At 68.9% G+C, this 56,800-nt stretch carries 53 protein-coding genes and 2 pseudogenes (1 of these 55 cut by a window edge); 15 read left to right on the top strand and 40 right to left on the bottom strand.

Annotated features, from left to right (window positions below; genetic code table 11):
• The 24 genes and pseudogenes from ACFF45_RS20165 to ACFF45_RS20050 all read right to left on the bottom strand — a co-directional run.
• Window positions 1-211 carry the 5' portion of a glycosyl hydrolase gene (locus ACFF45_RS20165; protein ID WP_381347796.1) on the bottom strand. It extends 569 nt beyond the left edge of the window, so the window shows 211 of its 780 coding nt (coding positions 1-211); its start codon is at window positions 209-211; its stop codon lies beyond the left edge, outside the window.
• Window positions 212-213: 2 nt separating this feature from the next.
• Window positions 214-855 (bottom strand): DUF4913 domain-containing protein, encoded by a 642-nt coding sequence (locus ACFF45_RS20160; protein WP_381347795.1) that lies wholly within the window; start codon window positions 853-855, stop codon window positions 214-216.
• Window positions 856-1,057: 202 nt separating this feature from the next.
• The gene (locus tag ACFF45_RS20155) at window positions 1,058-2,242 is read right to left on the bottom strand and encodes a DNA cytosine methyltransferase (protein ID WP_381347819.1); all 1,185 of its coding nucleotides are present in this window, start codon (window positions 2,240-2,242) and stop codon (window positions 1,058-1,060) included.
• Entirely contained in the window at window positions 2,242-2,844 is a 603-nt protein-coding gene (locus tag ACFF45_RS20150; protein WP_381347794.1) for a hypothetical protein, read from the bottom strand. Before ACFF45_RS20150 ends, ACFF45_RS20155 begins: the two co-directional genes overlap by 1 nt.
• Complete coding sequence (locus ACFF45_RS20145) at window positions 2,841-4,082, bottom strand: DnaB-like helicase N-terminal domain-containing protein (protein WP_381347793.1); 1,242 nt, start codon at window positions 4,080-4,082, stop codon at window positions 2,841-2,843. Before ACFF45_RS20145 ends, ACFF45_RS20150 begins: the two co-directional genes overlap by 4 nt.
• The gene (locus tag ACFF45_RS20140) at window positions 4,079-4,315 is read right to left on the bottom strand and encodes a hypothetical protein (RefSeq protein ID WP_381347792.1); all 237 of its coding nucleotides are present in this window, start codon (window positions 4,313-4,315) and stop codon (window positions 4,079-4,081) included. Before ACFF45_RS20140 ends, ACFF45_RS20145 begins: the two co-directional genes overlap by 4 nt.
• A 49-nt stretch (window positions 4,316-4,364) precedes the next feature.
• Complete coding sequence (locus ACFF45_RS20135; RefSeq protein WP_381347791.1) at window positions 4,365-4,820, bottom strand: hypothetical protein; 456 nt, start codon at window positions 4,818-4,820, stop codon at window positions 4,365-4,367.
• A gap of 54 nt (window positions 4,821-4,874) precedes the next feature.
• Window positions 4,875-5,402, bottom strand: a complete 528-nt coding sequence (locus ACFF45_RS20130; protein ID WP_381347790.1) for an adenine nucleotide alpha hydrolase family protein — start codon at window positions 5,400-5,402, stop codon at window positions 4,875-4,877.
• A gap of 74 nt (window positions 5,403-5,476) precedes the next feature.
• Complete coding sequence (locus ACFF45_RS20125) at window positions 5,477-6,541, bottom strand: hypothetical protein (protein WP_381347789.1); 1,065 nt, start codon at window positions 6,539-6,541, stop codon at window positions 5,477-5,479.
• The gene (locus tag ACFF45_RS20120) at window positions 6,538-8,322 is read right to left on the bottom strand and encodes a type IV secretory system conjugative DNA transfer family protein (protein WP_381347788.1); all 1,785 of its coding nucleotides are present in this window, start codon (window positions 8,320-8,322) and stop codon (window positions 6,538-6,540) included. The genes ACFF45_RS20125 and ACFF45_RS20120 overlap by 4 nt, the downstream gene beginning before the upstream one ends.
• A 250-nt stretch (window positions 8,323-8,572) precedes the next feature.
• On the bottom strand, window positions 8,573-9,337 hold the full coding sequence (locus ACFF45_RS20115; protein WP_381347787.1) for a hypothetical protein: 765 nt from the start codon (window positions 9,335-9,337) through the stop codon (window positions 8,573-8,575).
• 109 nt (window positions 9,338-9,446) lie between these two features.
• On the bottom strand, window positions 9,447-9,947 hold the full coding sequence (locus ACFF45_RS20110) for a hypothetical protein (RefSeq protein ID WP_381347786.1): 501 nt from the start codon (window positions 9,945-9,947) through the stop codon (window positions 9,447-9,449).
• A 52-nt stretch (window positions 9,948-9,999) separates the two neighbouring features.
• On the bottom strand, window positions 10,000-10,767 hold the full coding sequence (locus ACFF45_RS20105) for a hypothetical protein (protein ID WP_381347785.1): 768 nt from the start codon (window positions 10,765-10,767) through the stop codon (window positions 10,000-10,002).
• A gap of 27 nt (window positions 10,768-10,794) precedes the next feature.
• Window positions 10,795-11,433, bottom strand: coding sequence for a hypothetical protein (locus tag ACFF45_RS20100; protein WP_381347784.1), 639 nt, complete (start codon window positions 11,431-11,433; stop codon window positions 10,795-10,797).
• A 90-nt stretch (window positions 11,434-11,523) separates the two neighbouring features.
• Window positions 11,524-12,222, bottom strand: coding sequence for a hypothetical protein (locus ACFF45_RS20095; protein WP_381347783.1), 699 nt, complete (start codon window positions 12,220-12,222; stop codon window positions 11,524-11,526).
• A 222-nt stretch (window positions 12,223-12,444) separates the two neighbouring features.
• Window positions 12,445-13,161 carry a hypothetical protein gene (locus tag ACFF45_RS20090; protein ID WP_381347782.1) on the bottom strand — a complete coding sequence of 239 codons (717 nt, stop codon included), beginning with the start codon at window positions 13,159-13,161 and terminating at the stop codon, window positions 12,445-12,447.
• Window positions 13,162-13,365: 204 nt separating this feature from the next.
• Window positions 13,366-14,085, bottom strand: a complete 720-nt coding sequence (locus ACFF45_RS20085; protein WP_381347781.1) for a patatin-like phospholipase family protein — start codon at window positions 14,083-14,085, stop codon at window positions 13,366-13,368.
• A 110-nt stretch (window positions 14,086-14,195) separates the two neighbouring features.
• Window positions 14,196-15,694: pseudogene (locus tag ACFF45_RS20080) on the bottom strand (putative type IV secretion/conjugal transfer ATPase).
• A 25-nt stretch (window positions 15,695-15,719) separates the two neighbouring features.
• Window positions 15,720-16,181, bottom strand: coding sequence for a DUF6238 family protein (locus tag ACFF45_RS20075; protein ID WP_381347780.1), 462 nt, complete (start codon window positions 16,179-16,181; stop codon window positions 15,720-15,722).
• A gap of 41 nt (window positions 16,182-16,222) precedes the next feature.
• Window positions 16,223-17,692 (bottom strand): SCO6880 family protein, encoded by a 1,470-nt coding sequence (locus tag ACFF45_RS20070; RefSeq protein WP_381347779.1) that lies wholly within the window; start codon window positions 17,690-17,692, stop codon window positions 16,223-16,225.
• Window positions 17,693-17,785: 93 nt separating this feature from the next.
• Window positions 17,786-19,174: an SCO6881 family protein gene (locus tag ACFF45_RS20065; RefSeq protein WP_417801366.1), complete on the bottom strand. Its 1,389-nt coding sequence runs from the start codon at window positions 19,172-19,174 to the stop codon at window positions 17,786-17,788.
• 37 nt (window positions 19,175-19,211) lie between these two features.
• On the bottom strand, window positions 19,212-19,910 hold the full coding sequence (locus ACFF45_RS20060; protein ID WP_381347778.1) for a hypothetical protein: 699 nt from the start codon (window positions 19,908-19,910) through the stop codon (window positions 19,212-19,214).
• Complete coding sequence (locus tag ACFF45_RS20055) at window positions 19,910-20,218, bottom strand: DUF6112 family protein (protein WP_230215745.1); 309 nt, start codon at window positions 20,216-20,218, stop codon at window positions 19,910-19,912. The genes ACFF45_RS20060 and ACFF45_RS20055 overlap by 1 nt, the downstream gene beginning before the upstream one ends.
• 253 nt (window positions 20,219-20,471) lie before the next feature.
• Window positions 20,472-21,599, bottom strand: coding sequence for a C40 family peptidase (locus ACFF45_RS20050; protein WP_381347817.1), 1,128 nt, complete (start codon window positions 21,597-21,599; stop codon window positions 20,472-20,474).
• A gap of 586 nt (window positions 21,600-22,185) precedes the next feature.
• On the opposite strand from ACFF45_RS20050, the gene ACFF45_RS20045 reads away from it, so the two are divergent.
• Complete coding sequence (locus ACFF45_RS20045) at window positions 22,186-22,935, top strand: DNA-methyltransferase (RefSeq protein ID WP_381347816.1); 750 nt, start codon at window positions 22,186-22,188, stop codon at window positions 22,933-22,935.
• A gap of 138 nt (window positions 22,936-23,073) precedes the next feature.
• Entirely contained in the window at window positions 23,074-24,450 is a 1,377-nt protein-coding gene (locus ACFF45_RS20040; protein WP_381347777.1) for an IS1380 family transposase, read from the top strand.
• Between the two features lie 243 nt (window positions 24,451-24,693).
• Here ACFF45_RS20040 and ACFF45_RS20035 read toward each other — a convergent pair whose 3' ends face one another.
• Window positions 24,694-25,635 (bottom strand): transporter, encoded by a 942-nt coding sequence (locus ACFF45_RS20035; protein WP_381347776.1) that lies wholly within the window; start codon window positions 25,633-25,635, stop codon window positions 24,694-24,696.
• Window positions 25,636-25,914: 279 nt separating this feature from the next.
• Between ACFF45_RS20035 and ACFF45_RS20030 the strand changes: the two genes are divergently transcribed.
• From ACFF45_RS20030 to ACFF45_RS20005, 6 genes are all read left to right on the top strand, one after another.
• Complete coding sequence (locus ACFF45_RS20030) at window positions 25,915-26,118, top strand: hypothetical protein (RefSeq protein ID WP_381347775.1); 204 nt, start codon at window positions 25,915-25,917, stop codon at window positions 26,116-26,118.
• Between the two features lie 56 nt (window positions 26,119-26,174).
• Entirely contained in the window at window positions 26,175-26,786 is a 612-nt protein-coding gene (locus ACFF45_RS20025; protein ID WP_381347774.1) for a restriction endonuclease, read from the top strand.
• 68 nt (window positions 26,787-26,854) lie between these two features.
• A complete protein-coding gene (locus ACFF45_RS20020) occupies window positions 26,855-28,252 on the top strand; it encodes a competence protein CoiA (protein WP_381347773.1) in 1,398 nt (465 codons plus the stop codon).
• 191 nt (window positions 28,253-28,443) lie between these two features.
• On the top strand, window positions 28,444-29,982 hold the full coding sequence (locus ACFF45_RS20015; RefSeq protein WP_381347772.1) for a UvrD-helicase domain-containing protein: 1,539 nt from the start codon (window positions 28,444-28,446) through the stop codon (window positions 29,980-29,982).
• A gap of 212 nt (window positions 29,983-30,194) precedes the next feature.
• Window positions 30,195-31,976 (top strand): hypothetical protein, encoded by a 1,782-nt coding sequence (locus ACFF45_RS20010; RefSeq protein ID WP_381347771.1) that lies wholly within the window; start codon window positions 30,195-30,197, stop codon window positions 31,974-31,976.
• 82 nt (window positions 31,977-32,058) lie between these two features.
• Complete coding sequence (locus ACFF45_RS20005; RefSeq protein WP_381347770.1) at window positions 32,059-32,667, top strand: hypothetical protein; 609 nt, start codon at window positions 32,059-32,061, stop codon at window positions 32,665-32,667.
• A 70-nt stretch (window positions 32,668-32,737) separates the two neighbouring features.
• Here ACFF45_RS20005 and ACFF45_RS20000 read toward each other — a convergent pair whose 3' ends face one another.
• The gene (locus ACFF45_RS20000; RefSeq protein WP_381347815.1) at window positions 32,738-34,381 is read right to left on the bottom strand and encodes a UvrD-helicase domain-containing protein; all 1,644 of its coding nucleotides are present in this window, start codon (window positions 34,379-34,381) and stop codon (window positions 32,738-32,740) included.
• Between the two features lie 600 nt (window positions 34,382-34,981).
• On the opposite strand from ACFF45_RS20000, the gene ACFF45_RS19995 reads away from it, so the two are divergent.
• Entirely contained in the window at window positions 34,982-36,040 is a 1,059-nt protein-coding gene (locus ACFF45_RS19995) for a DUF6083 domain-containing protein (protein ID WP_381347814.1), read from the top strand.
• On the opposite strand, the gene ACFF45_RS19990 is transcribed toward ACFF45_RS19995, so the two are convergent.
• Window positions 36,037-38,211 carry a hypothetical protein gene (locus ACFF45_RS19990; RefSeq protein WP_381347769.1) on the bottom strand — a complete coding sequence of 725 codons (2,175 nt, stop codon included), beginning with the start codon at window positions 38,209-38,211 and terminating at the stop codon, window positions 36,037-36,039. The genes ACFF45_RS19995 and ACFF45_RS19990 overlap by 4 nt on opposite strands.
• Window positions 38,212-38,622: 411 nt before the next feature.
• Here ACFF45_RS19990 and recD2 point away from each other — a divergent pair, with 411 nt between their 5' ends.
• Window positions 38,623-40,944 (top strand): SF1B family DNA helicase RecD2, encoded by a 2,322-nt coding sequence (recD2, locus tag ACFF45_RS19985; RefSeq protein ID WP_381347768.1) that lies wholly within the window; start codon window positions 38,623-38,625, stop codon window positions 40,942-40,944.
• Between the two features lie 148 nt (window positions 40,945-41,092).
• Here recD2 and ACFF45_RS19980 read toward each other — a convergent pair whose 3' ends face one another.
• The 11 genes and pseudogenes from ACFF45_RS19980 to ACFF45_RS19930 all read right to left on the bottom strand — a co-directional run bounded on the left by ACFF45_RS19980 (window position 41,093) and on the right by ACFF45_RS19930 (window position 50,532).
• The gene (locus tag ACFF45_RS19980; RefSeq protein ID WP_381347813.1) at window positions 41,093-41,164 is read right to left on the bottom strand and encodes a hypothetical protein; all 72 of its coding nucleotides are present in this window, start codon (window positions 41,162-41,164) and stop codon (window positions 41,093-41,095) included.
• Window positions 41,161-41,331: a DUF397 domain-containing protein gene (locus ACFF45_RS19975; RefSeq protein WP_381347767.1), complete on the bottom strand. Its 171-nt coding sequence runs from the start codon at window positions 41,329-41,331 to the stop codon at window positions 41,161-41,163. The genes ACFF45_RS19980 and ACFF45_RS19975 overlap by 4 nt, the downstream gene beginning before the upstream one ends.
• Complete coding sequence (locus ACFF45_RS19970; protein WP_381347766.1) at window positions 41,328-43,622, bottom strand: tetratricopeptide repeat protein; 2,295 nt, start codon at window positions 43,620-43,622, stop codon at window positions 41,328-41,330. Before ACFF45_RS19970 ends, ACFF45_RS19975 begins: the two co-directional genes overlap by 4 nt.
• A 50-nt stretch (window positions 43,623-43,672) precedes the next feature.
• Window positions 43,673-44,077: a hypothetical protein gene (locus ACFF45_RS19965; protein WP_381347765.1), complete on the bottom strand. Its 405-nt coding sequence runs from the start codon at window positions 44,075-44,077 to the stop codon at window positions 43,673-43,675.
• 235 nt (window positions 44,078-44,312) lie between these two features.
• Complete coding sequence (locus ACFF45_RS19960) at window positions 44,313-45,524, bottom strand: PIN domain-containing protein (RefSeq protein ID WP_381347764.1); 1,212 nt, start codon at window positions 45,522-45,524, stop codon at window positions 44,313-44,315.
• 350 nt (window positions 45,525-45,874) lie between these two features.
• On the bottom strand, window positions 45,875-46,846 hold the full coding sequence (locus ACFF45_RS19955; protein ID WP_381347763.1) for a hypothetical protein: 972 nt from the start codon (window positions 46,844-46,846) through the stop codon (window positions 45,875-45,877).
• 306 nt (window positions 46,847-47,152) lie between these two features.
• Window positions 47,153-47,350 carry a hypothetical protein gene (locus ACFF45_RS19950; RefSeq protein ID WP_381347762.1) on the bottom strand — a complete coding sequence of 66 codons (198 nt, stop codon included), beginning with the start codon at window positions 47,348-47,350 and terminating at the stop codon, window positions 47,153-47,155.
• The gene (locus tag ACFF45_RS19945) at window positions 47,347-47,946 is read right to left on the bottom strand and encodes a DUF6907 domain-containing protein (RefSeq protein WP_381347761.1); all 600 of its coding nucleotides are present in this window, start codon (window positions 47,944-47,946) and stop codon (window positions 47,347-47,349) included. The genes ACFF45_RS19950 and ACFF45_RS19945 overlap by 4 nt, the downstream gene beginning before the upstream one ends.
• Window positions 47,943-48,092 carry a hypothetical protein gene (locus tag ACFF45_RS19940; protein ID WP_381347760.1) on the bottom strand — a complete coding sequence of 50 codons (150 nt, stop codon included), beginning with the start codon at window positions 48,090-48,092 and terminating at the stop codon, window positions 47,943-47,945. The genes ACFF45_RS19945 and ACFF45_RS19940 overlap by 4 nt, the downstream gene beginning before the upstream one ends.
• A 1,430-nt stretch (window positions 48,093-49,522) precedes the next feature.
• Window positions 49,523-49,813: pseudogene (locus tag ACFF45_RS19935) on the bottom strand (tyrosine-type recombinase/integrase); the annotation flags it as partial.
• Window positions 49,747-50,532, bottom strand: coding sequence for a DNA glycosylase family protein (locus ACFF45_RS19930; protein WP_381347759.1), 786 nt, complete (start codon window positions 50,530-50,532; stop codon window positions 49,747-49,749). The pseudogene ACFF45_RS19935 and the gene ACFF45_RS19930, both read right to left, overlap by 67 nt.
• A 418-nt stretch (window positions 50,533-50,950) precedes the next feature.
• On the opposite strand from ACFF45_RS19930, the gene ACFF45_RS19925 reads away from it, so the two are divergent.
• Together ACFF45_RS19925 and ACFF45_RS19920 are read left to right on the top strand one after the other, a co-directional pair.
• Window positions 50,951-51,211: a hypothetical protein gene (locus ACFF45_RS19925; RefSeq protein ID WP_381347758.1), complete on the top strand. Its 261-nt coding sequence runs from the start codon at window positions 50,951-50,953 to the stop codon at window positions 51,209-51,211.
• Window positions 51,212-51,361: 150 nt separating this feature from the next.
• A complete protein-coding gene (locus tag ACFF45_RS19920; protein WP_381347757.1) occupies window positions 51,362-51,637 on the top strand; it encodes a Mu transposase domain-containing protein in 276 nt (91 codons plus the stop codon).
• Between the two features lie 140 nt (window positions 51,638-51,777).
• On the opposite strand, the gene ACFF45_RS19915 is transcribed toward ACFF45_RS19920, so the two are convergent.
• Entirely contained in the window at window positions 51,778-54,060 is a 2,283-nt protein-coding gene (locus ACFF45_RS19915; protein WP_381347756.1) for a TOMM precursor leader peptide-binding protein, read from the bottom strand.
• A gap of 32 nt (window positions 54,061-54,092) precedes the next feature.
• Window positions 54,093-54,293, bottom strand: a complete 201-nt coding sequence (locus ACFF45_RS19910; protein ID WP_381347755.1) for a hypothetical protein — start codon at window positions 54,291-54,293, stop codon at window positions 54,093-54,095.
• Between the two features lie 254 nt (window positions 54,294-54,547).
• Here ACFF45_RS19910 and ACFF45_RS19905 point away from each other — a divergent pair, with 254 nt between their 5' ends.
• The 3 genes from ACFF45_RS19905 to ACFF45_RS19895 are packed head-to-tail and all read left to right on the top strand — an operon-like array spanning window position 54,548 to window position 56,720.
• Window positions 54,548-55,240 (top strand): tryptophan 2,3-dioxygenase family protein, encoded by a 693-nt coding sequence (locus tag ACFF45_RS19905; protein WP_381347754.1) that lies wholly within the window; start codon window positions 54,548-54,550, stop codon window positions 55,238-55,240.
• The gene (locus ACFF45_RS19900; RefSeq protein ID WP_381347753.1) at window positions 55,237-56,088 is read left to right on the top strand and encodes an alpha/beta hydrolase; all 852 of its coding nucleotides are present in this window, start codon (window positions 55,237-55,239) and stop codon (window positions 56,086-56,088) included. The genes ACFF45_RS19905 and ACFF45_RS19900 overlap by 4 nt, the downstream gene beginning before the upstream one ends.
• Complete coding sequence (locus tag ACFF45_RS19895; protein ID WP_381347752.1) at window positions 56,073-56,720, top strand: 4'-phosphopantetheinyl transferase family protein; 648 nt, start codon at window positions 56,073-56,075, stop codon at window positions 56,718-56,720. Before ACFF45_RS19900 ends, ACFF45_RS19895 begins: the two co-directional genes overlap by 16 nt.
• Window positions 56,721-56,800: the final 80 nt, after the last annotated feature.

Genomic DNA, 56,800 nt, shown 5'->3' with positions numbered 1-56,800 from the left:
CGTGCAGGGCGATGAGCTGGGGTGCCCCGGGGATGCCCCAGGTAGCCGAGCCGCCATGGATGACGAAGAAGCTGTGCTGCCCGTCGGGGGTGTGGTGCTCGGCCAGAGTGCTGAAGAGGTCGTCCCACAGCGCGATGTCGCCTTCGGCTTCGGCCGCGGATTCGTCAGCGGGGGAGAGCCCGTCGAGGCGGCAGTTGGGGGTATCGGGCATGCTCAGGCCGCCAGTTCCAGCTCGGTCGGTTCGGGGGCGGGGGTGGGCAGGAGCCGGTGGTGGGGCCGGTTGGGGCTGGTGGTGCAGGCGGCGAACGGCCCGTCCGGAGCGCGCAACTGCAACCAGGTGGGGTCGAGGTGGTCGCGGTGCCAGATCGAGGGGCCGGCGAGTCCGGCCTCGACGTCGGTGAACTGCTGCCAGGCCAGCCACAGCGCGTGGAGCCGGGTGACGGCTTCGGGGTGTTCGTGCCACTGGTGGCACCAGGGGCGGCTGGTGGTGATCTCCCGCCCGTAGACGGGCAGCAGGAGATGGTTGACCCAGCCGGTCAGGGCGTCGAGTTCAACGCCGTACGCCTTGTTGTCCAGCGCCAGGATGAATACCGAAGCGGGTCCCGAGTCCCCGGCTGCTTCCTGCACCGAGTCCGGCTGGCTCCGGGGCTCGTTGTCTTCCTGCTCGGGACCGTGGTCTTCCGCGTCATCGGGGGTGGGGTGGGTGTCGGAGTCCTCGCCCTTGAGCCGCTCCAGCATCCGGCCTTGGGCTTCGGTTTTGCTGACCAGCCGTTCGAGGGTCGCGGCGAGGTCATCGAGGTCGTGGTCGGATACGCGTATGGGCTCGTCGGCGCTGGCGGCTGCGGGGTCGCTCATGGAGGGCGTCCCTTCGGTCGGGGGTTGGATGTGGAGGGGAGGGCGGCGGGAGGGGCCGAGGGAGGGCCGGCCCCGTGGCGAGGGAGGGCAGGAGGTCTGCGGGGTGGCATGCGGCTCCGTTCGGGCGTGGTGTGGCTGCCGAGGGCCCAAGAATCCGCAGGAAGTCGGATTTGGCGCGGCCGGGAATGTGCGATAGAGCGGGTCACCGCGTGCGGCAGCGAGGGCAGGCTGGAAACGGCGGTGCGAGCAACTCCAAGGCGCGGGCTGCTTGTTGAAGGACGACGCCGTTACCGAGTGCTGTGAGCTGGGCGGGGCGGCTCAGGCCGGGGGTGGCGGTCACCCATCCGTCAGGGAGTCCTTGCATCCACTCCACGAACGCCGGGTTCAGGCGGCCCGCATCGTCGGTGGGACGAGGCGCCGGGCGGGTGAGGCTCTCCCAGCGGGCGATGGCGGCGGCGTACGGTCCCCACCGGATGACCGCCGCTGGGTCTCCGGATCGCTCCACAGCGGCAGCACCTCCGCCGACGACGGACGACGGAGATTCCGGCCGGACGCGCTGGTGCCGTAGGCCCTCCGCGCCGCCAGCAAGGAGGCTGTTGCCGAGGGGAGAGTGAGATCGCCGTTGCCGTGCCGCTGGTTCGGCGAGCCCTTGATCCCGTCCGACGCCTTCGGAGTCGGCAGGAGCAGATGCTCCACCTCGTCGGCCAGGTTCGGGCCGTGCCCGCCCTGCTTCCTCTTGGCCGGGTGCTGGGAGCCCCCGTTGGAGCCGAGATTGCTCGTCGGGGTCTTCAGCAGCAGGCGATCGCCGCGCGGGCCAGGCGACGAGGAACACCCGTTCGCGGCGGTGAGGTGCGCCGACGTCGGAGGCACGCAGCACGCGCCAGCGTGCATCGAACCCGAGGTCGGCCAAGGATCCGAGTACGGCACCGAGTGCCCGCACAACAGGCTGACCTGGGGCGTCTCCCAGACACCACGGGCAGGGTTCCAGGTCGCCAGGGGGACCGGCGGAGGAGGAGAGGAGTCCGCGGACGTTTTCGATCACCACCAGACAGGGGTCGAGGACGGATATGGCACGGGCGATGTGGTGCCACAGGCCGGAGCGGGTGCCTTCGGCGAGCCCGGCGCGGCGGCCGGCGACGGACACGTCCTGGCACGGGAAGCCCGCCGTCAGCACGCACACCCTGGGCACTTGGGCCCAGTCGACGGCTGTGATGTCGCCGAGGTTCGGCACACCGGGCCAGTGCCGGGCGAGGATCCGGGCCGCATCCGGGTTGAACTCGGCGTGCCAGGCGAGAGTGCCGCCGAGCGCGGCCTGGACGCCGAGGTCCAGGCCGCCGTAGCCGGAGCAAAGGCTCCCGATCAGCGGCTCGCTACGGCTGGGGCACATCAACGTCCGTGCCGGGGCACGTGACCGGTAGCCGGAGCGGCTGGGTCTGGTCGTGTCGGTGTGCTGTCGGTGGAGGCGCTGGAGTTGGGAACCGTGGTACGGCTGCGGGCGGCGACTGTACGGGGCAGGACGGCACCGGCGCGGTCGGCTTCCAAGTGCAAGGCGTGTGAGGCGTCCTGGAGCGCGGCCCGCGCCTGGTCGAGCCGGTCGTGGATCACGTTGACGGCGGAGTTCCGCATGTCGGCCAGGTCGGGGTTGGCCAGGTGGCCGGCGTACTCGTAGAGCAGGCCCAGCTGCTCGTACGCCTCGGCGAACTGCTCCAGCGCGCGTGCCGCCGGTGCCGCGGTCCGGGCTATGACGCCGACGGCACGCCGTTCCTGCGGGGTGCGGCGGCCGGGCTCGGCGATTCGGAACAGCACCTCGTCGGTGAGGCTCCCGACGAGGCGGCCGAGGGACTGGAGTTGATGGGAAGCGGCCGTGAGCGCGGGCAGACCGTCGCCGGTCCGTCGGGCGGCGTCGAGGCGGCGGCGGGCTGCGGTGAACTCCTCCGCCAGGGCGTACAGGGTGCGGGAGTCGGCGGCGGTCAAGGCAGGCGGGGTCATGAGGGGCTCCGTCGGGATGGATGGGCGGGGGAAGCCACGGCGGCGGACGAGCTGGCCGGGGAAGTCGGTGACGGAGGCGGGTGCGGCCGGCTGCGGGCGCGGGCGGCATCCGTACGGGCCGGCGGAACACGGACGGCCGGCTGCGGTGCGGGTTGCGGCTCGGGGGCGCCGGTGGCGGTTTTCCAGCGGCGGCGGATGTCCTCCAGAGGACTGAGCGCGTGCAGGGCAAAGCCGATGAGACGGCCGGGGGCGAGGGATTCGTCATCGGCGAGTGCACGCACCTGCCGGGCCGCGCTGGCGGCGGTACGGACCAGGGCGGCCCGCACGACCTGCTCGCCGAAATAGTCGGCGCTGCCACCGCCAGAGCGGGAGTCGCACAGGCGCAGGACGTCCTCGGCGGTGAGCGCGCCGTCCGCGAAAGCGCCCCGCCGCTGGGCCTCCCACAGGACGGTGACCTCGTCGACCGGCTCGCCGCGGTGGTGCAGAGCGCCCAGACAGCGGTAGATCCGGCCGTGTCCCGGGTAGGCGAAGTCCTCCGGCCGCAGCCAGCCCACCAGTTCGCCGAGTGCGTCGGGGTGCGCGGTCAGCGCGCCCAGCAGGTGCTCCTCGTCGGCGAGCAGTTCCTCGGAGACCGGCGGCTGGTGCGCAGCGGCAGGCTGGGGCAACGGCGAGGCCGGTGCCATGGGACGGGCGTCCGTGCCCCAGCGCCGGGCGAGATCTTCCAGGACGTCGGTGAGGACCTGGGCGTAGTGCAAGGTGTCCTCGGCGCTGCCGCGTACGGCGTCGGCGCGGGCCATCTGATGCAGACGGGTGGCGTGTGCGGCGACAGTGCGGTGGATGGCGCCCTCAAGCACCATCCGCCCGTAGACCGGGGCGTGCGCCGGGCGCGGGCAGGCGTCGATGAGCGTGTGCAGGTAGACCGCGGTCAGGCCCCGCACCCCGGTGCTGTTCACCTCGGCGATGGCGGCATCCATCCACGCCAGCCGCTCATCACTGCCCGCCGAAGGAGCGGTGGGCCACGCGCCCGCCTTGCGGCCCTCGGTGGCGGGCGCGGTGGGCTGTGGGGCGCCACCGGGGCGTCCGTCGGAATGGAGTTTGAGCAGAGCGGCGTACAGCGCCGCATGGTGCGGACGGTAGAAGTGACCAGGCCGCAGCCACTCCGAAAGGCGGGGAATCTGAGCGGGGTCGAGCAGCACGGCGCCGAGGACCGCCTGCTCGGCTTGGAGCAGCGGCCTCATCGCCGAGCCTCGTGCCGGACAGTGCGTGCGGCGAGGACCTCGGCGACGGCCCGGTCCGCTGCGGCCAAATCGGTGGCGAGCCGGTCGAGTTCGTCTGTGAAGGCCGGGTCGCTGGCGAGAAGGGAGCCGGTGGGGGCGACCAGCCACCAGTGACCGCCGCGCCGTACGGCCGGGGTGCCGGCGAGGCGCTCGGTGGAGCGGAGGGAGGAAAACGCTGGCGTACGCGGAGACATGACGCTCCTGAGGAAGAAAGGACGGAAGAGCAAGGGAGGAGGCGGTGCGCTATGCGGCGACGTCGAAGTCGTCGGCGACCGGGGCGCCGGAGCGGCAGGACCAGGGCGAGCAGTCCTCCGCTGCGCCCTGCTCCAGCGCAAGTTCCACATCGGCTGTCGCTTCGTCGAGGCCGGCCTGGCGCTGGGCCCATTCGCGAGCGGTGACGTGATCGATCGGGGCCTGGTCCAGCGGCACCCGAGAGCGGTGCAGGAACGCCTGGCCGAGGAGCCGTTTGCCGTCGGCGTTCGCGCGGGCATTGCCCGCCCGGATCGCGGCGTCGAACTCCACCACGTCCCGCCACTCCTCCGGCGAGCCGTCGCGCAGGGCTCGCCACTGCGCGTTGCCGTGGTACGGGCACCCCAGACAACTCGACTTCGGCGTTGATCCAAAACCCCGGGCGCGCAGCAGTCGCATGCAATCCGCCCTGGTCAGGCCGAGATCGAGCAGTGGGAAGACGTTGCGCATGTACGCGACGTCGGCGTCCTTCGCCCGGTGGAACTCATCGACACTGATGCCGATTCACTGCTCGACGAAGACGCCCTTGGGTATCCACTTGGGGTAGGGGTAGCCGAGCAGCGCGCGGATCTGTTTCTTGATCGGCTTGACCTTGTACTCCCCCGTGCACTGCCTACGTGACATCCCGGCCCCGCCGTCCGGGTTGAGGATGTGCAGGGGCATGCTGGCGAACCGGTGGTTCGGGTCGAGCGCGTCGTTCCTGATGTTGCCGGAGGACACCCGAAGTATCGGGATCCCGGCGGGGCGCGCGATCTCCCGCTCGATCCGGTCGAGATGGTCGTAGACGGCGCGCGGCTCCCAGCCCGTGTCGGCGAAGACCGCGAAGTCGAGCTTCGGCAGGCGGCCCTCGGCGGCCAGGATCAACAGGCTGCTCGATTGGACCCCGGCGCCGAGCGAGAGCACCCTCAGCGTCGGCGAGCCGGTGGTGCCGGAACGGCTCGGCCTGGAGGCGCTGTTGGGCTCGGAAGCGGTGGCCCTTGAGCGCTTGGCAGGATTGTGGCGTTGAGCGGTGTCCGGGATGGAAGGAGGCATTGCGGAAGTCCTTCTGAGCGCAGGGAGGGATGGAGGGAGCAGGGAGGGATGGGAGAGAAAGCGGCGGCGGAGGGTTACCGGCGGCGGGGCGCGGCGGCCGGCGCAGGGCGTGCCCCGGTTGACGCCCGCGCAGGGCTGGCCGCGGTGACGCTGGGCGGCCGGGCGGGAGAGGTCGCGGTGGCCGCATGGAGCCGGGAGTTGCTGGGCTCCTGTGCCCGACCGGGTGCTGGCGCGAGTTCGATGCGTGTCCCGGGGCCGGTGGTGCGGGCGGCTTGGGCGGTGTCGGCGAAGCGGCGCCAGGCGTACTCGGATCGGTCGCGGGCCCAGTCGTCGGCGTGGGCGACGAGGGCCGGGGCGAGGGCGCCGACCTCGGCCTCGGGAACGGTGCCGAAAGCGAGCAGCTGTCCACCGTCCGACCACAGGTCCAGGTACCAGTCCTGGCCGACCGGGTACGCCTTCACATGGGCGCCCGAACTGTCGGGCTGGTAGGCCCAGAAGCCCCCGAGGTCGGCCCAGCCCGGTCCGGCAAACGGCGGGTCCGGTGTCGGCGGAGTCGGTTTGGGGGTGCCCCGGTCGGCCACCGCGAACAGGTCGGTCGGGGCTTCGTCGTTGAGCGCGTTCTTGACCAGCCGGAGCACGTCGTCGCCGTTCAGTCCCTCCCGGCCGTCCAGGACGCCGACAACGCGGTGGATGGCACGCAGCGTCTGCCGGGCACCTTCGGGATCGTTGAGTTCCGCGGGATGGTTCGGGGCGTTACGCAGCTGGAACTGGACGCGGTCGGCGGCCTGGCGCAGTCCTTCCATCTGCCGCGGTCCGGGCCGGTCGGGAAGGTTCTCGATGCGGTAGAGGACGGCGTTGAACGGGCGCATGTACTCGTTCACCGCGCGGTGGGCGTAGCGCTCGGCGTGGTCGGTGAGGGCCCGGGTTGCCGCCTTCCGAACGGCGTCGTCGTGCTTGCGCAGCTCCGTGAGCAGGCCCATGTAGCGGTCGCGGGTGTCGATCTGCTCGCGCAGCACCGACTCGTACGCCGAGTTGAGCAGCTCCAGGTCCGACAGATCGGCGACCGGCTCGTCGGCGGAGGCGTACTGCTCGCGCAGGGAGGCCACACGCTCGGCGGCGGGCTTGTTCCAGACGCTCATGCCACGGTCCCGAAGTCGTCACGGCCCAGGGACTTCGACAGGGCGCGTTCGGTTATCGCCTTGGTGGCGCGGGCTGAGGCGGCGCCGAGGGGACCGGCGTTCGGCTCCTTGTACCAGGGCTTGAGGTTCAGCAGCGCTGGGCGGATGCCGGTGGCCAGGAGCAGTGCGGTGCCCTTGGGCAGGGCCCGGATCGCGTCGGCCGGAAGGATCCGCTCCTGCCGCATCGAAACCGACTTGGACTTGCCCGACTCGCTGTGCGAGACGGAGACGGTCTGCACATCGTGATCGCCCACCAGGCGCGAGAGCTTGTCCGCGAAGTCGGCGTCGTCGATGCCCGAGCCGATGAGCTTGACGGTGGCCGCAGACCACAGGGCATCCATCCCGGCCTCGCCCCATACCCGTACGCCCTGGCGATAGGACTGCAGGATGGTGACGGGGATGACGCCCCGGGAGCCGAGGTGGGAGTACAGGTCGGGCAGGTCCTGGATCTTGCAGACGTTGGCGGCCTCGTCGAGGATCGCCAGCAGGGGCGGGTCGAGGCGTCCGCCGTCGCGTTCGGCCTGGATGACGGCGGCGCGCATCACGGCGTCGGCGGCTGCGGCGATGATCGCCGAGGCGGAGCCGCCGCCGTCCTTGGACAGCAGGAACAGAGTGTCGCGGCTGGTGGCGAACGCCTCCGGCTTGAACTCGGGCAGGTCTGGGGCTGGGGTGACCCAGGCGGCGATGGCGGGGTCGAGGAGACAGGCGGCGTACTGGCGGGCCGTTTCGAAGATGCCGTCGCGGGTCTCGACCGCCCCGGCGACGGTGCCCTGCAGCTGCGCGGCGACTGCGTCGAGCCTGGCGTCGACCAGGATGTCGATGGGCGTGCGATCAGCCGGAGATGCGAGCCAGGCGAGTACGTCGGTGATGGGCCGACGGTCACGGGCGGCGGCCAGGAACAGCGCCGTCAACGTGTTGGCGGCGGCCGTCGACCAGAAGTCGCCCTGGGAGGACTCGTCCACGCTCGCGGTGACGAAGTGACCGGCCAGGCGGCGGGCGCCGGCCAGGTCGTGGGCGTCGGCGAGGATGTCCCACCACACTTCGCGCGGGGCGTGCGCGATCTGTTGCGGGTCCAGCGTCCACACGGTGCCGACCTCGGCGCGGGCGTCGAGGGTGGCGGTGTAGGCGTCGCGGGCGGCCTTGTTCGAGGTCAATAGGACCGGGCCGGGGGCGCGGAGGATGGCGGGGATCGCGAGTCCGGAGGTCTTGCCTGAGCGGGGAGCCATGATCGCCAGGAGGACGTCCTCCCAGGAGGAACGTATCTCCTTGTTGCCGGGATTCAGGGTGCCGAGCAGGATGCCCCGGTCGTCGGGCGCGATCTGCTTGGTGTTCGTGTCTTTCAGGCTGGGCCGGAGGTCCTTGGCCTTCGCGCTGATCTCTTTGGGCAGCAGCCCGGAGAGATCACGCTGGTCGGCAAGACCTTTGGGGTTACCGCGTAGCCGCAACCAGAGCTTCGCGCCGACGACGGCGGTGAGTAGGAGCACCAGGGCGGGCAGCACGTAACAAGCGGTGACGACCGTCGGGCGGGGAAGGTGAGGCCAGAGCTGCTCGGGATGGAACAGCGCGGTCGCGGGATGGTAGACGGACCATCGGCCCGAACTCGTAATGACAGCGGCGAGATTGCCGCACAGCCAGGCCAGCGAACCGCCGACGAAGCCGAGTCCGGCGAGGGCGAGCAGGAGATAGAGGAGGGCGTCGGTTCCGGTGGTGGTCGAGGGCGTGCGTGAACGCGCGGATGGCACAAGAGACTCCGGGAATGGTGACAACGAGGGGAAGGCGACAGGCAGGGAGTTCTTCTGGCGGTCATCGAGGGCTCCTCAACGGATCGGGCGCGGTCGGCGGCTGGGGGGGGGGAGGCGGCGTGAGGTGTCATTGCGGCCGGGGCGGAGGCAGCGGCATCGCTGGCGACGGCCGTCGGACGATGGCATGTGCGGCACCGGCTCGGGACGAGATCGGGGCAGCTCCGGGCTGTTCACGACAGAGCTCTGGAAGTCAGCGGGCACGACGGGTGGGCTGGGCCCCGGACGGCGCAGCGGTGCTGTCCGGGGCGGCCCCTTGCCTGCCGCTGGCGGGGGTGTTACGGGTGGCCGGTGAGGTGGCGCGGGCGGCGCTGGTGACAGCCATCTCGTCGTAGGTGGTGACCTGGGCCTGCTGACTTCCTTCCCGGGGTTGCTGGGGCGGTGAGGCCGGTTCCAAAGCGCGGAAGTCGAAGGCGGCGCTGTCGAGATCATGGCCGACCTGGGTCAGCTGCTCGGATGCGGCGGTAAAACGGTCACTCAGGCCGAAGCTGCTGCCGTCTTCGTCGAAGTCGTTGCATTTCTCGGCCGCTGCTTCCAGGGCCTCCTGAAGGCGGATCAGTACGCCGTCGGCAGGGTCGAGGATCTGGTCCAGGGCGTCGGCTGCCTGTCCGGCGGTGGTGGCGGCGTTGACCTGGTCGGTCAGGTCGAGCACTGCACGGCCGACGCTGTAGCGCCCGAGGGGATCTGTGGGGGTGGGCGCCTGGGGCGGGTCGGGGTCCAGCTGTGGGTCGATGTCGACCCGGTAGCGGGCTGCACGAAGCATCTGCGCCGCGTACCCGGCAACAGCCACTCGCTCGTCGCTCGAGCTGGCCAACGGCATCCGATGGCGTAGCCCGTGCCAGTCGTTGATCTCGGTGAATCCGGCCCGCCGCAGCAGGGTGGCAGCCAGGGCGTCGGCGCCGCGGGCGCTGACCCGGCCGCTGGGCTCGATGGCAATGGTGATCAGGGGTTCAGGCACGACAGTTGCTTTCGGTCGAAGGGTGTGGCTCGGCTGGGAAGTGCAGGATCCGGTGAAACCGGTGCTTGGCCAGGCCGGATCGGGGTGATAGAGAGTCCGGCGCCGAGCGCTACGCGTACGGGTTCTCGGTGGGCCGGTCAGAAGCGCTGGCAGCCTGGAGGAGTTCCGGCAGATCGCCGGGCTCGGCCTCCCTCTGATCAATCCACCACCCGGCCCGTGTCACGGTGCGGGCGGTGTCTTCGAGGGCCTCCCACTCGGGTTCCGTGGTGTCGCCTTCCAGCACGAGGGCGGTGTAGGCGGCGGCCATCAGCTGGTGACGGCAGCGGCTGCCCCAGGCCACCGCGCGGTCGGTCCCGTCGAGCGGCGGCATCCGGTACTGCTTGGCCCAGTTGTCGGCCTCGGCCTGCTCCTGGGCGCGCTTGTTCTCCAGCCACGTCTCCTTCTCCTCGGCGTCGTTGTCGCGGCTGGCCTTCCAGCAGTCGGAGCAGTCCCGTCCGGCGAGCCAGCGGGCGTAGCCGGCGCGGCGGTCGGCGGGACGGTCGGAGAGATCGACGGTCGTGGTGTGACCGCACGGGTGGTGGTCGATGGTCCACTTGGTCTTGACGGCCATGGCGGTGGTGCTCCTTCGTGAGGTGGTGAACGGGTCGGGGCGGTCGGGGCGGTCAGTGCGTTCGGGCGGGACCGGACGGCGCAGACGTTGCTGCCGAGGGCGGTGTTGCAGTGGTAGGCGAGTGGGCCGGCCGGTGCGGGGATGCGGCCACGGCCGCCTGGGCACGAGCCCCGTACCTGGGCAGGAGGTCTTCGTGCGGGTGGGTGGGAGTGGTAGCCAGCGGTGGGGCGTCGGCGGGGATCACGTTCGGCATGACCGCCAGGTCGCCTTCGACGTCGGCTACCCGGTCGCCGAGGAAGGCCATGTGGTTGGCGATGGTGCGCAGCCGGGAGCCGAGTTCGAGCCCGGTGTCGGCGTCCAGGCGTTCGCACCAGGTGGCCGTGGTGGTGAGGAGTTGTTCCAGTTCGCCCATGGCGCCGAAGTCTTCGTCCAGCAGTTCCTGAAGGATCTCGGCGGCATCCATCGCACGGTCGGCCGTGTGCAGCTCGGCGGTCAGCGCGGTCAGAGACTGCGCCGGGACGGCCTTCCGCGCGGGCGTGTCGGGCGACTGCGGGACGGGAGGGGGCACCATGAGGCGCGGATCGGCTGCCACCGACAGGCCCGCGTCCTGCAGAACGCGGGCGGCGCCGGTCACCGCACGCAGGACCCGGTTGTAGGGGGCGTCGCTCGGCAGGAAGTACAGCCCCGAATCCGGGTGCCGACGGAAGTGGTGCTTGCGCAGGACCTGCTCGGTCTCGGTGTAGGGGTTGGCGGGGGCGACTTCGGCGACGACACCAAGGTCGGGATGGGGGCCGAAGGCGATGTGGGATTCGAGGCGCACGGAACGCGCTCCTTATATATAGGGCTGTTATCGGCTGGGGGCGGGCGGGGCAGAGGGAGCCTGGGGCGATTGGTATGGCGCGGGACTGTCGGCTGTCGCCGGCCGGGAAATGGCGGAGTGCGCGGGCGAGACGGTGGTCGCGGCGTGAGCCCGGCTGTTCTGCTGGGGAAGCCCCGTGTTCGTAGGCCGCAGCGGCAGGGGGCTGTCGAGGTCGAGGAAGTCGGCGCCGGTGAAGCCCAGCTCCACGCTCAGCTCGGCGATCTTGTGGCCAAGGCGCCGGCAGATGCGGGCGAGGTCGCTGCCCTCATCGCCGAGGCGCCGCTCGCACCACTCGGCGCTGGCCTCCAGCAGCTGGTGCAACTCCGGCATGACGCCGCCCCGGTCGTCCAGGAGGTCGTTGAAAACATCGGCGACATCGGACGCATGCTGCGCCTGAATGACCCGGGATGTCAGCGCGCGGATGCTCGAAACCTGCGGCGGCTCTTGCAGATGGGGGTCGGCGGCGACGGTGTACCCGACGGCTTGCAGGTCACGGATGAGCTGAACCATCGTGCGGCGGTCCGCACCCTTGGGGAGGACGAAGATGTCCAGCTGCTTGTGGTGGTCGAAGCCGACGGCGCGCAGTGCGGCTTCGGCTTGCGACAGTCCGTCGGAGACGGCCGCCACGGGTCCGAGTTTGGGGTGAAGGCCGAAGGCGACGTCGGGTTCGTTTGCCATCGCAGTGTGCTCCTGGGGCTCTGGGAACGGAGGTGCTGATCAGCGGGAGCGGCGCCCTGGCGCCCGCAGTCCGGCAGCCGGCGGTGCGGACGGAGAGCGGCTGTCCGGGGTGTCGGTCGCCGCACGGACCGGGTGGCGCAGGGTCGAGCGGGCGGGCGAGACAGCGGTGGCTGCCCGTGTTCGCGGCTCCGGCGGCGGCACGGGGCGGCCGTTGCCGCGGACGTATGCGAAGGCCGCGAGCGCACGGTCGGTATCCGCGTGCCGACTCTCGACGTACCGCAGGTCACCTTCGCCGTAGAGCAGGACGCCCTCGCCCGTGGCGCGGTAGGTACCGACCGCACGCAAGGTGCCTTCCGGATCCCGCAGTTGATCGAGGAGCACCAGGCGGCCGGAAGCGATGTCTGAGGCGAGGGCACGAGCATGTGCGTACGGCCCGGACAGACTCTCGGCGCGATCGCGGTGGCGGTTCTGGGAGGGCCGTGGCGGCAGCGAGTCGGGCTCGAAATCAGCGTCGACAGCCACTTGATAGCGCACGATGCGCAGGCTCTGCACGGCCTGGCGGGTACGGCGGATCCCGTCCCGCTCGGGCTCGGCCAGCGCGTACAGCTGGCGGCGGCCAGGAACGGGCTCGAAGCCCACGCGCCGCAGAACGTGGTCGATGACAGGGGTGTTGTGCCGGTTGGCGGCCACGATGCCCAGATCTGGGTGGTGGCCGATGACTATGTGCGGGTCGTCCATGAGGGTGTCTCTTCTGGCGTCGGCGAGGTCGGCGGCATCGCGGCTGGCCCGGTGCGGAGGTCGGCGGGACAGAGACCGCCGGGACGGTGGCGGGTGGCGGCTCTGCCATGTGTTGCCGTCCCGGTGACGGCGCACTGCCGGTCGCGGGCGATGGTGATGTCCAAGGCGGAGTCGGAGCCCGGCACGCGTGGGTCTGCGTTCGATCGGGGGAGGGGTGGGAGTTCAGCGCGTACGGCGCGGTGGCTGCGGGGCGGCCGGAGGCGGCGGCTCGGCCTCGTCGGAGCCGGGGCTGGCCGGGGCATGGCCGGTGGCCGTCCGCGCCTGGGCGGCCTGGATGCGCAGGAGCCACTGGGGTACGGGACGGCGCTGGCGGTCTTCGGGGAGAGCGAGCAGCGCGTCGGCGGTGTGATGGATACCGACGGTGGCGTCAAGCAGGGCGCGATTGGCCTCGCGCAACCGTTCCGCCAGCGGCGGGGTGCCGAGGCCGTCGACCCAGAAGCCGGCCTTCTCCACCACTTCGCGGAGCGCGGGCAGCATGCCGATCCTTTCGTCGGTGAGGACGTAGAGGAGGGCGGCAACCTCGACGGCCTCGTCGGCGTGGACGATCTCGTTGATCAGCGTGCTCAGGGTCTGGTTGTAGGCGGCGTGCGTGGCGACGAGAGGAGCCGTGCCGATGTCGTCATTGCGCAGGAGCAGCGAGGGGTCGATGACCACCGGGTATCGGGCGGCGGTGAGCATCTCGTAGGCGTAGGTGGCCTTTTCGTTCTCGTAGTCCTCGCCCATGTCGTAGTGGAGCCGGTACCAGGACTGGCGGATCGAGGACTGCGGGATGAATCCGGCCCGTTCCAGGAGCGTGGCGGCGAATGCGTCACCGCCTTCTGCGGTGACGCCGCTGGTGGGGCGGCGGGCGATACGGATGGCGGGGATGGGCTCGGGCATGCTGGGACCTCCTGTGGTGCAACGGGACGCGGGATTCGGGCACAGGCGTGCGGCGTGAGGGGTGTGGTCGAGGATCCGGACGTGGAGGCGTTTGGGGAGGCCGGGAATGTGCGGTAGGGGGCCGACAGGTCACCGCTCAGTGAGTGCGGGGAGCGGTTGCGGCGCCGGGTACCTGGTGGCTCGATGGCGGCTCGGTCCGAGTTGTTACGCGTGCTTGCACCGGTCGGCCAGCCAGGTGCGGGTGGTGTCGTAGCCGAGGCTGATCAGTTCTGCTGCGTGGCGGAAGTCCAGAGGGTTGAGTCCGCTCCGTACGCAGGGGGTTGGCAGCATGTGAACCTCGCCCTGTGCGGCCGTGAGATCGCTGGCCGAGGTTCGCCCGAGCATCATTCCGATGGTCCGGATCAGCATCGGCAGGGCCCCGGTGACCGGGGTCTGCGGCTCGGCTGTCAGAAGAGAGGGCAGTACGTAGCTGGTGGTGGCGCCGAGCGCCTCGGCCTGCCGGATCGGGATGTCGGCCGAGAGACTCCCGTCGACCAGGAGTTGGCCATTGCGGGCGACTGGCGGCAGGACTCCGGGAATGGAAGCGCTGGCCAGCAGCGCGTCCACGGCGGGCCCCGCGGAGAGCACCACGGGTGCGCTGGACTGTGCGTCGGTGGCGACAACGTGCGCGGGAATCCTGGTGTCGCGCAGATTGTGGACTTGCAGGCCGCGTTCGATCAGGGCGCGCAGCCGGTCCGGCTCGGCGAGGCTGTCGCGCAGCCCGGTCAGTCCGGTGACGAGGGAGAGCAGGCGCAGGGGGAACACGTCACCGCGCCGGGCGCGCGTCCACAGCTGGTGCAGTTGGTCGAGCCCTTCTGCCGTCGGATCCTGGGCGAAGGCGACAGCGTTGAGCGCACCGGCCGAGGAGCCGATGACGAGGGTCATGGCGGAATCCCAAGGTGGGAACCCACGCCTTCACGCGCCTTCAACGCCGCATCTCCGCAGTGGTATTGGAGAGTCGAGAAACCGTCAGCCGGAGTGAACTCACTGACTTTTCAGTTCATCCGGGCGTCGGTGTCGAACAGTTCGCGTTCGCGCGGATGGAGGAGGTGTTGCGTAATGAAGGACCGGCCCGCGACCTTCCACAGGCCGCGACCCTTGGTCAGGGCGGAGACGGCTTGGGTCTCGACGCCGGTCAGGCCCAGGAGGGTGGCGGCAGTGGCGAGTTGGTCTGCTTCCTGGCGGTAGATGATCCGTGTGGAGCAGTCGGCCAGCAGGCCCTCGGCGAGTGCACGGCCCCGCGATCCGGCGTCGCCTGCGGTCAGCAGGTCGGACAGCCGGTGGATAACCATCAGGTTCGCGATGCCGAGTCCTCGGGAGAGCTTCCACTGCGACTGCATGCGCTCCAGCAGGGCGACGTGCCGCATGACCCGCCACGCTTCGTCGTAGATCACCCAGCGCCGGCCACCGGTGGGGTCGGCGAGGGCGGCCTCCATCCATGCCGAGGCACAGGTCATGGCGAGGACGAGGGCGGTGTCGTCACCGGCGCCGCCGAGCCGGGACAGGTCGATGGACAGCATCGGCGCGGCCGGGTCGAAGGCGACCGTGGAGGGGGCGTCGAACATCCCGGCCAAATCACCGTGGACGAGTCGGCGCAGGGCGTGCGCGAGGTCTTCGGCGGCCTGGCCCAGCCGCCCGGACAGCTCGCCGGTGGCCGCGTCGAGCCGAGCCGGTGTGCCCAGGACGTGGGCGACGTCGCCGAGCAGCGGCGTGGCGCCGACGGCCTCGGCGGCGCCCACGACCTGGTCGAGGGCGACGTCGAGCGCGGTGTGCTCCATCGGGTGCAGGTCGCGGCGCAGGACGGTACGGGCGAGGGAGCCGAGCAGCAGCAGACGGCGCTTGCGGACCTCGCCCTTCCAGTCCTGCTCGCTGATGCCGTACGGCTTCGCAGGGGCGTCGAGCGGGTTCAGCCGTCCTGGGAGGCCGGGGCCGAGGGCGATGGTGCTGCCGCCGAGGGCCTGGGCGACGGCTTCCACTCGCCCTTGGGATCGCAGGGGACGTAGATGCGGTAGCCGAAGGCAACGGCGCGTACCGCGAGGGACTTGGCGAGGGCGGACTTGCCCATGCCGATGATCCCGGCCAGCAGGATGTTCGGATTGGTGAAGCCCTCCAGCCGCCCGTACAACGCGAACGGGTCGTAGGTGAACGCGGCTTCGGCGTGGACATCGCGGCCGATGTAGATGCCCTGTGCGCCGAGTCCGCCTTCGGCGAGGAAGGGGTACGCGCCGCTGGCGGTGGCCGTCGTCATCCGGTGTGCGGGCAGTTTGAGGAGGCCGCCTCGGGCGGAGGCGGGGCCGGGCCTTCCCGAGGTGGGGTAGGTGGCCCGCAGGTCCGGGTCGGTACCGGGAGCGGTGGGGCGGGTCTCGGGCCGGGCGGCGTGGCGGGCGGTGTGGCGGGCGGCGGCGAACTCTTCTCGCGCGGCGCGAGCTGTGGCGCGGCTGGCCTTGCGCGGGGTGAACAGGGGGCTGGCGCTGGCGCGCGTACGGATCGCCATGGGGCAAGAACTCCTCGGGCGGTGGTCAGTGGCGGATGAGGCCGGTGAACGGGTCGTGCAGCTCGGCCGGGGTCGTTTGGCGACGGACCCGGGCGGCGGTGGCGAGATGCCGCTGGCAGATCGACAGCTCCGGGGCACCCTCGGGAAGCCCCGCCCGGCACGCCTCCGGGGCCGGCGTCTGGCCAGTGGAGGGGCGGGGAGCTGCGTGATACGCGGCGTGGAGGTGCTCGGCGGCCTGCCACAGCCGGGTCCGTACGGCGCGCAGGTGGTCGCCCTCGGCTTCGGCGACCACGGCGGTGCGGGTGGTGTGGGCGTCGAACAGGCCGTGCAGGGAGATCAGATGGGAGTGCAGGGAGTCCAGCTCGGCGCGGCTGGCTGCGACCGTTCCGGCGGGGACGTTGATGCTGCGGTGGAAGTCGAGCGCTGCGGTGGCGAACGGCACGAAATCCGGGGCGAGGTCGGGCAGCGGCGGCTGCGGGGTCAGCATGGCGATGCCCTTCGGCGAGGTGCGGGTGAGAGGACGGAGCGCTACGGGCGGGCCAGCGGGAGGGCCGCATTGGTGAAGGCTTCGGCCTGCTGCCAGGTCAGACGGCGCAGATCGACCAGCGCGGCGACAGCGGCGGTCTCGACGGCGGCGCAGGCGGCGTTGAGCTGTTCGTCGCTCTCGGCGGAGACGGTGAGCAGACCGGTCAGGGCGACATCGGCGTGGCCGGCGATCAGCTGCCGCTCACGCGCTTTGATATCGGCGTACTCGACCGAGTCCTCCTCGGAGTCGACCTGGCCCTTGCGCTGCCGCTCGGCCGCATCCGCGATCACGGTGGCCTTCTTGCGCTGGACGTCCCTCAGCGCGGCATCGAGGCCCTTGGGCGCGTAGGTGAGTGAAAGGGCGCGGCGCACGCCGGAGGCGAACAGCAGCTGGTGCAGGAACCCGGGGCTGGTCTCGATCCGGGGCCAGTTCTCGATCCAGAACACCGCGTGGTGCGCGGTGTCGGTCTGGATCCGGTCGGCCTTCTCCACCAGGACCACGGGGCCGGCGGCGGCCGGGTCGGCCTGCGGGCGTCCAGAGGCCGACCAGCGGTCGAGCGCCGCGGACGCCTCGGGGTCGTACGCGGTGCGCACCACGGCGGCGATCTCGCTGCCGGTGAGCCAGCCGGCGGGGGTGAGTCCGGCGTTGCGGGCCGCCTGATCGAAGGTTGCCGTCAGCTGGGACAGGACCGCAAAGGCGCCGGTGAGCCCTCCTCCGGCCTGGTTGATCAGCCGTCGCGCGGCCTTGAGGTCCAGGGCCAGGGCGACGTACGCCTCGTGCGGCGCGGCAGCGGGTCCGGCGGCGGCCAGCAGGTCGGCGTAGACGGGGCCGGCGAGGTGGGTGTCGGGGCGGCCGTGGTCCTCCCAGTAGCGGTTGAGCGCGTCGCCGGAGTCGGGGACGGTGCGCTCCAGGACCTGGATGCGGGCGATTTGTCCCGTGCGGGCCAGGGCGGCGAGGGCTCGGCCCCATCCCGCGACGTTGGCGTTCTGGGTGGCCGGATCGAGGAGCGCGAAGGCCCGGCTTGAGATCTTCACGACGGCGGTCAGGGTCTGCCGATGCGGGTCGTGGATGGCGCCGACGCGGCGGTCCGGGGAGGCGACCACGCGCAGCGAGGCGGCGGTGCCGGGCAGGTGCAGCAAGCCCTCGCGGCGCGGCCGGGTGGAGGGCCTGGCGAGCCAGAGCAACTGGCCGCGGGCACGGCGCAGGGCGTACCGGAGCACGATGGGGGACCAGTCGGCGAGCGAGCGGCCGTGGTGCCGGGCGAAGACCGCGACCGCGATCACCGCCCACACCGGTATCAGCTTGAGTGCTCCGGTGACGCCGGCGGTGAGCAGGACCGCGAGCAGCAGCAGACCGGTGGCGGCCACGACGACGAGCTGGGCGGTAGTCAGGCCGAGCAGCACGCCGCGCCGCGAGCGGTGCGGGAACTTGACCGTGGCCGGGGCATCGGCTGGTGAGGTGTCGGAGAGCATGGCGAAGCCGTCCTTGAAACGAAGTGCAGAGATGGAAGGGGAGGGAGGGGGCGGGCCACCGCCGTCGGGGCGGCCCGCCCCCATCAACCAGGGCTAGGAGCGCGAACCGCCCTGCGGTGGGTTGGGGTAGACCCACTGCTGCGGTATCGCCGAGCCCTGCGGAGCGGGACCAGCGCCGGACGAGGCCGCGCCTCCCTGCGCGGCCGGAGGCCGTAGCCGAGTCGCCGGCCCCTGTGGCTGCGGGCCCGCAGGTGCCTCGGCTGCCGCGGAGCCTGACGATGCTGGGGCGTTCGCCGCGGCCTGCTGTCCGGGGCGCCGGATCAGCGGCTGGCCCCGGTCACCGTCGGTCGGCGGGCGCTTGATGAGCGGAGTGCCCTTGTCGCCGGTGGCGTTGGGATCCTCGCCGTAGCGGAACCGGACCTGCTTCGGCGTACCGGTGCTGCTGTTGCCGCCGGTGGGGTCGATCCCGGAGGCGACCCCGCCCGAGCCCATGCCCGGTACGCTCGCAGGGCCCTGCGGAGCGGGAGTGCCGGTGCCGGCCTGGACAGCGAGCTGCCCGGCAGTCTTTGCGCCGCTGGCGGCGGTGACGACGCCGGAGGACCCCGAGCGGTGCAGGTCCTCGCCGCCTGCGCCATCGGCGGCCCAATGCACGAACTTGTACGTGGCGTACGGGGTGAGCATCACCAGGGCGAGCACGACGATGCCGGCCATCGCATCCGACAGGGCGGACAACCCGTCCTTCGCATCCGCCTTGCCCATGGCTGAGACACCGGTCAGGAACACGATCGTCATCAGCAACTTCGACACGACGAGCGTGGCGGTGGCCTCGATCCAGCCGCGCCGCCAGCGCTTGGCCACCTCCCAGCCGCCTCCGGCCCCGGCGAAGACCGCCAAGGTGACCAGGATCAGGATGCCGACCTTGCGGAAGACCATCACGCCCCAGTACATGAACGCTCCGATGGCGGCGCCGAGGGCGACCATTGCCTGGACCAGCCAGCCCAGTCCGCCCAGTTGCCCGAACTGGCTGACCAGGACCACGCGGCGGACCGCGTCGGAGATGCTGCTCTTGGCGAGGGTGAACAACCCCTCGGAGAGGGCATCGACGACGGTCAGGGCAACGGTGGTGAAGGCGATCGCGGTGAAGGCGAAGAAGACGCCCACGATCGTGCCCTTCAGCGCGTCGAACAGCGACTCGCTGTCGCGGCGCCAGGCGGCCCGGATCAGGGCCAGGCAGAAGGTGCCGATTGTGAGGATCAGCCCGATCGGCAGCAGCAGCTCGTAGTTGTCGCGGAACCAGGACGCGTTCAGGTTCACCGTGGTGGTGGCGTTGATGCCCTCGGCGGCGAGGTCGGCCGCCGAAGCAGCGAGCTCGCCGGTCGACTTGGCGATCCAGGCGCCGATACCGTCGGTGATGGCGTCGCCGACCCCGCTGGTGACGCTGTCGCAGACGCTGGACATCAGCGGCAGTTCACAGACGTTCACGGCCATGGCAGATGCCTCCTTTCTTTCTCGTGCGGGGTCAGGGGCTGACGCTCGGGGCCATGCCGGACAGCGCGCAGCGCTCGTGGGGGCGGCACTGGACGGCGAGCGTGATCGAGCGGGACTCGGCACCAGCTCCGCCGCCGTCCCAGGCGATGGACTGGGTGCCGGTGACGGTGACCGCGTAGACGTACGCGGTGGTGATCGCGCCCGGGTTGTCGTTGAGTGCGGCCGTGAACGCGGTCGGGATGTGGCCCTCGCTGATGCGGGCGGTGGCGTACTGGCCGTTCGTCCGCAGCTGCTTCCACAGATCCTTCGTGGGCAGCTGGGCGCTGACCGAGGACCAGTCGGCGTACTTCTTCTCGCTGGTCATCCATGCCTTCAACCCGGCCAGCTGCTGCGGCTGTGACAGCGTGCGGGCGTCGTAGGACCACAGGGCCTTGGCGAATGCCTTGCCGAAGACCACCGGGTCGGTTGTCTTCGGCGGCTCGGCCACCGAGCCCTTGCCGACGGGCTCAGAGGCTGACGGGGATGGTGCAGCGCTTGCCGTTGCGGTCGCCGAGCCGGTCGCGCTCGGGGCGGAGGGCTGGGCCACCCTGTTGCCATCGCGGGTGAGATACGCGATCAGCCCGGCGACCGCCGTGAGGACGGCCAGGACCGCGTGCCCGGCCAAGGCCCGGCCGGGCACTCCTGATGCGCTGCCCGGGCGTGCGTGCGTGGCAGATCGATTCGCCAGCATCAGTGGACCTGCGAGCCGAGCGCGGAGAAGAAGGTGACGATCCCGTTCGCGGCGCCGAGCAGCAGCGCGCAGCCGGCGGCGACCGTGGCGCCCTTCTTGCCGTTGGCCTCGGCCTGGTGCGAGCCGGAGTGGTGGCCCCAGGCCCACACCACAGCGGAGACGGCCAGGGCGCCGACGACGGCGATGATGCCGAACAGGTTGATCGAGGAGATGACCTCCTTCAGGACCGACAGGCCCGGCAGGCCACCCTCCTTCGGCGTAACACCCGGGTCATAAGCCAGATAACGGACGTGGTCGGCAAGATTCATGGAAACTCCAGTTCGAAAATAGGTATGCGGAGATGCCCGGGCAGGGCGGAGAGGGGGGAGAGGAGTCTGAGGCGACGGCCTTGGAACCGAGGAGTTACGGCCCCGGAGCCACGGCGGGGAGCCGGGGGATCAGTCGAGGGCCATGCAGGAAGCAGCGGTGAGGCGTTCGATTCATGGAGGGGTCAGTCCCTCGAATGGGGGAATGACGGCCGGCGGAGCGCCAGAGAGAATGGGGCGGTTGGGGTCCGCGTAATCAGGCGACGATGCGGCGCACGGCCAGGACCTGGGATTTCCAGGCCGCGAGTGTGGTGATCCGGACCACGTCACCAGTGCGCGGCGCGTGCACGATCAGCCCGGAGCCGATGTACATCCCCACGTGATCGGGGGCTGCGGCGGTGCCCTCGGTGAACAGCAGATCACCTGGCTTCACCGCACCCAGGGAGACGGCCTTGCCCTCCTTGACCTGGGTGTAGGTCGTACGGGAAAGCGTCACGCCGGCGGCGGCGTACGAGCGCTGCATCAGCGACGAACAGTCACAGCGCCCCATCGGGTCCTGTCCGTGCGAGTCCGTGCACGAGCCACCCCACTGGTACGGAGTGCCGAGCTGGCCGAGCGCCCACCGGATCGCGGTCCGTACCTTGGCGGGCGCGTCGGCGGGAATCTCGTACCCGTCCGGCAGCGCCCCGGCGGGAATCGTGCCGAAGCCGGCACCGTCCTCCCCGCCCTCGGCCGCGCAGCCGGAGGAACCAGCGGCAGCGGTCGGAGTATCGGTCGATTCACCAGCGTCATCCGCGGAGCCCAGGGCCTTCGCGATCGCCGACTGCAGGGCGGTGGCCAGGTCCTCCCACTTGGCGTACGCGCCTGGGTAGCCCGAGCGCTGGACCTCCTGCGCGGCCTGCGTGACGGTCAGCTGCTGCCACCCGTCGACCTTCAGGAGGTGTGTATAGAACTGCGTCGCCGCGTACACGGGATCCTGGATCTGCTCGGCCGTGCCCCAGCCCTGCGAAGGACGCTGCTGGAACAGCCCGAGCGAATCCCGGTCCCCGTACGACAGGTTCCGCAGGCCGGACTCCTGCAGGGCGGTCGCCAGGGCGACCACCTGTCCACGCGTTGGCACCTTGAGCGCGATGCCCGTGGCGACGATGGTCTTCGCGTTCGGTATCTGCTCGGCCGGATTGCTCAGACCCGCGGTCGAGACCGAATCGCCCTTACCACCGTTCAGGATCGACTCCACCTGTCGGGCGACGGCCGCGCTGTCCACAGCCTGTGGACTGCTGGCGGTGCAGGCCGCCGCATCCTTGGCGGCTACGACGACGAGCGGGGCGGCCAGTAGCAGGGGACCGGTGGCGACCAGGCCCACGACGGCGCCGGTCGTCTTCACGGCCACCGCCGGAATAGGAGTTTCTGGGCATGCTGCATTCGCAGCTCCTTACTGTGGTGGCGCGGCGCCGGTCTCTCGTGGAAAAGGTCACCGGCGCCGCGCCGGTGTGAATCCGAACTCCCGCAGGAGCGAGAGGAATCCGTTATCCGGGGCTGCTAACTCCCGGATCGCGGTGATGTCATCGGGGCGCGGCAGCCAGCCGCGCTCGTAATCTCAGGCAGCACATCGGAAATGCATCCCCTCACTCGTCGATAACACGCCTCAACTGTGGTTCCGGGGCTGCCCCGTTGGACGGGACAGCACAGAACAACACAGGTCAGCAGGAGTGGAGGCGGGCTCCGTCCTGCGAACACGGTGAGACAGTAGACGCGATTTCCGGCCGTACCAAACGACCTCTCGATCCGGCCCGTTCTCAGTGCGACAGAGTGGCTTTGGGCTCATTGGGTGCGGCCGGAATTACCGGCTAACCTCCCGCCCATCAACCGCCCCGAATGGCTGCTCCCGATGCCGCTCGGAGCCACCGCTGCGCGACTCCCGAAGGAAAACGCGCGCCATGACCGAAACCCCGGAAAGCGAGAACTCCCGGATGCCGTACACCCTCCACCGAGGCGACGCACTGACCGTGCTCGCCGGCCTCGGCGACGACAGCGTCGACGCCGTGATCACCGACCCGCCGTACAACAGCGGCGGACGCACCAGCGCCGAGCGCACGGGCCGCACCGCCCGCTCGAAGTACACCTCCGCTGACGCCGAGCATCAGCTGGCGAACTTCCCCGGCGAGAACCGCGACCAGCGCTCGTACGGCTTCTGGCTGAGCCTGCTGCTCACCGAGGCATACCGGGCCACCGCCGAGTCCGGCGCCGCACTGGTCTTCGCCGACTGGCGCCAGTTGCCGACGACGACGGATGCCCTCCAGGCCGCCGGGTGGACCTGGCGCGGCATCGCGTCCTGGCACAAGCCGGTCTCCCGACCGCAGAAGGGCCGCCTGAAGCAGTCATGCGAGTACATCGTCTGGGGCACCAAGGGCCCGGTCGATGCCGACCGCAACCCCGTCTATCTTCCCGGCCTCTACACCGCGAGTCAGCCGAGGAAGGACCGTGTGCACATCACTCAGAAGCCCGTCGAGGTTATGCAGGAGCTGGTCAAGATCTGTCCGCCCGGCGGCACCGTCCTGGACCCCTTCGCTGGGTCCGGCTCCACGGGCGTCGCCGCGCTGCTCGAGGGGCGCCAGTTCGTCGGGATCGAACTGTCCGACCACTATGCGGACATCGCGGAAGAGCGCCTCCGCAGCGCCCTGACGCAGGACGACTTCGAACTGGCAGGACCCGAAGAATGAGACCGGACCACGCTAGCCTCGCGCTTTCGCGAGATGGGCTGTCCAAGAGTTGATCAGAAACACGGAAAGTGCCCTTGACCTGCAACGATAGGACTTGCTGAGGGTCCTGTTGGCTGCAAGGAAAAGAGCACTTTCCAGGTGAGAGAGCCTATCTCGTCGTACCCACGTGTCCGTGTCCAGGGAGACGGTCGGCAGGTGGTCTCGCAGGCCGGTGCGGTCCTGCTGCTGGAGACGGTCCGCAAGACGGGCCTTGACCAGGCGATATCCGCAGCTCTGGCTCCGTGGCGGAAGCCGCGGGCCGTCCACGATCCCGGCAAGGCTCTCCTGGACGTGGCCCTGGCTGTCGCACTGGGTGGGGACTGCCTCGCGGACGTTGCGACGCTGCGGTGTGAGCCGGCTGTCTTCGGCCCGGTCGCCTCCGACCCGACCATCTCCCGTCTGATCGACACCCTCGCGGCATCCGGCGAGAAAGCTCTGCAGGCCGTCCGGTCCGCACGCTCCCAAGTCCGCCATCGTGCCTGGTCGTTGGCGGGCGAGACGGCCCCGGATGCCGACGGCCGGGTCACGGTCGATCTCGACGGCGTCCTCGTGATCGCCCACTCCGACAAGGAGGACGCGGCCGCGACCTGGAAGAAGACCTACGGCCATCACCCCCTGACGGCCTTCGTCGACCACGGACCGGGCGGAACCGGTGAGCCCGTCGCCGCGCTCCTCCGACCGGGAAACGCGGGCTCCAACACCGCCGCCGACCACATCACCACCGCCCGACTCGCCCTGGCCCAACTGCCCAAGCGCTACCGGCGAGGACGGCAGACGCTGATCCGCACGGACTCCGCCGGCGGCACCCACGACTTCGTGTCCTGGCTCGCGAAGCGGGGCCGATGGCTGTCCTACTCGGTCGGCATGACGGTCACCGAAGCGATCCACGAACACATGCTGAAGGTCCCCGCCTCGGCCTGGACCCCGGCCGTCGAGGCCGACGGTGAGGCCCGGGACGGGGCCTGGGTCGCCGAGCTCACCGGCAAGCTCCTTCACGGCTGGCCCAAGGGCATGCGGCTCATCGTGCGAAAGGAACGGCCTTATCCCGGCGCCCAGTTGAGGATCACGGACGCGGACGGCATGCGGATCACGTGCTTCGCGACCAATACCACCGGCCGGCCGATCGCCGAGCTCGAGCTGCGTCACCGGCTGCGGGCCAGGGCCGAGGACCGGATCCGGGCCGCCCGGGCCACCGGCCTGCGCAACCTGCCCCTGCACGACACCGCCCAGAACCGGGTCTGGATGGAGATCGTCCAGATCGCGCTCGACCTGCTGGCCTGGATGCCCATGCTCGCGCTGACCGGCCGGGCGAGGCTCTGGGAACCGCGTCGCCTGCGGTTCCGCCTGTTCTCCGCAGCCGGCCAGCTCGTCACCACCGGTCGGCGCAGGATTCTCCGCCTCGCCCGGCACTGGCCCTGGACCGGCGAGATCACCACCGCCCTTGAACGGCTCGCGCTCCTGCCCAACCCCGGCTGACCAGCAACCCACCGTCCCTGCGACAGCATCACCCGCCCCGGGCAGTGGAACCCGGCGTCCACCCGACGCGACAGCCGGGCCACCGGCCTGCCCGGCATCAGCTCCGGAAAGCGAAAGGGTCCACCGACTCCGTCGGCGGACCCTCACGAAAGATCGAGGCTAGACCGCCGTCCTTGAAGGCACGCAAAACGAGGGCCGGTGTGCATCGAAGCTGCGATACACGCCGGCCCCCGCACATCTGGGTCAGCGGCCTTCGACGCTTCGCCGGACGAGGTCACCGGCTCTCGCCAGGTCCTCCTGGGAGCGGATCCGCAGCTCGAGAGGGCCGGTTCCCAGACAGCCAATCTTGCGCACATCACGGGCGAAGCCCTCGACAAGCTCGACCGTGTCCGGATCGACCGCAAGCCGGACCACGAGGGTGTGGCTGCGCGGCTGGACACGGACGGTCGCGACGTTCTTGATCCGCCGGTAGGCGACGTAATGCAGCTGGAACTCCTTCTGCACATCGGCATGGGAGATCAACATGGCGTCGAGGTCGGCGTACAGGTCCCGTAGAGACTGAGGCGACTCGTCGTAGAACTGCCAGACCGACTTGACCACCGAACTGCCACCCCCAGAACCCTCCGAGGGTGCACTCGTGTTCGCCGGCGCGCTCGGAGTCCGGGATGGTGCCGCGGATCCGGTCACGGAGGCGACCAACTGCAGAGCCAGCAGGCCCCCGCCGAAGTCCCGGTAGCTCACGAGATCGATCCGGCGGCCGATCTCCTCCAGCGCGTTCGTGTCGTGCGACGTGAAGTCCCCGGCGATGCACTCCAGGCGCGGATTGCTCCAGTCGACCGAGCCGGCCGCCTCGTCGCCGAGCCGCTCCTTCACCAGGCTCTCGAACTCGTGCCGGTGATCCCGCAGCCACGACAGGTACGACAGCGCCTGAGTGATCACCGCCTTACCATTCGAACGCTTGTACTCAATGATCACCGGGTTGCCGCACTCGTCCAGTCCCAACGAGTCGATCCGCCCCCGGTGCCGCGAACCCGTGCCGTACTCGGACGCCAGGAACCGTATTCCGAGCATCGCTTCCATGTTCCGCTCGATCAGCGTCTGCAGGTGACGCTCCAGCGCCACCGCCGCTCCCGGGATCTCGGCCGCATGCCCGTCTGCGACGCGGAACAGCTTCAGATCGTTCACCGGCTCCCCCGTTCACCTCGATGGCCTCGCACGGAACAATCGATTCCGGGCAGCCGCGTATTCCGGACACAGTGCAAGGGGAGAGCCGGCCCACTACCGCCCCGGCTGTGAGGGGGAGTCGCGGTAGGGGTCGGACACCTGCGCGATCGGATCCGGACAGCAGCAACGTGCCTTATGCGAAGTTGACTTGATGATCCGTCATCTGCTGTCAGTGGTGGCTGCTACATCAGTAAAGGACGGGCTGCACGAGGGCGGTCCGCTGGTGTGGAGGGGGTCCGTATGGCGTCCAAGGGCAGGCCGGGGATGCACTACCGGCGCGGCGGCTGGGTGAAGAACCCGACGCCGAAGAAGAAGAGTGGTGCGTGGATCGCGGCGGCTGTGGTCGTGGTCCTGCTGTATGGGTGGCTGAACGGCTGCATCAACGGGGACTCCAAGGACGATTCCTCGCCCAAGCCGGCCTCCTCCTCGTCCCAGAACCGGTGAGCCGCCGGATTCCCTGGCCTGGCGTTCCCCGTCCGCGCAGGCCAAGGGACCGCGCCGTGGTGTTCCTGGCTCTCGTGCAGTTCGGCTCGCCGATCGCCGGGCTCCTCTTTGGCGCCTGGTACGTGCTGCCTGCGGTGGCCGTCGGCGCTGGAGTGGCGCTCTTGCTGCGGTGGTGGCGACGGGCAGCGGCTGAGCGGGCCCGCGCGGTCCGGCTGGCGAGCCTGCGGTTGACGCTTGGCGAGCTCGACGCGCTGGATCCGACCGGTTTCGAACTCGCGGTGCGCGACTTGATGGTCCGAGACGGGATAGCCGCCCGGCACGTCGGGCGGCAGGGTGATCAGGCTGCCGACGCGATCGGCAAGGACTCCATGGGGCGCACGTTCGTCGCCCAGTGCAAGCACACCACCAGCGGCGGCCGGGTCGCATCCCGCGTGATGTATGAGGTGAACGGCACCGCCGGGCCCGCCCACGGAGCCGACATCGCCGTCGTGGTCACCAACGGGACGTTCACCCGCGACGCGCGCGTCTGGGGAGACCGCCACCACGTCTACTGGATCGACCGGGACCGCTTGCGTCAATGGGCCGAAGACGGGGTCTCCCTGCAACGGATCCTGAGACTGCCCATGCGGAGCGGGCCCCGACGGTCAGCGAGCAAAGCCACGGCCTGAGCGTGGGGAGCCCCTCCGGTGGGACCACACCGGAGGCCGCGCACAAGGTCGTTGCCGATGGGAGGCGTATGGCGTTCACCGCGATCCATCCGGAGCACGGGCGGCTCGACGCGACCCGCAGCGATCTGGGCTGCGGGTTGGATTGGTCGCAGGTCTACCGTGTCCGTCCCCGCGTTTCACTGACGTGCCCCGAGTGCGGTTGGGGCGTCCACGCCAAGCGCTCTCCGCGCCGGGCACGGTACTTCGCCCACAACCCCGGTAGGCCACCGGACTGCCAGCTGTCGAACGAGTCCGTCGAGCACCACCTGCTGAAGCTGGAGCTGGCCACGGTGGTACGAGCCTCCGGCTGGCACGCGGAGCTCGAAGTGCGCGCCCCCGACGGCTCGTGGCGAGCCGACGTCATGGCCTCCGCGCCCGACGGAGGCCGCCGCATGGCCTGGGAAGCTCAGCTCTCCCCGATCACCCTTGACGATCTGCGGGAGCGGACCGGCCGGTACACCGACGCAGGAATCGGGGTGTGCTGGGTTTCACCGCGTGACGATGGTGTGCCGTGGCTGGGCGCGGTTCCGGCAGTGCGCGTCACGCCACCCCCGCAGGGTGCCACCGAGTGGACGGTGGCCGACGGCATCGCGCAGTTTGACGAAGGCCGCGGGGCCTGGATCCGGGTGAAGGGGACCGAGCTTGGCGTCTTCGCCCGCTGGGTGCTGAACGATCAGATAGCACCTCACTCCATCCTGGCGCGGTATCGCCGTATCTACCTCACGCCCGGCGGCGCCATGGCCCGCCGCGGGATGATCTGGACGACGGCACGTTCCACCGCGGCCGAGGCCCGGCACGAAAAGAGGCGCCAGCGGCAAGAAGCGTGGAAGCGGGAACAGCAGCAGCGGGAAGAGGAAGCAGAAGAACGCAGGCGACAGGAGGAGGAAGCCCGGCGGCAGGAAGAAGAACGCCGTCGCAAGATCGAACAGGAAGCCGCTCAGGCTCAGGCACGCGAGCGGCACAGGCTGTTGATGATCGAACTGGAAGCCGAGCGCAAGCGCCTAGAAGCTGAGCGACGGGAAAAAGAAGAGCAGGCCCGGCAGGCGGAGCAGGAACGGCTGGAGAGGGAACGTCGGGAACGGGAGGCCGCCGGGCGGTGGTGGGCGGAGCTGTCCGCCGAGCAGTGGCGGGAACTGCTCGACGCGGTGGCCGCGCTGTCGCTCAAGGAGAAGTCCGCCAGAGCAGCACCTCATGACAACCAGACCGTCGCAGAATACGCCTACGGCGTTCCGGTGTACGCGGTCGGCAAGCTCTACGGTGTCGTACGCCCCTACCCTGCCTCCGTGCCCCGCTGGTCTTTTCACCGCGTGACACGCGTCTTCGTCCGCAACGCGCGGGAAGCGGAGCTGGTCATCGAGCAGGGCGTTGACGCTGCCAATGTGGTCCACTTCGACCTGCCCGACTACGAGCAAATGCACCTGTGCTGAGCCAACCGGGCAGCGTGTGACACGGCCAGGGCGAGCGCAGGCCGTGCCGATGCTGCCCGGCCGAGCATGGGCCGTCATCCGGCTGGCAGTGCGCAAGGGGCAGCGGATTTTGTGATCGCCGGACGCGAGCCGTCCCTGTGTGTCACCGTGCGATTGCGCTATGAAGCCGCACCCACCCTTTGAGGAGCACGATGCCCACACCTACCCATGAACAGAGCACTGCCGTCGATACCTTCCGGCGCGGGGACCACCTGGTTCTGCAGGCCGGCGCCGGAACCGGGAAGACGACGACGCTGGCGATGCTCGCGGCCAGTACGACCAAGTCCGGCCGGTACATCGCGTTCAACAAGTCGATCGCGAGCGACGCGGCCCGCAAGTTCCCCAGCAACGTGCGGTGCAAGACCGCGCACTCGCTCGCCTTCGGCGCCGTGGGCCACAAGTACGCGTCTCGGATGAATGCGCCCCGGCTGCCTGGTTGGAAGACCGGCGCCTCCCTGGGTATCGCCGTCAACATGCGCATCCGCATCGGCGAGCGGAACGTCACCAACAAGGCGCTCTCGTATACCGTCCTGCGGACAGTCACCCGCTTCTGCCAGTCCGCGGACAGTGCCATCCAGCGCCACCATGTCCCGCGTCTGCGCGGCATCGAAGCCGAACACCTGCACGCCCAGCTCGTAGACGTCGTGCTGCCGTACGCCAACCAGGCGTGGAAGGACGTCCAAAACCCCCAGGAAGGCGTCGTCCGCTTCGACCACGACCACTACCTGAAGATCTGGGCCTTGACCGAACCCCGGATCCAAGCGGACTTCCTGCTGCTCGACGAGGCCCAGGACACCAACCCCGTCGTCGAAAAGATCTTCAATGCCCAGCGCAACCACACCCAGCTGGTGATGGTCGGCGACTCGGCCCAGGCGATCTACGGCTGGCGCGGAGCCCGGGACGTGATGAGTGCCTTCGACGGCACCCAGCTGGCCCTGTCCCAGTCCTTCCGCTTCGGCTCCGCGCTCGCCGAGGAAGCCAACCGGTGGCTGCACATCGTCGAATCCCCGATCCGGCTGACCGGCACCTCGGCGATCAACACCCGCCTGGAACGCGTAAAGGAACCGGACGCGATCCTGTGCCGTTCCAACGTCGGCGCGATGCTCGAAGTCATGCGCCTGCTGGAGGAAGGCCGCCGCGTCGCCCTCGTCGGCGGCGGCGAGGCTCTTCGCGCCCTCGCCAGAGCCGCCCGCGACCTCAAAGCCGGCAAGCGGAGCACCCACCCCGAGCTGATCCTCTTCGAGTCCTGGGGCGAGCTACAGGAATACGCCGAATACGACCCGTCCGGCCGCGACCTGCTGCCGTTGGTCGACCTCGTCGACGAACACGGCGTCGACGTCATCCTCGACGCGGTGGACAAACTCTCCATCGAGCAGGGCGCTGAAATCGTGGTCTCCACCGCCCACAAGGCCAAGGGCCGAGAATGGGCTTCCGTCCGCATCGGCGAGGACTTCACCGAGCCGGTGGATCAGGAAGAGACAGACGAGAACGGCGACCCTCTGCCTGGCGACATCGACGACGCCGAAGCCCGCCTCGCATACGTCGCTGTCACCCGGGCCCGCCACCGACTCGACATCGGCGGTCTGGGCTGGATCAACCAGCACCCCGACGGCAACCCCGGCGGGACACCTCCGCGCCAGGACCCCGAACCTCTCTCTCCTTGGGACACGTTGGGGCCCTCTCCGAACTGAGACGCCACGCCAAGGTGTGCCCGTCGGCCGCGGGCACACCTCCACGCGCTGTCACGGCGTCGCTGGTTCAGCCAGCCCCGTGCGCAACAGGGACCTGCGCCATCGTGCGCGCAACGGTAAGCGGCGATCTTCGTATATGGCCCCTTGCAGCCGGTGAGCGGCCAGGTATGAACCGATCAGCAATGTCAGCGGGGGCTTCTACAGTGGGTGACGTGACCGACCTTCCCGAACCGCAGCCGACCGTCGATGACCTCTCCAACCTCATCCCGGCAGTCATCCCGGACGACGAGGCCGATGCGGAACTTGTGACCATCGGTGAGCGCTATTGGGCCTTGGCCGGCTTCGCTCCGGATTACGGCACACCCGTGTGGTGCGAGAAGACAACGGACATCGAGACCGCTGGGTGGGGTAACCAGATTTACGTCGTCGCGGCGGCTGGCGTACGGGCTGTAGTCCCCGGACGGAAGTGTCCCGAATGTGGTGGGCCGCTCAGTCTCGCCTCCCGGACCGCGTTCCAGCAGGTCTGCGACGGCAACGACCCCGCCTGCGTGGAGTGCACCGAGTCTCTCCTGCTCGCAGTACGTGCTGTCCTTGATCCTGCGCGCAAGGCCAAGCGGGAAGCCGCCAAGGCCAAGGCGCAGGCGCAGCAAGCCGTCGACGAGGCCCGCGCCCAATGGCAGCAGGCCCAGCAGGAGAGCGTTGCGAAGGAATACGCGGCCGTCTTCCCGTCGGAGCACACCACACTGCCCGTCGCCGGCGTCCGGGACATGATCGGCGCCCTGGCGCTGCTGCGCTACGCGCCCTCCACGTCGCCCATCGCCGAAATCAGCGCCTGGCCGGACCCGCTGCACCCGGACACCAGCAAGATTGGATCGCTCCTGGGAACGCTGGTGCGAGCGGGCCTGCTGAAGATCCACCCCTCCAGCCCCGTCACAGCCTTCGTCTGGGTGCCGGAGACGTTCGAGGACGCCCTGAGCGAGGCTGAGGGCGATCTGGGCGCGGTTGCCACGCCACAGCTCACCAGCAGTTTCTATCCGCTGACGGCTCGCTATTACGCGCCCTACGGCACAAGCCCTGGGAAGGCCGTAGAGACACTCGACGCCCACCTTGCCTCCGCCCTGGACCCGGCCGGCATGCACGCAGGACATCACGACGACCTCTTGGCCGCTGCCCAGGAACTCATCGCTGAGGAAGCCCTGCGCTACTTCTCCAACCGGCTGGCAGAAATCCATCTCCCCGCTGTCCCGGAGAACCACTCCGCCCGTCTCAGCGAGGCGGCCTACAAGCTCGCCGAGCACCGAACGCTCGGCGAGATCTACAGCCTTGTCTGGCGGGCGACCCGGGCAGCAGCCGAAGCCGCGCAGAAGAACCCTCGGGCTCCGCGCGCCCACATGAGCACTCATGCCATCAACCAGTTCGAAACTCATGCCCACCGCGCGGTCGCAGACCCCGACTGGGAAATCAAGCCGTTCAACGAGATTCCGGGCCACGGCCCGGCGGCCATGACCCGGGCGCTCTTCTACAACGTCCTCGACAGCAGCCCGATCGACACCAGCCTCCCCCAGATCAAAGAAGCTCTGCCCGCTCCCATCCCGCAGGCAACCGCAGAGAAGCCCTCCGCTGCGTCGGACGACGACCAGCTGACCATCACGATTGAGTGGCTCGATGCCTACCCCAACAGCTGGAATCCCGAGGATGTCCCCGCTGCGCTCAGCATCCTCAAGGAGAAGCGGGAGGAGACCCCTGAATGGCACTTCGAGGGCAAGATCCTGGCCCGTGGAGCGGCACAGCTGCACCGCCTCTATGAACGGCTCGCCCCCACCATCGGTACGAGACAGGCAGCCCTGGCGGTACTCGCCGCCACCGCTATGCTCGTCCACCCGGTGACGATCAACGGCAAGTCGCTCACCAACGGTGAGTGGATCTTCGGCAAACTCAGCGGCCTCCTCCTCGGCATCCCGGAGGCGGACTCCGACGACGAAGACGACGCCTGACAAGGGTGACGTCGCTATCCTCTCTTCCCGCTCGTTCTACCTGGTGGCCTTGCTATCCAGCACCATCAAGGAGAAGCCAGAGATGAATGAGACCCTCGCTGTCCAGGACGGAAGCGAACCCGGCATGGAGCAGAGCGAAGCTGTCCGGCGGGCCGGCGAAGAGCTCCTTCGTGTTGGTGGCGATTGCACCACCCGAGCCGAGCTTCTCGACTACATTGCTGAGCTGGGACATGTCGCCTCCGCCATTCGATACGGCTTGATCAATGCGGCGTGGCGGGCATTGCTCGGTGGTGGCGCGCCTCTTGACCGGCGCCCCGGGGCAGGAGAGGTCGAGCGTGTGCTCTCGCTGAGGACTCCAGGCACGGAAGATAAGCACCCAGCTGAATCCACTTTCATGCATGCGACGGCCGACGCACTGAAACTTGCGGAGTGCCTTGGACATGTATTGCAGACAGCGTGGTTCGCTGGGATGAGCGAAGAGACACGCATTGCCGTCGGTGAAGCTCGCGGCCGGGGTGAACGCGACATCGTGAACCGGGTCATGCAGGCCGTCAAGGACGGTCTCGTTGCATCCCTTCCCGCCGACCTTGTCGAAGAGGCAGCGGCAGCGATCGCGAATGCCATGCGCAGCCCCCAAAAAGACAAGAAGGACTCGGCCAGTTCTGCAAAGGATCTTCCTTCGGGTCTCTGACCTGGGCAATGCCCGCGCGCGTGGCCCGAACCCGATTCCGTGGGCCGGCCTTGACGAAGGGCTCATTCGGTCAGGTCCCCTCGGTCGCGTGATGGGCCGATCGCGAGTGTTCGTGAGGGCAGCGGGCCGCTCCGGCTGGAGGAATGGGCCCCAGTCTTTCCCATGGTGAGGACGGGGCGTTTGGGGCGGGACCGTCGCCTGGGTCGCCGTCGGGGCGATCGTTGATCCAGCCGAGACCGCCTGGGTCGAGTTGGCGGCGAGCTCGGGTGACGGCAACGTAGGCCAGACGCGCCTCTTCCAGGTTGAGTTCCTTGGGCAGCGAGTTGCCCTCTTCGTCGACCTCGTCGCTGGGGGCAGGCTCGAAGTCCGGTGCGATCCGTACGGATGGCCATTCGCGGCCCTTGGCCTTGTGGGCGGTGGAGACGGTGACTTCGGCCTGGGTTTCGGGGCTGAGGCGGTGCACGGCGTCCAGGATGACTTCGACGCCGTGCTCGTCGATTACGTCAACGAGGGGCAGCAAGTCCTGTCCGGACGGATCGTACGTGGCGTACTCCTGCAATTCGCCCCAGCTTTGGAAGAGCACAAGTTCGGGGTGGGTCGTGCGGCGCCCGGCTTTGAGATCAGCTGCGGCGCTGGCCAGGGCCGCCAGAGCATCGCCGCCTCCTACCAGAGCGACCCGGCGGTTGTTGTTGAGCAGATCGAGGATCTCCATCATGGCGCCGACGTTGGTACGGCACAGGATCGCGTCGGGATCCGCGACAGGCCCGATGAGCGTGTCGATGTCGGGGGTGCCCTGCAAACGGATCGGTGCTTCTACGATCGCCAGCCAGCGGTTGGCTTCCTCCGCCAGGGCTGGGCCGAACCGGAAGGACTGCGACAGGGAGAGCTGGTCGCCGTCGAAGTCGGTCATCACGTCCCGTGCTCCCCGCCAGCCGTAGATGGCCTGAGCGGAGTCGCCGACCATGACCAGCTGGGCGTGCGTGCGCTGGTTGGTGAAGACCTCCTCGATCACCGGGTTGGTGTCCTGTGCTTCGTCCAGAAGCAGGTAATCGGCATGGATCTTCGGCTTGCCCAGGGCCCACATTTTCAGGTAGTGGTCGTGCTCGAAGCGGACCACGCCTTCGTCGGGATTCTGCAGGTCCTCCCAGGCCCGGCGGGCGTAGGGGAGGGCGATGTTGGCCAGCTGAAGGTGAAAGTGCTGGTCCTCCAAGCCACGAAGCACGGGGACGTGGTAGGGACGGAAGTCCGTGTCGGCTGAATAGCAGAACCGCTTCACGGTGCGCAGCACGGTATATGAGAGCGCTTTGTTGGTCACCTTGCGGTCACCGATCCGCACGGTCATGTTGACGGCGATGCCCAGAGCCTCGCCGGTCTTCCAGCTGGGCTGGCGAGGGGCGTTGAGCCGCTCGGCGTAGCGGTTGCCGACAGCCGCGAAGGCAAGGGAATGCGCGGTCTTGCAATTCACGTTGGCCGGAAACTTGCGGCGGGCGTCTGTTGCGATTGACGTGTTGTAGGCCACGTACCGGCCTCGTCGGCGGTCGCTTTGGGCCAGCATCACGAGCGTGGTGGTCTTTCCTGTGCCGGCACCGGCCTGCAGCGCGAGGTTCTGGCCCGAACGGAATGCGGCGACGGCTGCCTCTTGCTCCCTTGTCGGAGCGGGGCGATGGCGGGGAGCCGGGAGACGTTGTCCGTGGCCCGGCCTGCTCTCAGTAATTGGCGCGTAGCCGGACGACGGCGGGATGGGAGCGGAGGTCGGCCGATCGAAATGGCTGGTCTGTGGGTCAGGTGAGGCCGGCGGTGCCGTGGGTTCGGGCTCGTCCGCAGTGGAAGCCCGCAGTTGCTCCAGCCAGCCCCGCGCGAAGGCTGCTGCCTGCTGGATGACGTCCAGGTCGGCGCCCGCCCGGCTGCGTACGCCGATTTCGCGGTTGATGCGGTTGTTGACCTGTGAGTAAGACAAGCCCGAGCGCCGCGTCAGTTCACCTACGAGACGGCGCAGTTCGATCTGAGGATGGAGCGCTGCGGAACGGACCGGGATCGGCGGCGCCTCGGAAGCCGGTGTGAACAGCTCCATCTGGTCATCGTCGGGCGGGGCCGACTGGGCCTTCCGCTCCTCCGAGGGCGGTTCGCCACGCATCCACGTCTCCCTGAGAGTGACCGTTTCAATGCAGAGGGTAATTCGTGGGCGCGCCAATCCGGAACCGTAAATCACCCGAACTGCCTAAAACCGGAGATAGCCCTTCGCGTTGGACGAAGTGGCCGTTGGTGAAGTCCAGCCCCTTGCCCTGTCTTTCCGGGAGCCGTCGTGAGTTCGTGGATGCGGATCTGGCACAGCAGCCAGTCCAAGACGCCAGTCAAGGACTGTGTCGAGCGCTGCACTTGGTGTGGGAACTCCGTCGAGTGGCATGACACTTTCGAGGGAACTCGCGTCCCGATCATCCCGAGGGAGTTCCCCGTCCGAGCTGTGCCTCCCCGGTACCGCTGGCACCTGTCGAACGGCACCGCCTACCTGGGAGCCAATCCGCGAGATTATGGCTACTGCCGCGTTAAGCACTCCTCGGTCTGTCCGGCCGTCGAACACGACGACCTCGATCCCGCCATGCAGCCCTTGGTACGCGCCCTGGCCATCCGCATACAGAAGGCGATCGCCGAGGGCTTGTTCGTGCCGACGCCCGTCGGGCCGCGAGGCGAGGCCGAGGTGCAAGAGCCCGATCCGGCCATTGCGGAAGAGCGTGGCGGTACTCGGCACGTCATCAAATACAGTGGTTTCCTCCGCATCTGCCCCGGCCCTCTTGACGAGCTGACCTGCGTGGCTGCGACAGCCGAGGGCCGATGCGAGGCGTTGGTCCTCGACGAAGACGAGGGGTATTGGGAACAGATCGACGCTCCCCATCTGCCCGGCCGCGCGGGACAAATGACCTTGCTCGACCTCCGTGGTCGGGCGTGGGTGTGGAGTATCGACACCATCGATTTCCAGCATGCGCTGCGCTGGCTGCGTCAACGCTGCCACGACCACGGGAAGTACGGGTCCTATCCCGATGCGTCCCCCACGGAACTGGTCACCTTCGATCCATACAGGCACGGCGACTTTCTGATCAGCGACCGCCCCGCAGGTTACCGGGCCTCGCCCGTCCGAGGGTGGGAACTCTCCCCGCGAAGGGCGAAACGGCAACGCTGCGCCACGGAGGACTGCCACAACAGCACGGTTGTCGCTGTCGAAGAGGGCTGGCTGTGTTGGCAATGCGAGAAGCAAGCCAAACGCCGACGCGCCGTCCACGCCAAGTGGCAGGCCAAGGCATCAGCAGCCCGGGCGCTGTCCAGTGAGGAGTCGGCGGTCGGTGAACAAGACACCACGGGCGGCGGCACGCTGCCCTAGTCATCTCCCGGCTTCCGGCCTCTTCTCGCCTCGGACTCCGTGACGAAGCCGTCGATGATCCATTGCCCGCAGTATCCGCTTACCAAGTCGTAGGTAACCGGGGTAGTCATCAGCCGCGCGGCGGAGGCCGCGCCGAGAGCTGCGGCGCGGGCGTCACCGGTGGCCCCGGCCAGATCTCGCCATACGGTGGCCAGGGACATGGCGGCCTCGGCCAGCACCGGAGCACTGGTGTTGGTCTCGGGGCCGTCATCCAGATTCTGCAGCCCCTGGAGGTACGCGATGAAGCCTTCGGGGGTCCAGCCCTCCGGATGTCGGCGCAGCCATGCCAACGATGTGTCCAAGGGCAGCGGCTGAACCGTGTCCGGAGACGTGTCGCCGCCCGGAGCGACAGACAGGACGGCGGGCGGCATTTCCCTCTCTGCGTCGGCACGGCTGGTGGTGACGGGATTCTTGTCCAGCACGGTGTAGAACAGCGTTCGCGTCGCTGCGCTGAGTTCCACATTGCTGTTCGTATATGGCTTGAGCGGATAGTCGAGCCCTCCGCCCACGGCATCCTGCACATACGCTTCGAAGCGGTTCACCGCATGGGTGCTCATGTTCGCTCGCGGGGCACCGGGATAGATCTGTGCGGCGTCGGCTGCCCGAACCGCGGCACGCCAGGCCAGATTGTTGATCTCGCCGAGAGACAGCGCCTCTGCGGCGCGTTCGGTAGCGTCGCGAAGCCGGACGAAATGAGTGTCCGGCACGGCAGGCAGATGCCGGACCTGGAGCTGGTAGTCGAAGTAGCGCATGGCTTCACGGGCGATGAGTTCCACCAGCACGCCGAGCAGTTCGTGCTGTCGCTCGAGCGTCATCCGGCCCGGGTTGAGGCGGTCGATCAGATGGGCGTCCAGGGCAGCCGCGCCCGTGCCCAGGCTGGATCCATAAGGCGAGTAGTGCGCAGCGCGCGTCGGATAGTACCGATCCGACAGCTCAGGCTGCCCAACCGCGTCCAGGTCACCGCCCGCTCTTGCGAGAGCCTCCTCGGCGGTCCGGGGTTCCTCCCAGGTGAAGGCGCCGGTGACGCTGTCGGGGTGGACGGCCAACAGCCCAGCCCGGACGGTCTCGGCCACCGCACCCGCCACCAGCTGTGGCTCCGGAAGAAGCGGTGCCTCCCACAGATCGACCGGACCCAGCGGGTTCGCGCTCGCCGCGTAGCGCAGCAGCGCCAGCGCAGTAAGTTCGGTGCGGACACCCGCATGTGGGATCGGCGCTTCCTGAAGATGGCGCACCGGATAGCGCTCCCGGATGGCCTCCCGTTGCTGAGCTGACCACTGGCGCTTGATGTCCTGCTCGGTTCGTGCGCGCTGTGCCTGCTCCTGCAAGGCCGTGCGTTCGGCAACGTGTTCAGGGTCGTGCAGACGGCGCAGCGCGTCCTGCATGCGCGGAGTGCAGTCCACGCATCCAGGGTCGCCGCCTTCGAACAACTGCTGATAGGCCCACCGTGAGGTTAGAGTCAGTGGTCCCCCGCAGCGCCGGCAGGACCGATCGGGCAGGATCGCACGGACTCCTGCGGCTGCGGCGACGTGCGGCTTGCCCCAGCCATGGCCTTCCAAGCTCGCCGCTCTGAACCGCCAGGCGACGCAGGCTGAGTTCGGGTCCCGGCTGACGATCTCCCAGTAGCGCCGCCCCAGCGTGACCAGTTCCTCGGGTGCTTCGGGGACCGGCTCGATAACAGGCCGGGGGATCAGGGCCTGGGGCTCAGCCTCGTCATTCCGTTCGATTGATGTTGTGGCTTCGCCGTCCGTGGGCCGTGGCACCACGGAGGAAGTACAGGAAGCGCAGCGTCGCCCGGGAGACTGGAGCCGGGCCAGTTGACGACGGGTACGAACTGAGACGGGACGACCGCACTGGGAGCACGTCAACCGCAACGCCACGGCATAGGAGTTGGCCGAGACCGTTGCCGTCGTCGACGGGTCCGGTACCGCGTGCTTCCAGGCCCCGTCCGGGGCCAGTGCCCAGTAGGCCACGCACGTCGAGCGCACCTCGGAGGAGGCATCGGCGGCGACGATCACCTTCAGGTGCGGGTCCTCCTCCGAGGGCTGCACCGTAACGAGGTCGGCCGCAATGTTCCGGTCAGCGGCTTGCTGCTGGGCACGTTCGCGTCGCCGGCGCCTTTCGCGTTTGCCCATGACGTGCCTCGCTGAGTCGTGCCGCGTGCCGTGCACCCTGGTGGTTCAGAGCAGAGGTGGCCTGTCCCGGTTGGAGCCGACCACACCTCTCGGGAGAGTACGTCGCCCCGAGTGCGCCATCTGGGTGACGGATTCGTCGCTGTTGCGGCGTGCACAGCGCTATTGGAGAAGGGGGCATCGAGTAGTTCACCAGAATGTGGGACAGGTAGTGGTCGCCGTGCTTTACAGATAGCGGCCCTCCGCAGGGCCGCTATCGCCTGGGTAAGCAATAGCACCGTGACGCCGTATACCCCCGTTCAGGTGAGGAGATCCACCTGGTCGGGTGACATCCGGCACCAAGGTGCCGGTGCTCATCCATTCTGCAGAGAGCAGCCTGCTGTAGCGCTCGCTGCACGCACCTCTGGAGAACCCGTGTCCGACGAACCGCACTCGACCTTCCCCGATGCGGTCGAGGGAGTAGTCGAGCACCTCTTGCACGTCAGTTACGACGAGCGCACGGTGTTGCGGCTGAGAAGAACGGCGGACGACGATCCGGGCATCACTGTCGTCGGCAAGGCGCTCTTCGGCGTCCGGCCTGGGGAGTGCGTGCGGGTGAGAGGCAGATGGACTCAGCATCTCCGCTATGGCGGCCAGTTCCTGGCTGAGCGCTGCGATCGCACGATGCCCGCCGACGAACGGGCCATCCGGATGTATCTCGCATCGGGAATGATCAGGGGTATCGGGCCAGCACTCGCGGGGGCGATCGTGGACCGGTTCCGTGACCAGACCCTAAAGATCATTGACACCGAAGTGCAGCGCCTGCTGGAAGTCCACAACATCGGCGACATCCGGCTGGCCCGGATCACGGCAGCGTGGCAGGAACAAAAGTCCATCTCCGAGATCATGGTGTTCCTACAGAGCTTGAACATCACTCCCGGGCTCGCGGTGAAGATCTGCACCGCATACGCCGACACGGACGACGACCCCATGCACATCGTCCGACGTACCCCTTACCGCCTGTGCCGCGATGTACGGGGCATCGGTTTTGACAAGGCCGACAAGATCGCCCTCGCCGTAGGGATCCCGAAGCACAGCGACGAGCGTCTGCAGGCAGCCCTCACGCACGAACTGGACCTCGCTGCAGGCCAGGCAGGCCATTGCCACCTGCCCGTACGCGTTCTGCTGTTCCGGACCCGCACTCTGCTGAAGGACGACGACCCAGCGACCGCTGAGATCCTGGACGACGTGGTCTTGCGCCACGCTTTGAAAGCACTGTGCGACCAGAGCGAGGTGATCATCGAGACTCTGCCGCTCCCTGCCAGGGACGGCACCGGAACACTGGTGGACACGGAGATCGCTGTACTCCCGCGCCTGCACCGCGATGAAACACAGCTCGCCCACCACGTACGGCGCCTGCTCAGCGCCCGCTCCCTGCTCGCCGAACTCGCCCCCTGGGCCGACCGATTGGCTGAACTGGCCACCAGCGAGACGGCCGGGCTGACCGAGGAACAACACCACGCGATCCTCACCGCCCTTACCAGTCCCGTGTCCATCCTCACCGGCGGTCCAGGCTGCGGGAAAACCCACACTTTGCGCACCCTGGTCGAGATCGCCGACGAAGCCCACGCACAGGTCGCGCTCGCTGCACCCACGGGAAAGGCCGCAAAGCGGCTGGAAGAGACCACAGGCCGGGACGCGATGACTGTCCACCGACTCATCCGCCCACCGGACGGCCATACTCTCTTCGATCACGCCAGCCCGCTCGACTCCGCCGATCTCATCGTGATCGACGAAGCATCCATGCTGGACACCAACCTCGCCCGCAAGCTCACCGCCGCGATCCGCGATGGCTGCCACCTGCTGCTGGTCGGCGATGTCGACCAGCTGCCCAGCGTCGGCCCCGGGCGGGTGCTGCGCGACCTCCTCGACGTCGACCACATTCCCCGCACACGACTGACCCGAGTCTTCCGCCAGCACGACGACAGCGCCGCAATCGTCCGCAACGCCCATCGCATTCTGCGCGGTGAGCTGCCCGAGGATGATCCGAAGGCTTTCTGGAACAGGCACGTTCCCGACCCGGAAGAAGTTGCCCAGCGCGTAGTGGACTTGGCCGCGGATCTCATGCCCCGCCACTTCGGCGTACTACCCACCGACATCCAGATCCTGTGCCCGGGCAAGAAGAACATCGCCGGCATGACCGACCTCAACTTGCGTCTCCAGCTTCGGCTAAACCCGCCTGCCGACGACAAGCCCCAGCACTACCACGACGGCAATGCCTTCCGGCTCGGCGACCGCGTCCAGCAGATCCGCAACAACCCACATCGAGGTGAGGCGGGCATCTTCAACGGCAGCAGCGGCACTATCACCGCCCTCGACCTGGAAGCCCACACGCTCACCGTCACGTTCGACGATGCCGAGGAGGCCACGTACCCGTTCGCTGAACTTGACGAGCTCATTCACGCCTACGCACTGACTGTCCACCGCTCACAAGGCAGCGAATACCCGTACGTGATTGTCCCGGTTATCAGGGAGACCGGAGATCTGCTCCTCCAGCGAAATCTGCTGTACACCGCGATCACTCGCGCCCGCCAAGGAGCCATGATCATCGGACACGCCGAGGCAGTCGAGCGAGCGATCGCCAACAACCGCACCCTCCGGCGTAACACCGCCTTGACACATCGCATCACCGACACTCAGCCGACCGTGCCGGCACCACGACGGAATCCAGTCACCGGCCAGCTCGCCTGGGACTGAACGCCAGCGATGAAGTCCTCGGAGCAGCCCAAGCATGGATGATCGTCGAACGCCCCAGGTGCTCCGCCGAGGGACGAGCGGCCCGTTCCGCCCACCCGCACGCCAGGAACGGTTCGCACCTGTAAGCCTGCGCCGAACAGGCTGGTACCTAGATCGGAAACTCCCCTCGCCGGACTGCGGCTATGAAGTCCAGCCATGCGTCCGATCTGAAAACGATCACTGAGTCGTCAGGGTCTTTGGAGTCCCGGACAGGGGCCTGGCCCGGTGGGGGGGGGTAAGTATTTCCAGGCAGGCGTTCTCGTTGCCGCTGTAGCTGCTCTTACGCCAGACGCGGATGATCGTTTCGTTCAAGGTTGCGTGTCCTCGCCGGAGATCGGAATCGTTCATGTGTGCTCTTCAGCGGTGGCCAATTCGTACACCTCGCGGCAGTTGAGTGTGCCGGGATGTTCGGGGCCCAGTACGCGGGTGCTGGCCGCGAGGGTGTGGGCCACCAGATCCCGTGCCTGTCGGCGGTGCCCGGCGCCGATGAGAATGCGGGCGAGCCGGGTCTGGATGGCCAGGGTATGGGGGTGCTCCGGCCCGAGGATGCGTTCGCGGGCTTCTGCCACATTCCTGGCAATGTGCTCCGCCTCGGGCCAGTTGCCCTGGCGGAGGAGGATGCCGGCCAGGAGATCCTGGGCGTTCAGGGTTCGGGGGTGTTCTGGGCCCAGGACGTGTTCGCCGCCGCTGACTGTGGCACGGGCGAGGGTTTCGGCTTCGTCCAGCTGGTCGTTTCTGGAGAGCACCCAGGCCAGGGCGATCCTGCTCTGGAGGGTGTGCGGGTGCTTGGCGCCCAGGGCGCGTTCGCTGAGTGCGAGGTTGGGCCGGGCGAGGGCTTCGGCCTCCGCCCAGCGCCCCTGTTCGCCGATGGCGTCCGAGAGGCAGGCCCGGCTCTCCAGGGTGTCGGGGTGCTCTGGCCCCAGGACTCGGTGGCGTCCGTCTGCCGCATGCCGCATGTGCCGCTCGTCCTCGGCGAATCTGCCGAGTCCGTACAGTGCGAGGCCGAGGGCGTGGGCGCTGGCCAGGGTGTCGGGATGGTCGGCGCCGAGGAGAGTTTGGCGGGCGTCCAGGGTTTCTTGGTGGAGATCAGCGGCTTCGGCGAATCGGCCAACTCCGGTGAGAGCGCGGGCGAGTTCGTGGCGGTCCGCCAGCGCATCGGGCGTCGCGTCGTCCCGTGTGGCGGCGGCAGCCGCTTCGCCCAGAGCATGGGCGGTGGCGTAGTCGCCGCGGGCGTAGCTCTGGAGGCGCAGCCCGCGGACGACGGCTAGCGCGGGCGCCAACGCCCGGCTGCTCGTGCTGGCGGAGCGCCGCAGCAGTGCCGTCGCGTGTGGAGCGAACAGACGCAGGCTCTGGCTGTCGATGTACTGGTCGTCGCTCGTGGCCAGGAGCTGTGAGAGGAGTTCGGCTGCGGCGGTGAGCACGATGTCGCGTTGGTCGAGCGGGATCCGGGCGGCGACGGTGTCGAGGAGCAGGGCATGGGCCTGCACGGTACGTACGGTGGGCCGACCGGAGTCTCCAGGGACGTCCTGAAGGGAGATGAGTGACTGGGACTTCAGCCCCATGACGGCGGCGTTGGCCCCGCTACCAATCAGAGAAGGATCCGCCTGCGCGAGGGCCGTGGCGTCCAGGCGGGACGGGGTGAGCAGGCCGACCGGCAGGGGATCGGGTGCGTAGCATGACAGCACCCGCAGCACCGTGGTCGACTCGGGGAGGCCCTGCCGATGAAGGGCGTCCAGCGACAGTTGCCAGGTACTGCTGATCAAGCGGCGTAGATCGCGTTCGCCGGGCTCGGCGCCCAGGTCGAGAACGGTGCTCGGATCGTGCCGCAGGCGCTGGAGGTAGTCGCGGACGGTCACCGGTTCCAGGACCTGCTGGCCCAGATAGGTGCCGGCCAGCATCAGAGCGAGCGGGTGGCATCCCAGACTGTGCGCCAGTTGCTCCAGCGCGGCCAGGTCTGTGTCGCCGACCCGGAAGTCCAGCAGCACATCGACGGCGTCCGACACATCAAGTACGCCGAGGGAGTGCGACGCGGCACCGTGCCACAGCGGAGCGGCGCCGTGCCGGGTGGTGACGAGTACGGTCCCGCGTGGGCTGGAGCGCAGCCACCCGGGCTCCTGGAAGATGGCGGGCTCGTCGGCGTTGTCGAGAACGAGGAGCCAGCGTTCGGCCGAGCGGTCGAGGTAGTGCCAGACCAGGTCCGCCGCCGGGCGTCTGCCGGCTCGGGCGGCGTCGACCTCGTCCTGGGAAGCACCCCGGTCGGAGGCTACGGCGAGCATTCCGGCGCGGAACGAGGTGGTGCTGGAGGCGTTGACCCACAACCCGGTGATCCCGTGGCCGCCGACCGCCTCGTCGAACACGGTCAGTGCCACCGCGGTCTTCCCGCAGCCGGGCATGCCGTGCACGATGTGGATGCCTTGCGGCTCGGGCTCACTGCCCAGGATGGCGGCCAGGAGCGCGCGTCGGAGGTCTCGCCGGTCCCGGATCGGTGAGTGCATCCGGGCAGCCAAAGGGACGCGTACCGAGTCCGGCCCCGCCCATTGCTGATCCCCCAGGGCGCCGAGGGTCGCGGCAATGTGAGTGTGGTACTCGGTGATGTGCTGGTCACGCTCGGCGCGGAACAGCCGACCGTGATCGCTCACGGCGGTGCGCGGTACCGGCGCCTCGGGCGAGTTCGGTTCCACGCCCTCGGTCACCGTTCGGTGATGTGCTGGTCACGGCCGGCCTGGTAGACCCGGCCGCTGCCGGATACCTCGGCACGCAGGTGGACCACCGGGGCCGGGATCTCCTCCCCCGCAGGAAGCAGAGCGCGAGACTCCTCCAGGACACGGAGCAGCTCCTGCGCGATGTCCGGATCGGCGATCAGCAGGCGGCGCAACCGCCCCTGCCACTCACCTGCCAGAGCCTGCTCGCCGAGTGTGTCGCCTTCCTGCCGAGCAGCCAGGATCTCCGCCCGGGTCACCTCCAGGTCGTTGCCGACTTCTTCGGCCTGGGCGGGGCGCACACGGCGCCACAGCCCGACGATGCCGTCGCGGGTGTGCTGCCAGACATCGGTTGCCATCAGCGCCACGACGGTGGCGCTCGCGGTCTGCGCCATCACCGTCAACTGTGGATCCATGCTCCCCCCGAACCACCTGTATCTCGCATCTTCCCCATGATAGGCGGAAGTTGGCATGAACGGGCCGTGATCCGGCCGCAGCGCCGTACATGCGGCTGACCTCGTGCATGGGACGGCGCCTACGTGTCCAAGGGTGTAGTACGCGCTCGACAACTACCCTCTAGATTAGAGGCGTTGGTGGTGCGCGCCGTGCAGAGACACCCCAGGGAAGCAGTCACTCTCCGGTGGGGTGTACGGCGAGCAGTCTGTTTACGATGTCCTCGAATTCAGCGCCCAGGTCGCCAGGCAATTCGTGGAAGCCGATGCCGCTGAATTTCCGGAGGTCCGTGTGCTGGTGTGGCGAGGGGAACCCTTCGGGGCGACTCGGGGCAGCGTTCAGGAATCGTGTTGCTTCTTCCGATGTCACTTCAGCCGAGGGGCCGCTGCGTAGGACTACTAGCCGGGAGCCGTCCTGTGGTGTGAACAGGACACGCGTTTCCCAGGAGCTCCAGGCGGACGCCACGGCGAAGCTGGGAGTCAGGACCAAGGCCAGGCCGCCGAGAATCCAGCGGACGGTGGCGGTGCACCACTCGTTTTCGGCGACCTTGTAGGTCTGTATGTCTCGGACGGAGTCGAGGACGGCGACCGGCGGTTCGGTCCAGCCGGCCAGCCACTCCTGCGCCAGGCGTTGGAGGTCTCCTGTACGGAACGTGGACATCTCGTAAGGTGACCGCCCGAGGTGAGCCTGCATGTTGTCAAAGGCGCGGTCGCTGATGGTGGCGCAGACCTCCGAGGTTGCTAGCACTTCACGGATGCGCTCAACGGGGACGTCGGTTGGTTCCGCGATGCGGGAAACGACCGCGTCGACGTCGATGAGGTGGACGAACCGATCCTTCAGGCCGTCGAGGTCCTGGTCCATGGGGTATTCGTAGGCTGAGCCGTCGCCGAAGTCCTTGGTGTTGGCACTGACGAAGTAGACCGTCTCGGCGGGGTGAGCCTTGGCGTACTCAATCGCCGACAGCCAGACGGCGACGTCACGATAACCGCTCTTGGGGCCGCGTCCGCCAGCCTTCTCCGCCTTGCTCGCGGGAGGCAGCGCGTTGGCTTCGCGGAGGGCCGCCTCGCGGAGCGCGGCATCACTGGTGGGGATCACGTTGACGATGCCGCGATATGCCGCGCGCCAGTGTTCGCGGACCCTTTCGGGGTTGCGGGCGGTCATCATTCCAGGCAGCTCCCATGGGGTGGCTCGTTGCAGCGTTTCGAGAGCGCCGACGGCGGCTGCGTACTTGGTCATGTAGGTCACAGCATGCTGCGCTGCCAGCTCTTCCATGACGATCCAGGGAACAGCGACGTCCTCGATTCCAGACTCGCGGATCGTCCTGAGCAGTTCGGCGCTCGCGCTCTCAAGGCCGAGGCCGCGGATGATGCAGGTGTCCAGAATGATCAAAATGCGCTCCATCCCCAGGTGTGATGAGCCACCCACTTTCCCAGTCGGAGCCATACCGCGACCAGGCATTATCGTCGGGACAGGGAGGTATCTCATTGACACACCCCCAGGAAGCTGGACGAGTCGGCGGTCCCGACTCGCTCAGTGCGCGGTCATCGCCGACCGCCTCACCTTCGGCGGCAACCTCATCCAGACCGGAGCCGAGTCCTACCGCCCGGCCCCCAGCCGCCGCACAGCACTCCGCCGGCTGAGCTGGGCCGCCGCCCCACAAGTCCTGGCGATCATGGAGGCACGCGTCCCCTTCGGCGAGAACCACGATCAGGACGACGTGGATGCAGGTGCCTTGCCGGTCATGCGTCACCATGCCGCGCTAGCCCGTGCTCTTCGTGGGCAGGCTGCTGGATGGCCTCCTCGTCGAACTGACCCAACTCGACTCGAAGACGCTCTGCCTCGGCCTCGGCTTTTCGCAACCGCCGCTCCAAAGTGGACCGCGATGGCGTAGGTGCGGCGCTCACCGACTTCGCCGGTTTTCGCTGCCGAGGGATGAGCCATCCGATTCGCTCGTAGGCCAAGATCCATCGTGCTTCTGTACAGGTGTAACACAGGGTTTCCGGTCGCGGTGTCGGCCAATTTTCTGCGAGCATTCGCCTGGTGTGCTCCCGATCCCGCTCGGTCTGCAGTTCCGGGTTTGCGAGCCACACACGCTCGAACTCGGCGGACATCTGCTGCACTCTTTCCGGGGCCGCCCGATGAGGCCCAGAGGCAGGCACCCAGTCGAGTTCCGGGGCGATGGCCTCGGAGAGGTGACCACAGGCCAGTGTCACTGTCCAGAATGCAGACGTATGTGGCTCGTCGTGACGGATCACCGACCACGCCTGAGGATCCATATAGTCGGGCGGCTCAACAGGATCGGCGGGAAAGCTCACCTCCTTGCGCTCTCCCCACTCGGCGATGTCGCGATACGGCTCGGGTGGTGAGTCGGCGTGCCTACAGATCATCTGCCCCATCGGAAGCGGCCAGTTGTGAATGGGTTCGTCCCACTGCATCTCGTGTGGCGGTACACCGTCCTCGCGAGTGATGACCTCAGTGATACAGCCGCAATCAAGCTGGACACGCCATCGGAAGGCGCGTGACAGGTCCGGTATCAAGAACACCCAAAGTACTCGTGGGATGCGCTTGCGCATTTCGGCGGTCTCCGCCTCGCACTCCCGCAGCACCTCGTCGCGTGGTCTGGCCTTGCCGGGGAGTCGCTGCAACGCAGGAGGGCTCGTCGGCCTGTTCGGTAAGAGAAGAAGTCGATTGTTGGTCGAAGAGTCAGCCATGAACTGTCCTCGGTACCCAGTCGGTGCTGCCGTTCAGTGTTCAAGAGAGCAGGCCGTGAGCGACCGGTGGTGACGCTACAGATCCAGGGAGTGCGTCGCCGACGGCGTCTCGCCGGTTCACCCACAGGAGTGAACCCTCGCGGTGGATTGTCTTCTTGCGGAGCCCGCGAACTACCTCCAGCCGTAGTTGTGTTCTTCCGGACCGTAAGGGCTCCAGCGTCCCAGATAGGGCTTCAGTTCACCGTGCGAGCGGCGCGCATGGCGAGGCCCACGTTTCGGCACGGAAGGCGATTCTCGCCGCGGAGTTCATGCCCTGGCTTCGCAGCGCTCTCGGGCGATGATCTGCAGGAGCCAGTCGAAGACGGCGTCGGGGTCGCCAGCCTCCTTGATGAGGTCGCCGACGGCGTCGAGGCATTCACCGACGGACGGGTCGGCGCTCTGCTTGGCGTCCTCGATGTCGACGAGTGCGCGGGCCACGGCTGCACTGTGGGGGGCGGTCGTCATGATGACCCCTCCGCCCGGGGAGAGGTCATCTGGGCGCGCATGGCGCGGAGTCCGTCCAGAAAGTCGGCGAGGTTGTCGATCACGGTGTCGAACTCGGCCGTGGTCAGGAGGACGCCGTCCCCGCTGGAGTTGAAGGACACGCACGGCGTCTCGTCGACGAGGTTCTCGTCCGACACGAGTTGCGCGGACAGCAGCTCGTCATAGTGGACGCGCATGCCTGCGGGGATGGGCAGTCGAAGCTCGGCACCGATGTGCTCGTTGAGGATCTCGCCGTTGTCGTAGCGGTGGCCGATGCAGACGCCTGGAGCGCACCACGAGTAATGACGGGGTTCGACGGGCGGGGCCGCGTCTTCCCCCAGGTGGGTGATGAGGCTGCGGACGACGTTCACGCGCACGTCGGGGTCCTGGCCGGCCGGGACGACGACGAGGCGGCGACCATCCCGCAGGGCGAGGTAGTGGGCGTAGAACTTGTCGCGGAGGTACTCGTCGAGGCTGGTGGTGTCCCACTCCACGAGTTGCAGGTTGTACTCGGTGGTCAGGGCATCGAGGGTGCTGCCGGGGTTGGGGACAGGGCCGGTCATCGTGGCGGTGGTCATGCGTGCACCTCGCCCTCGCTGCACTTCGTCAGGACGCGGCGGAGGGTGGCGGTTGGGACGAAGCCGGACCGGCCGCCGTGGGTGAGCCGGATTCGGCCCTCCACCTCCTCCAAACGGGCGGGCAGGCCGCCGATGACAGCCACCATGCGCAAAGGCTTGACAGAGACGAGTGAGCAGTAGTCGGAGGGAGTGGCGGGGACGTGCTGGTCGCTCGGGTGCGATGTAGCCGTTGACACCTCGGGCTGTACTTTGGTGTTCACGCGTGTGTCCGTTCTGTCTATCCGGCGATAGGCATGTTGCGTGCCTGACGGGAGCGGTCGATGGAACCCCGGCTCGGCCCGGTGCGCGAACACCGGATCAGGGTGATGGCTTCTGTCTTGTCCTCGCAGTCGCCCTAGTAAGAGTGATCCAGGGGCACACCCCTCCATCGAGGGACCGTGTCAACATGAGCCAGGCGAACTTCGCCCCGAAGGAAACAGATCAGCGGCTTCAAGGCTGTTGGGAGGGGAAGCCGTGATGTCGGTCTCGGTATCTGCGTCGGCCTTCGTCGCCGCCCTCATCTCCGGCGGTGACGAAAGCACGGAGGGTGTCGTCCAGGTCCGGGACGTCCTCAGCCCCAGGCGAGTTGCCCGGTGGGTGTCTGACCGTGCGGGGTCGGCACAGCGGACGTCGCGTGGGTGATGCGGTGGCTCAGGGCCGTGTTGCGCCGGTGGGTGCGGCTGTTGGCGAGGGCTCGTTCGACGGCCCCGCTTCGGCCGATGAGCATGACGCCCTGGCGGGCGCAGGTGAAGGACGTCCTTGCCTGTGACGAGCGTTCCTGGCACCGGTACCACCGGCTCTGCGATGAGCGACAGCGTGGTCGGGCTCGCGCCTGGCTGGCCGAGGAGGGCTATCGCCCGAGTCGTCCTCGTACTGCGGCGGACGGTGCCATCTTGACCCGTGCAGGAGCAGGAGGAACTGGCCCTTGTATGGCTGTACCGCAGCCGAAGGCTCGCCGAATCCGTACGGTGCGGTACGAGGCCGAGAACGTGGGCGCCCGCCCGGGCGTCGCGATGGTCGCAGCCGACCATCGCCTGTACCTTCCGCGCCTGCCCGGAGTTGCAGTTCCGAGCCGCGCCTTGTTGACTGCCTACAGTCCGACCCTGCTCAGCCAAGAACCGCGCCCCGGGCTCCACTGGGTGGTCCCTGTTTTGCGCTCGTGACGGCAATGGGAGGCCAGGGGGAGGCCGGACGCCTTTGGACCAGATGGACGAGACAACATGGACCAGAACGCCGCATGTGTTCTGATCAGCCAAAACTGGAACCGGCGGCACAGGACGGCACCCTGCGTCACGATCACTAGTGTGCTCGTAATGCGTAGGTCTCGGGTTCGAATCCCGAAGGCGGCTCCAGAGAAGTCCAGGTCAGATACCCGCTGACCTGGGCTTTTTCTTATGCCCGGACCAGTCGGGGGCGGAACGCGATGATCTTCGCACCCTCGTGCGTGCCCATTCTGCTGAGCAGGAACCGGTGCGACCTCGACGTTCGTCGGCTCGGCCTCGGCGACGACTGCAACGGGACGTCGTACGGCCCCCCTCGGAACGATGGCGGCCGTAGCCTCGGCGGCGTCGCGCGCAGCCTTGGGCATGACCGACTGATAGATGTCCCGCGTGATCCGGCTGTCACTGTGACCGAGGGTCTCGGACACGATCTTGACGTCGGCGCCGGCCGCGAGCATGAGCGAGGCGGCGACGTGCCGCAGATCGTGCAGCCGGATCGGTGGCAGACCGGACAGCTCGACGAGCCGCTCGAACTGGTCGGTCAGCCAGCCCGGGTGAATCCACTCGCCGTTTTCCTGAGTGAACATCCGGCCCGTGTCCTGCCACGCTCGCGGTCGGAACCCGGGAAGGCGAGCCCGGGTGCCGCTTTGCCGGCCCACGTGTGCACGGCGAGGTCACCGTGCGGGTAGATCGAGAAGTCGCCCGTGTAGTCGGCCGCTGCTGCTGCCGCGGTCCACGGGCCGATGCGAGGTACCTCGACGAGCTCTTTGATCAGGCTTTCGGCGTCGAGGGTCGCCCACATTTCGCCGCGGTCGAGGTATGCCTCGGCGGCGGCGCGTAGGGCGCTGGTGTTGAACCTGCACCCGACGGCGGCGTACCCCTTGTCGGAGAGTTGCAGCAGGGTCTCGGGAGTTGGGGCGAGGGAGAGCTCGCCGGCGGCCGTGGTGAAGCCGCGCCCGTACGCGGCGTAGAGGCTGTGGTGCCGCTTCCTGGCCTGCCCTGCGGTCACGACTTGCCGGAGCAGCGCGGTAACGATCGCGTCCCACAACGAGGGGTTGTTGAGGCGAGCCACCGTGCCGAGGGACACGAGCTCGTCGAGCAGAGGCTCGGCGCCGTCGGGCGCGGCGGGCAGCTCAATCGAGGACGTGCAGGCGACGGGAGGCTGCTCGGCGGCGGCGTCACCCGTAAGCGGCCACAGGGCCAGGTGTCGAGCCTTGTCGCTCCAGACGGCGAGCCACGCGGCCCCCTGGTGTTCGACGACGCGGGCACGCTCGCCCTCGGGCGTAGTCAGCCATGCGGGGTGTTCCGTGATGATCGTCGTACTCATGAACTCAATTCCGTTCGGGGGTAGCTGCGTTCGTTGGATCGGCACGGGTCGGCCGTCCGCAGTTCGAGGTATCGCAGGGGGCACACCGACCACTCGGCGACCGCCCCGTTCCCGAATACCAAGGTGAAGCCGCAGCGTTGGCCCGAGTTGAGGAGTCCGAGGGCGTGAAGCCACCCGGAATCCGCCCACTCGACGGCGCGAGCGGTTTCTCGGGGTGTCATGCCGAACACGTGGGCCGTTCGGATCTGAACGCGCATCGTCCGTACGGCGCTCGTCGCGCTGGGGAGGACGCGCGGGGCCTCGACAGGCACGGCACGGCGCGAGTTTTGCGACGCGTAGCGCGCGACGGTGAACATGAACCCCTGCGCAACTGTGACGCTCACCGTGGCGGCCGGGCCGCTACTGGTCGACGATAGCGGTGTCGGGCTACTCGCGGGTGATCGCCGCGCGGATGCTGCCCTCCCGAACCACCGGCGACCTGATCGACGGCCACTGGCGGCTGCTGAACGGATGGGGTGCCGTGCCCAAAACGATGGTCTGGGACAACGAGGCCGGGGTCGGCCGCGGCAAGCTCACCGCGGAGTTCGCCGCATGCGCGGGCCTGCTCGCCACCAAGATCCATCTCTGCCGGCCCCGCGACGCGGAAGCGAAAGGGCTGGTCGAGCGGGCGAACGGCTAACTCAGGACCTCGGTCCTGCCCGGCCGCACGTTCAGCGGCAGCGGCGACTTCAACACCCAGCTCACGGCCTGGCTGGCCGTCGCGAACCGGCGCCTGCACCGCACTCTGCAGGCGCGTGCCGCCGAACGCTGGGAGGCCGACCGGGTCGGGATGCGAGCCCTGCCGCCCGTCGATCCGCCCGCCTGGTGGCGGGCGCAGACCCGCATCGGGCGCGACCACTACATCCGCGTAGACACCAATGACTACTCCGTGCGGGTGGCGATCCGGCGCACCGTTACCGTGCTCATCGGTGAGGGGATGCGGACCCTTGAGGAAGTCGGGCGAGCCATTTGCGAGGCCTCTACTGTCCCTGTAGTCGGTTGGTCGAGTTCGTGGATGCGGGCCGACGCCGGCTTCGGCCGGTCGTCCGTACTCCCGCCCGGGTAAGGCGCTGAGCAGCGAGTGGTTCGCCGAAGTCCCGCACCCGGCGGCGCTGGGTGCGGGGCCTTGGGCAGCGTCTCGTGCGGAGCGTCCCGGCGGGGAGCGAGACGGTTGGGCGCGGCGGTCACATCAAGGCGGTGCCGTTGTCAGACGAAGAGTGGTGTGGGGTTCAACTTCTCGTACAAGGTGGGCTCGCGGAGACGACCCAGCTTCACCGGCACGTCGAACAGGCGCCCCGGGGCGAACCGGGCCCAGAAGTGCCGCAGTCCGGGAACGATCACCTTCACCACCGGCAGGCCCAGGTCGGGACGCCGCTGGTCGAGCACCAGGAGTTCCAGGCCCGTGGTGCGGACCAACTCGGTGATCGAGTGAACGTCGTCGAGGAGGTCGGGGCGGTGAGAGGTGGGCCAGTGACCGGGGCCGCGCGGCGCCACCTGGGGATCCGGTGTCAGATAGGCCTGGTTGGTGATCGTGGCGTGCCGCCACCAGCCTGTCGGTTCGGGATCGTCGATCCGGTACCCGGACCCGTCGGGCAGGACGTCGCACACCGCCGGCAGCAGCTGCCCCATCTCGGTGAGCGCGCGCCGCAGAGCCGTCCGCGGGTCGAAGTGGGCGCCGAACCCGAAGATGACGTCCTGGGCCGGTTTGTCGAGACGGCGGGAGAGCGCCGCCATGACGGGGATCCCGAAGTCCGAGGTCAGGTCGAGGACCCAGATGTCGCGGTGGACGCGCCGGTATCCGTGGCGCAGCCGCTCCACGTAGGGCTCGTCGAAGGCGTCCAGATCGACCAAGGGCTGCCGGGTGCGGTTGTACCACCACAGGGCGACCGCGTCCCGCTCGACCAGTTCGAGGAAGCCCTGCAGGAGAGCGTCCTCGGGACTGCTGCCGGCGGCGTTGCCGTTCGAGTCGGCCCACAGACCGTCGTTGTGCTCGGTGCCCGTCCCCGTCCCCGCGAAGTAGAGCATCGACGTGGGCAACAGGCGCTGAGTGTTGTGGGTCAGGGACCAGACAGGGGTCCAGTCGGTGGGCCGTGTCTCGTCGAAGCGGGTGTTGACGTGCTGGAACCGGGAGTGGGCCGCGTTCCAGCGCTCCCGCTGGACGTACTGCTGGTCCGCGTACAGCTGGCAGTCGTTCGGGTGCAGGGCCGCCGCGCCGAGGCCGCGGTAGGAGTCCCGTACCACCGGCTCGTCGCCGTGCCGGGTTCCGCTGTAGCGCTCCACCGCCTCGCACAGGGCGCTGGTGCGGGCCTCCGTCTCGGTCAGGCCCTTGCCGCCGCTGAGCGCGCGCAGACCGGAGCGCAGTCCGGCGAGCGTCGCGGACCCCATCGCCAGGTTGTGACCGGAGACGTAGGAGGTGACGAAGTCGGGGCAGCCGGGCGCCTGTTTGATCTCCTTGACGACACCGGTCACCGGGTTCACCAGATGACCGTACGTGCCGAGCATCTGCTGTGCCGTCAGCGCCCGGTGGCCGCCGCCGACGGTGACGGCCTTGAGGCGTGAGACCGGACGGAACGGGGCGCGCACCCGCCGGGTGACCAGATCCGGATCCCCGCACTCGGGGCACTGCGGGCGCCGGCTCACCGGATGCGAGGCGGTGCGCAGACGGACCGTGTCCATCGTGCGGATGTGACCCTGCTCCGGATCGCGCACCCCGGCCAGCCACTTCGTCGTCTCCAGGACGGCGATGCCGATGGCGAGAGAACGTCCTGCGGCCAGGGACGCGACGGGGCGGGGGAGCGGCCCGTCGAGCCCGAGGGCCCGCTGCACCGGCACCTCCGAGTGGCGGTGCCCGCGCAGCCGTACGGAAAGGCAGTGCCAGCAGGGGCCGTTGTCCGGTTGGAACACCGGACCGACCCACGGGTCCGTCCCGCACAGCTTCGCGAGCAGCCATGGCTGCCCGGCGGCGCGGTGTGCCGCGTCCACCGCGGCGAGTTGGGGTGACAGATAGTCGTCGCACAGGACGAGGGACAGGTCGGCGTCGGTGCCGGGCGGGGAGATCGTGATCCCCTCGACGCGACAGGCCCGCGCCACGGGATCCGCCGCCACTCCGGGCAGCGCCTCGACCGCGATGGTGGCGCCCGCGACGGTGGCCGCGGCTCGGCCGCCGTCCAGGCCGATCAGGTCCCAGTACGCCTCGGCGGCCGGGTTCGCGTGGGGCGCTTCGGGAACGTCGAACCGCAGCAGACCCGCACCGTCCAGGGCACGCAGTGCCGCCTCGGCGTCCTCGATGCCGAGGACCGGGGCCGCCTCGCGCAGCACGGCGTGCGGGCTGCGCGTACCGTCCAGGAGCGGCACCAGGACCTCCGCCGGGTGACCGTGCAGTGCCGTGACGCCGCGGCGCGACACCAGGTACGTCGCGTCGTCCGGCAGGACCGTGGGCCGGAGGTGGCTCTTGAAACCCACCAGGACACCGTCCCCCGAAGCGAGCACGGGGGACCCGTCCTTCCGTACGTCGGAAGGTCTCACGCGTCGGGCCGTCCAGCCCTCCGAGAGGCGGCCGGGGCAGCGGTCTCGGCCTGGACGCAGAACGTGGAGAGCGCGACCATGTGGTCCGCCACCGAGTCGAGTTCCTCGATCACGAGGACGGACCGGGTGGGGCGAGCGGGAACGGCGGTGTCGGCGCCGGCGGCCTTCAGCCGAATGCCGGAGGAAAGCAGATTCATGTGTCCATTCCTTAGTGGTCTAGTGGCGGGTGTTTCTGTTCCTCGCTGGTGCTGCGTGCTGCTCCGTGGAAGATTCTGCGAAGTCGGCCTCGCCGCGCACAGTGCCGGGTTCATCACTGCCGGATGAAGAATTCACGTGGGGCCCGAGGTGGCCCTTTAAGGCTCCGCTTGATCACGGTGATCCGTCCCGCGTCGCGTGGCTACGCTCACGGACACGCTCCTTTTCGGCCCCGTACGCGAGGAAGAAGGCCCCCGTGATTGCCGAGACCGTCGCTCTGCCCTACGGTCAAGTGCTACGGCTCGACGAGCTGTTGCGGACCGCCCGCGTCCACGACGACGACGTGGACCACGTCCTCTTCCTGGCCACCCACCAGTCCTGCGAGATCCTCTTCGCCGTCGCCCTGCGTCATCTGGAGGAGATCCGCGCGTCCCTGGACGCGGGCGACGCGGACAAGGCCGTGCGCCGGGCGGTCCCACTGCCGCGGCTCATGGCTACGCTGACCGGGCACTTCGACGGGCTCACGACGTTGACCCCGGCCGCGTTCGAGGGCATCAGGACCGCCCTGGGCGACGCCAGCGGGTTCCAGTCCGCGCAGTTCCGCGAGATCGAGTTCCTCTGCGGCCTGCGTGACTCCCGCTACCTGACCACGGCCGGCTTCACCGAGGAGGACCGGGCCCGGCTCGAAGTGCGGCTCGGAGAACGGACGGTGGCCGAGGCCTACCGGGACTTCGTCGACACGTGCGCGGACAGGGCGGCCGCCGAGCGGGTGCGGCTCGCCCTCCTCGAGTTCGACGACGCCGCGGCCGTCTGGCGGGCCCGGCACGCCGTGCTGGCCGAGCGCTTCCTCGGCACGGCCGTGGGCACCGCCGGATCCGAGGGCGCCGGTTACCTGTGGCGTGCCGCCCTGCGCCGGATGCTGCCCGAGGTCTGGACCCCCTTGCCGTGACCGGGACCGACCCGGCGCGCACCGGCCTCGACCGGGAGTACTCGCCCAGCTCGCGCGTCGCCGACCTCGACGTTCACCTCGCGCGGTACGCCGCCGACAGTGCCCGCGCCCGCGCCGACCTCCCCGTCCGCATGGGCGTGCCCTGCGGCCCGCTGCCCGAGCAGCGGCTGGACCTGTTCCCGGCGCCCGATCCGCGCGCCCCGCTGTTCGTGTTCGTGCACGGTGGTTACTGGCAGGAACTCAGCAGGTCCGAGGCCGCCTTCGCCGCACGGGACTTCCTGGCCGCCGGGTTCTCGTTCGGAGCGCTCGGCTACGGCCTGGCGCCGCGTCACCGGCTGCGTGACATCACCGCGGCCGTCAGCGACTCCCTGCTCCGTATCGGCACCGGCCGGGCCCATCTGCCCATGGCGCCCAGGGCCGTGCACCTCGGCGGTCACTCCGCCGGGGCGCACCTCGTCGCGAGCGCGCTTCTCGACGCCGACGGCCCCCACCCCTCGGGAACGTTCGCATCCGCGACGCTGATCAGCGGTCTCTACGACCTGGAGCCCCTGCGGCACACCTACGTCAACGACGCCCTCGGCATGGACGTCGACGAGGCCCGCGAATGCAGCCCGCTGCACCGCATGCCCACCCGGCTTCCCCGGCTCGTCGTCGCCCTCGGCGAGAACGAGACGGACGCGTTCACCGCGCAGCACCACCGGTTCGTCGCCGCCGCCCGTGAGGGCGGCACCGAGGTGACCGATCTCGTCGTGCCCGGACGCCACCACTTCGACCTGCCCTTCGACCTCGCGGACCCGGACACGGTGCTGGGCGCCGCGGTGCTGGGGATGACGTGCGACAGCCGCTGATCGAGGGGCTGTTGCCGTCGTACGCGGCCGGTGCCGAGGCCCGCGCCGACGTGACGGACGACGTCCTGTGCCCCGAGGAGCGGGCCGCGGTCGCCGGGGTGAGCGAGGGGCGGCGCCGCGAGTTCACCACGGTCCGGCAGTGCGCCCGCCGCGCCCTGACCGCGCTCGGCCACGCCCCCGCGCCTTTGGTACCGGACGGGCGGGGGGTGTCGCGCTGGCCCGACGGAGTGGTGGGGAGCATGACGCACTGCCGGGGATACCGGGCCGCCGTCGTGGCGCGGCAGCACGACGTGCGTGCGCTGGGGGTGGACGCCGAGCCCTGGCGCCCGTTGCGCGAGGGCGTGCTCGGCACGGTTTCGCTGCCCGGGGAACGCGAACGGCTGGCGGCACTGGAGGCGTCACACTCCCGACTGGCCAACTGGGACCGGCTGTTGTTCTGCGCGAAGGAAGCGGTCTACAAGGCGTGGTTCCCGGACACTGGGACCGGACTGACCTTCCGCGACGTAACCGTGGTGTTCGACCCGGCCGACCACACCTTCCGGGCCACCGTCCTGGTCGCTGACCGGCGTGACTTCACCGGCCGCTGGCTCGCGCGCGACGGGCTTCTGGTGGCCGTCGCCTTCGGCGGCTGAGCGGTGAGTTTCGTCGGCAGCTTAATACTCCAGTGCGGTTTCGTGATCTATCCAGCGGGTTCGCCGACGGCTCGTCGTCG

The sequence above is a fragment of the Streptomyces cinereospinus genome, assembly GCF_042430725.1.
Classification (GTDB): domain Bacteria; phylum Actinomycetota; class Actinomycetes; order Streptomycetales; family Streptomycetaceae; genus Streptomyces; species Streptomyces cinereospinus.
This window is presented reverse-complemented; position numbering and strand designations above follow the sequence as displayed.

Excerpts from the sequence above, each read along its gene's own strand:
- ACFF45_RS20145 (WP_381347793.1), bottom strand. The coding sequence starts at position 4,082 with ATGAGGCCGCTGCTCCAAGCCGAGCAGGCGGTCCTCGGCGCCGTGCTG.
- ACFF45_RS20095 (WP_381347783.1), bottom strand. The coding sequence starts at position 12,222 with ATGGACGACCCGCACATAGTCATCGGCCACCACCCAGATCTGGGCATC.
- ACFF45_RS20030 (WP_381347775.1), top strand. The coding sequence starts at position 25,915 with ATGGCGTCCAAGGGCAGGCCGGGGATGCACTACCGGCGCGGCGGCTGG.
- ACFF45_RS19910 (WP_381347755.1), bottom strand. The coding sequence starts at position 54,293 with ATGAATCTGCTTTCCTCCGGCATTCGGCTGAAGGCCGCCGGCGCCGAC.
- ACFF45_RS19945 (WP_381347761.1), bottom strand. The coding sequence starts at position 47,946 with ATGACCACCGCCACGATGACCGGCCCTGTCCCCAACCCCGGCAGCACC.
- ACFF45_RS19920 (WP_381347757.1), top strand. The coding sequence starts at position 51,362 with ATGCGAGCCCTGCCGCCCGTCGATCCGCCCGCCTGGTGGCGGGCGCAG.
- ACFF45_RS19990 (WP_381347769.1), bottom strand. The coding sequence starts at position 38,211 with ATGGGCAAACGCGAAAGGCGCCGGCGACGCGAACGTGCCCAGCAGCAA.
- ACFF45_RS20005 (WP_381347770.1), top strand. The coding sequence starts at position 32,059 with ATGAATGAGACCCTCGCTGTCCAGGACGGAAGCGAACCCGGCATGGAG.
- ACFF45_RS20085 (WP_381347781.1), bottom strand. The coding sequence starts at position 14,085 with ATGACCCTCGTCATCGGCTCCTCGGCCGGTGCGCTCAACGCTGTCGCC.
- ACFF45_RS20125 (WP_381347789.1), bottom strand. The coding sequence starts at position 6,541 with ATGAGCGTCTGGAACAAGCCCGCCGCCGAGCGTGTGGCCTCCCTGCGC.
- ACFF45_RS20060 (WP_381347778.1), bottom strand. The coding sequence starts at position 19,910 with ATGCTGGCGAATCGATCTGCCACGCACGCACGCCCGGGCAGCGCATCA.
- ACFF45_RS19930 (WP_381347759.1), bottom strand. The coding sequence starts at position 50,532 with ATGAGTACGACGATCATCACGGAACACCCCGCATGGCTGACTACGCCC.
- ACFF45_RS19995 (WP_381347814.1), top strand. The coding sequence starts at position 34,982 with ATGCGGATCTGGCACAGCAGCCAGTCCAAGACGCCAGTCAAGGACTGT.
- ACFF45_RS20160 (WP_381347795.1), bottom strand. The coding sequence starts at position 855 with ATGAGCGACCCCGCAGCCGCCAGCGCCGACGAGCCCATACGCGTATCC.
- ACFF45_RS19940 (WP_381347760.1), bottom strand. The coding sequence starts at position 48,092 with ATGGTGGCTGTCATCGGCGGCCTGCCCGCCCGTTTGGAGGAGGTGGAG.
- ACFF45_RS20090 (WP_381347782.1), bottom strand. The coding sequence starts at position 13,161 with ATGCCCGAGCCCATCCCCGCCATCCGTATCGCCCGCCGCCCCACCAGC.
- ACFF45_RS20150 (WP_381347794.1), bottom strand. The coding sequence starts at position 2,844 with ATGACCCCGCCTGCCTTGACCGCCGCCGACTCCCGCACCCTGTACGCC.
- ACFF45_RS20140 (WP_381347792.1), bottom strand. The coding sequence starts at position 4,315 with ATGTCTCCGCGTACGCCAGCGTTTTCCTCCCTCCGCTCCACCGAGCGC.
- ACFF45_RS20070 (WP_381347779.1), bottom strand. The coding sequence starts at position 17,692 with ATGCTCTCCGACACCTCACCAGCCGATGCCCCGGCCACGGTCAAGTTC.
- ACFF45_RS19975 (WP_381347767.1), bottom strand. The coding sequence starts at position 41,331 with ATGAACGATTCCGATCTCCGGCGAGGACACGCAACCTTGAACGAAACG.
- ACFF45_RS19965 (WP_381347765.1), bottom strand. The coding sequence starts at position 44,077 with ATGGCGCAGACCGCGAGCGCCACCGTCGTGGCGCTGATGGCAACCGAT.
- ACFF45_RS20055 (WP_230215745.1), bottom strand. The coding sequence starts at position 20,218 with ATGAATCTTGCCGACCACGTCCGTTATCTGGCTTATGACCCGGGTGTT.
- ACFF45_RS20130 (WP_381347790.1), bottom strand. The coding sequence starts at position 5,402 with ATGCCTCCTTCCATCCCGGACACCGCTCAACGCCACAATCCTGCCAAG.
- ACFF45_RS20135 (WP_381347791.1), bottom strand. The coding sequence starts at position 4,820 with ATGCGCAACGTCTTCCCACTGCTCGATCTCGGCCTGACCAGGGCGGAT.
- ACFF45_RS19950 (WP_381347762.1), bottom strand. The coding sequence starts at position 47,350 with ATGACGACCGCCCCCCACAGTGCAGCCGTGGCCCGCGCACTCGTCGAC.
- ACFF45_RS20045 (WP_381347816.1), top strand. The coding sequence starts at position 22,186 with ATGCCGTACACCCTCCACCGAGGCGACGCACTGACCGTGCTCGCCGGC.
- ACFF45_RS20155 (WP_381347819.1), bottom strand. The coding sequence starts at position 2,242 with ATGTGCCCCAGCCGTAGCGAGCCGCTGATCGGGAGCCTTTGCTCCGGC.
- ACFF45_RS20015 (WP_381347772.1), top strand. The coding sequence starts at position 28,444 with ATGCCCACACCTACCCATGAACAGAGCACTGCCGTCGATACCTTCCGG.
- ACFF45_RS20110 (WP_381347786.1), bottom strand. The coding sequence starts at position 9,947 with ATGGCCGTCAAGACCAAGTGGACCATCGACCACCACCCGTGCGGTCAC.
- ACFF45_RS20075 (WP_381347780.1), bottom strand. The coding sequence starts at position 16,181 with ATGCTGACCCCGCAGCCGCCGCTGCCCGACCTCGCCCCGGATTTCGTG.
- ACFF45_RS20020 (WP_381347773.1), top strand. The coding sequence starts at position 26,855 with ATGGCGTTCACCGCGATCCATCCGGAGCACGGGCGGCTCGACGCGACC.
- ACFF45_RS19955 (WP_381347763.1), bottom strand. The coding sequence starts at position 46,846 with ATGGCTGACTCTTCGACCAACAATCGACTTCTTCTCTTACCGAACAGG.